Below are 56250 nucleotides of genomic sequence, written 5' to 3'. Positions count from 1 at the left end.
GCAGTAGAACATCACCTCGTCGGAGTCGACGTTCGAGTGGTAGTACGGCACCGGCACCGACAACGGGTGGTAGTCGACCTTCCGCGGCACGAAGTTGCAGACCACGAAGTTGTACCCCTCGAACACCTGATGCACAGGCGGCGGCTGGTGCACGCGCCCCGTGATCGGCTCGAAGTCGCTCACGTTGAACGTGTACGGGTACAGGCAACCGTCCCACCCGACCACGTCGAACGGATGCGTCGCGTACGTCATCCGCGACCCGACGATCCCGCCGGCGCCGTTCCCACGGTGCTTCACCAGCACCTCGACATCGGCCCCCTCCACCACGAGCGGCTCGGCCGTCGGGTGCAGGTCGCGTTCGCAGTACGGCGAGTGCTCGAGGAACTGCCCGTACCGGGACAGGTAGCGCTTCGGCGGCGCGATGTGCGAGTTGGCCTCGATCGCGTACGCGTGCACGCCCTCGGGTCCGGGCAGCCAGCGGTGCGTGGTCGAGCGCGGGATGATCACGTAGTCGCCCTGGACCGCGTTCAGGACGCCGAAAACGGTCTCCACGGTCGCCGAGCCCTTCTCGACGTACACGCACTCGTCGCCGATCGCGTTCCGGTAGTACGGCGACGGCTGCTCGGCCACGACGTACGAGATCCGGACGTCGCCGTTGCCGAGCACGAGCCGGCGGTCCTCCACGGCGTTCGACTTCGACGTGTCGGTGAACAGGTCGTGGAGCTTGAGGTGCCGTGGTGTGAGCGGGTGGTTCGGGACGGTGGCGAGGTCCGGCAGGTCCCACACCTGGGAATCGACGATCGCGGACGGTACGCCGGCGTGGTACAGCAGCGACGAGTCCGACGAGAACCCCTCCTCCCCCATCAGCTCCTCGTAGTAGAGCCCGCCGTCCGTTTTCCGGAACTGCGTGTGCCGCTTCGGTGGAACATCCCCGACCTGCCGGTAGAACGCCATCTCCGCACTCCTGCGTGTACGTTATCCGGACGCATGCGTCCGCTTACCGAAAGCATCCGTTAGGCTTCGACCCATGTCAACCGTCCCTGCGCTGTACCGGCACCTGGTCGACGACGCCTCGATGTTCCCGCCGGGCGATCTGCCGTTGCCCGAGGCCGTCGCGGCCCACCACGTCCACCGCAAGTCGCGGTACGCCGACCTGGTCGGCACGTTCGTGTGCACCGACGACGACCTGATGAAGGTCGCCGCCGAGGCCGCCCGCACCGGCACGGCGCCGCTCCGTGTCGCGGTGGTGATCTCCGGCGGCGCCGGCGGGATCGAGCCCGTGATCCGCTGGGGCGATCGCTCGAAGGACGTCGAGGTGACCGCGGTCGAGGTCCGGCTGCGCGACGAGGACGACCTGTCCCGGAACGCGCTGCGCGTGGTCCGCGCATGCGACGACTGCCTCGACGAGGAGACGGCGTACGTCGAAGTCGGCCTGGACGGAGCGTGGGAACGCGCGCTCGACGTCGTCGCCGACGCCGGGTACGCCGCGAAGCTCCGCACCGGCGGCCTCGACGCCGCGCTGTTCCCGTCGGCCGGCCAAGTGGCGTCCTTCATCACTGCTTGTCTGGACCGCGAGGTGGCCTTCAAGTGCACAGCCGGCCTGCACAACGCGGTCCGGCACACCGCTGAGGACACCGGCTTCGAGCACCACGGGTTCCTCAACGTCCTGCTCGCGACCCGGGCGTCGCTCGACGGAGCCACACACGACGAGCTGGTCGAGCTACTCGACCAGCGGAACGGCGAGGTCCTGGCGGCGCGGGCGCGCGAGTTGTCCGACGATCAGGCAGCGAGCACGCGCCGCTGGTTCACGTCCTTCGGCTCCTGCAGCATCGACGAGCCACGCGCGGACCTTGCAACGTTGGGGTTGATGGCATGACTGTGCACATGCCGCGACTCCGTCGCGGCGGGTCATGGGGCTGTTGCTCCCGGTCTTCCCTCGTCGCCCTGGTCGCTTCGCTCCCGCCGCTCCTCAGTCCAGACCGGGAGGCCCCATGACCTGGATCGACATCCCCGACGGTTCGCCGTTCGGGGCGGATAACCTGCCGCTCGGTGTGTTCCGGCACGGCGACGAGGAGCCGCGGGTGGGTGCGGCGATCGGCGACATGATCATCGACCTCGCGCCGGTCGCGTCCGCGCAGATGCTCGACGGCGCGCAACTGTTCGCGGAGCCGACCCTGAACGCGTTCCTCGCGCTCGGCCGCCCGGCCTGGCGCGCGACCCGGAACTGGCTGCTCGACCTGGTCCGCAACGAGAACGACCGGGATACCGTCGAGCCGCACCTGATCCCGCAGTCCGCCGTGACGATGCAGCTGCCGTTCGAGGTCGGTGACTACGTCGACTTCTACGCCTCGGAGCAGCACGCGTCGAACCTCGGCCGCCTCTTCCGCCCGGACTCCGAGCCGTTGCTCCCGAACTGGAAACACCTCCCGGTCGGCTACCACGGCCGCGCCGGCACGATCGTTGTCAGCGGCACCGACATCGTCCGCCCCTCCGGCCAGCGCAAGCCGCCGGACGCGGCGGCGCCGACCTTCGGCCCGTCCCAGCGACTCGACATCGAGGTCGAGCTCGGCTACGTCGTCGGTACGCCGTCAAAGCTCGGAAAGCCTGTGCCTGTTGAGGATTTCGAGGAGCACGTGTACGGCGTGGTCGTCGTCAACGACTGGTCCGCGCGCGACCTGCAGGCCTGGGAGTACGTGCCGCTCGGCCCGTTCCTCGGCAAGTCCTTCGCCACGTCGATCTCCCCCTGGGTCGTCTCGCTCGACGCGCTCGCGGCCGCCGCGGTCCCACTGCCGGCGCAGGACCCGCCCGTCCTCCCCTATCTCAGCGGGAGCAGCCTGACGAACTACGACATCACCTTCGAGGTCTACCTGAACGGTCACCTCGTGAGCACCCCGCCGTACAAGGATCTCTACTGGTCGCCCGCGCAGATGCTCGCGCACCTGACCGTCAACGGAGCCAGCGTCCGCACCGGCGACTTCTACGCGTCCGGGACCGTGAGCGGGCCCGCCAAGGACCAGCGCGGCTCGTTCATCGAGCTGAGCTGGGGCGGCCGCGAGCCGCTGATCGTGGACGGGAAGGAACACACGTTCCTCGAGGACGGTGACGAGGTCACGATCTCCGCGTGGGCGCACGCCGCGGACGGCTCGCGGATCGGCCTGGGCGAGGTGACCGGCCGGATCCGGCCGGGTGAGCGATAACGGGCGTCAGTACAGCGTCGACGTCCACACGTGGGCGAGCGTATCGACGAGCACCTCACGGTCGTCGAAGGGCGGCACGCCACACGCCGCCAGGTAGTACAGCCGCTCGCCCAGCCAGGTGAGCGACGCGGCCACGGCCTGTACATCGACCCCGGCCAGGCGCCGCATCGCGTCGGGGTCGGCTTCGATCCGGGCGACGGCCGCGGCCGTGAACGTCGCCATCTGGTCCAGCCACAGTTCGCGCAGTTGCGGGTCGGAGCCCCAGCTTTCCACGATCGCGCGCAGCACCCCGGCGTTGTCGAGCCAGAGGGTGGCGCCGTCGTCGATGCCACCGCGCAACGCGGCGCGCGAGTCCGCCGGCGAGGCCGGCGACGACTCCGCCCATGGCTGCGCCGCGTCGTGTCCGGCGCCGACCGCTCGGCGTACCAGGTCGGCGAGCGCCGCCTGCTTGCTCGGAAAGTAGAAGTAGAAGCTCGCCCTGGACACCTCCGCCGCGGCGATGATCTCGGCCACGCTCAGCGAGTCGAAGGTGCGCTCCCGAAGCAGGTCGCGGAGCGCGTCGAGCACGCGTTCGCGCAGTTCGGGCGCCGCCGCCGACGGCGGCGGATGGTCGCGTCGGGCATTCACCCGGCCACCATACCTGACATCAAGTCTGGACATGTTGACCAGACACGTTGTATGGTCCCATCATGACATCGCTGGCACTTCATCTCGTCGTCGACGATCCGGCCGCTGCCGCCACCTGGTACGCCGAAGTCCTCGGCGCCCGGGAGACGAGCCGGATCGACCTGCCGAGCGGGCAGCCGCTCACCGTCGAACTGCTCCTCGGCGACACGGTCCTGGCCGTCGCCGGCGAGGTTCCGGACGCCGGACTCCGGACGCCCGCGGCGCTGGGCGGGACGCCGGCCGCGTTCCATCTGCGAGTGCCGGACGTCGACGCCGCCTGGCGACGCGCGATCGCCGCGGGAGCGACCGAGTTCGAGGCCCCGCACGACGCGTTCTGGGGTGACCGGACCGCGCAGTTCCTCGACCCGTCCGGCCACCGCTGGGCGATCGACCAGCACCTGCGTGACGTTGCACCGGACGAGCTCGCCGCGCACGTGGCGGCGATGTTCGGGTGAGGTACCGGACCTTCGGCCCGACCGGCCTGCGCGTCTCGGAACTCGTCCTCGGCGCGATGACCTTCGGCGAGCAGGGCGGCGTCGGCGCTCCGCCTGAGGAGTGCCGACGGATCCTCGACGCCTACGCGGACGCCGGCGGCAACGTCATCGACACCGCGATCAACTATCGCGGCGGCGCCAGTGAGGAGATCGTCGGCGAGCTGCTGCAGGGCCGTCGCGACAGGTTCGTGCTCGGCACGAAGTACACCGTGACCCGCGACTCCACCGACGCCAATGGTGGCGGCAACCACCGCAAGAACCTGCGCCTGTCGCTCGAGACCAGCCTGCGGCGGTTGCGCTCGGACTACGTCGACATCTACTGGGTGCACCTGTGGGACCGGCACAGTCCGCTCGAGGAGACCATGCGCGCCCTCGACGACGCCGTCTCGTCCGGCAAGGTCCTCTACGTCGGCATCTCCGACGCGCCCGCCTGGGTGGTTTCGCGTGCCAATACCCTGGCCGAGTGGCGCGGCTGGACGCAGTTCGCCGGCCTGCAGGTGCCCTACAGCCTGCTCAACCGCGATGCCGAGCGCGAACTGCTACCGATGGCCGCGGCGTACGGCATGGCGGTGACGGCCTGGAGCCCGCTCGGCGGCGGAGTGCTCTCCGGGAAGTACACCTCGTCTGACGTGCCCCTCGAGCAACGGCGGACCCGCCTGGACGCCGCCTCGATCGACGAGCACGACCTGACCGTCGCGCGCGCGGTGCAATCTGTCGCCGACGAGGTGGGAGCGACGCCGTCACAGGTCGCTCTGGCGTGGACCCGAGCCCGGTGGCCGGGGGTCCTGCCGATCATCGGTGCACGGACGCTGGAACAGGTTTCGGACAATCTGGGCTGCACCGACGTGCGCCTCGATCCCGATCTGGTGCAGCGCCTGGAAGACGTCACCGGATTCACGGCCGGCTTCCCGACCGACTTCATCGCGCAGAACACTCCGTGGGTGTTCGGCGCGGCGGCGATCTGACGGCGGCATGCTCGGCAGGTTGGGCCGATCTGTTCATAAGTGTTCGTTTCTCTTGACCTGTTAGCTCTTACGTGCGAACTTTCTCCGCATGAAACGTTCAGTGGGGTGTGGAGTACTGGCTGTAGCCCTGGTCGCCGGCGTGCTGAGCGTGCCTTCCGGTGCGCACGCTGACAGCACGGACGGCGATCTGACGCTGCGGTCGAGCGAGTTGACGGTCACCGTCGGGGCGGACTTCCCCCGGGTGGTCAAGTACGTCGACAACGCCTCCGGGCAGGCCCTCGGGGGTCAGCCGGACGCGATCTCGACGGTCACGATCGACGGCGTGGCCCGCACCGCGCATCTCGCCGCGTCGCCGACGGTCGACGGCGGAGTCGCCGGCGGGCGAGCGTCGTACACGCTGGCCTTCGACGCCCTCCCCGGCGTCGAGCTGGATGCGAGCCTGAGCGTGACGGGGCGGGTGACGAAGTTCGCGATCGACGCGGTCCGCGACACCGAAACGAGTCGCGTGCACACCATCGACATCCCCGACCACGACCTGGTTTCGGTGGCGAGTACTGACGCGGGCGCGACCACCGCGTTCACCACGCTGGATCCGGACTCGACCCGGACCGCGGACAAGATCACGCCGGTCACCGCGAGCATCCCGGGCGAGACGGCCGCGACCGGAGCGGCGTACGCGTTCGTCAACACCAGCGGGCTCGCGGCGGGCATCGAGTCGAACTCGGTGTACGACAAGCCGTCCGGTCAATCGGTCGACGACGGCGCCCGGTTCTGGCACCGCGCCCGCAAGGCCGTCGACGGCAGTACGCGTGTCGGCGTGTGGAGCGGCCAATGGACCTACCGTGCCGACACCTCGCCGTACACCGAACCGCTCCCCTGGGCGAAGGTCGTCGTCACGCCCGACGCGAACCAGGACCGGACCGTCGACTGGGAGGACGGCGCGGTCGCGTTCCGCTCGATCATGACCGAGCCGAACGGCGGCGACCAGGTCAAGAACCGGGTGATCACCCACATCCCGTTCAACTTCGCCAGCCAGGCCACGCACCCGTTCCTGCGGACGCTCGACGACGTCAAACGGATCTCGCTGGCCACCGACGGCCTCGGCCAGCTGGCGGTCCTCAAGGGGTACGGCGCTGAAGGCCACGACTCCGCCCACCCGGACTACGGCGGCAACTACAACACCCGCGCCGGCGGCCTGACCGACCTGAACACGCTGCTCAAGCAGGGCAAGTCCTGGAACGCGGCGTTCGGCGTCCACGTCAACGCGACCGAGTCCTACCCGGAGGCAAACGCGTTCAGCGAGGACCTGGTGGACAAGAACGCCAAGGGCTGGAACTGGCTGAACCAGAGCTACTACATCAAGCAGCGCCCGGATCTTGCCTCCGGCAACATCGTGAAGCGGTTCCAGCAGCTCCGCGACGAGACCGACAAGAACCTGCAGGAGCTGTACATCGACGTGTACTACCAGTCCGGCTGGCTCGCCGACGGCCTGTCCCGGCAGCTCGCCGCCCAGGGCTGGCAGATCGCGACCGAGTGGGCCGACCGGCACGAGCGGACATCGCTGTGGTCGCACTGGGCCAACGACCTCGACTACGGCGGTCCGACCAACAAGGGCCTGAACTCGCAGATCATCCGGTTCGTCCGTAACCACGAGAAGGACGTCTGGAACAACGACGCGATCCTCGGCCAGTCGGCGATCGTCGAGTTCGAGGGCTGGACCGGTGAGACGGACTGGAACGCGTTCTACACCAACATCTGGCAGCACAACCTGCCCGCGAAGTTCCTGCAGCAGCAGAAGATTCTCGACTGGAACAGCGGCGACATCACGTTCACAGGCGGCGTCCGCGGCGCGGTCGAGAACGGCAAGCGCACGGTGTACGCCGGGAACGCGAAGGTGCTCGACGGCGACAAGTACCTGCTGCCGTGGGACAACAACAAGAAGCTGTACCACTACAACCCGGCGGGCGGCCACACCACCTGGCAGGTGCCTGCGAAGTTCGCCGGCACCCGGTCCTTCTCCGTCTACAAGCTGACCGACACCGGACGGGTCAAGGTCGCCACCGCACCCGTCCGCAACGGCAGCATCAGCCTCGACGCGAAAGCCGGCCAGCCGTACGTCGTCTACCCCGACACGGCTCCGGCGCCGCGGCCCGCGAACTGGGGCGAGAGCTCGCACGTCAAGGACCCCGGCTTCAACGCCGGCAACCTCGCGGCCTGGAACGTCACCGGTAACGCGACGATCGGCACCCTCGAGAACGGTCAGCACGTCGCCGAGCTCGGCTCCAGGGCGTCATCGATCCGGCAGCAGCTCACGGGGCTGACCCGCGGTCGCACGTACAGCGCCTCGGCCTGGATCGAGGTCGAGCCGGGCAAGTCCCGCCCGACTACGGTGAGCGTCGACGGCGCTCGCAACCAGGTCATCAGATCGACGGCGCAGAACATGGTTGCCGCCGACGACAAACACGAGGCGTACTACCAGCGCGTTCGGGTCGTGTTCCAGGCCAAGGGAAGCACCGCCGACCTGACCATCGGGGCCGCCGCAGGCGCCGCGCGGGTTCGTGTCGACGATGTGCGGGTGGTCGAAACGACCACCCCCGCGGCCGGACTCGTCGACGACTTCGAGCACGTCGACCAGGGCTGGGGCCCGTTCGTGAAGGGCGATGCCGGTGGTGTTACCGACCCGCGGACGGTGCTCGCTCCCAAGCATGCGCCGTACACGCAGGCGGGCTGGAACGGGAAGCTGGTCGACGACGTGCTCGACGGCAACTGGTCGCTCAAGTCGCACGAGGAGAACGAGGGCCTGGTCTACCGGACCGCGCCGTGGACGGTGAACTTCCAGCCGGGCCACAAGTACAAGGTCAGCTTCGACTACGAGAGCGGCCGCGCCGGTCAGTACGCGTGGGTCCAGGGAGTCGATCGGCCGGCGTCCGTCGAGGTCAAGGCGACGCCGATCGGCGAGCAGCGGACGAAGGCGACGTTCAACCAAGAGTTCGTGGCCGGTTGCGGTGGCGACTACTGGGTCGGACTGCGCAAGCTCACCGACGGCGGCGACCAGAGCGACTTCGTCATGGACAACTTCGCCGTGACCGATCTCGGTACGACGTCCCAGCCGGCGGACTGCACTTCGGTCGCGGTTTCGGGCCTGACTGGGCTTGTCTCCGGTGAAGCGAACACCGTCACCACCACGTTCACCAACAACGACGTGGTGGCCGCCAGCAACATCACGCTGGGTCTGACCGCACCGAACGGCTGGACCGCCACGGCGACCACGCCCACGACTCACGCAACCGTTGCCGCAGGCACGAGTGTGACGACAACGTGGGATGTGACTCCCCCAGCCGGCACGCCGGAAGGCAAGTATCCGGTGACGGCGACGGGCGGGCAGGCGACCATCAGTGCGGAGGCCACCGTGCTGCCGCCGGGGATCGTTCCGCAGTCGCGGATCAAGGTGGCCGACGTGAGCAGTGAGGATGTCGCCACGGGCGGTGCCGCAACCTCGGCGCTGGACGGAAACCCCAGCACTCTTTGGCATTCCGCCTGGTCCGAGGTCAGTACGCCGGCCGGTTACCCGCACTACATGACGCTCGATCTCGGGTCGACGTACCAGGTGAACGGGTTCGGCTACCTGCCGCGGCAGAGCGGCACGAACGGGATGTTCAAGGGATACGAGATCTATGTGAGCGCGGACGGTCAGGACTGGGGTACGCCGGTTGCGACCGGGCAGTTCCCGAACTCCACCGCCGTACAGCGGGTCGACTTCACCGCGAAGCCCGGACGGTACGTGAAGTTCGTCGGCACCAGCTCGCTCAACGGCGCGGTCTTCGGCTCGGCCGCCGAGTTCAACGTCTACGGCACCCACTAACGGGGGCATTGAACAACAACTGGGGGCGTTGCACAGGCAATAACCTGTGCAGCGCCCCCAGTCCCAGTCCCCACCCCCGGCAGTTGGCCGGCGCCGAGTTACTTGGTGATGGTCACCGAGACCGGCGCGGACGCGGTGTTCGCCGCGACGACGCGGAACTTGTTCACGCCGACCCGGCCGCTCTGCACCCACACCGAGTAGGTCGCCCGGCTGGTCACCTTGGTGGTGGCCGGGAAGTTGACCCACTTGCCGTTCTGCAGGCGCTGCACCTGGACGACGGTGTTCTTCGCGATACCGGACGTCTTGCCGGTGAACGAGACCTTCGTCCACGCCTTCGCGGTGGTCTTGTCCGACTTGATCGTGATCGACTTCGCCGCGACGGAAGCGCTGACGGCGGTGGTCGACGTACCGGCCGCGTTGGCCTGCAGGGCGCCGGCGATACCGAGTCCCCCGGCAGCCAGTGCGAGACCGGCGACGACGGCGGCGGAACGGCGGATGAACTGTGCACGCATGATGTCTGGTTTCCCCTCGTTTTGTTGGTGTTACGGAGGGGAAGACGCGCCGGCCGCAGGAAAGGTTGTGTTACGACTCCGTCTCAGGTCCGGGCGGCAACACCAGCCGGGCGAGGGCGCCGCCGCCGGGTGCTTCGCCGAACGTCAGCTCGGCACCCAGGACCTTGGCGTGCCCGACCGCGATGGTCAGGCCGAGGCCGTGCCCGGCGCCGCGTTCGGCCATCCCGGACCGGAACCGGCGCGGGCCTTCGGCAATCAGTTCCTCGGGGTAACCGTTGCCGTGGTCAACGACCTCGACGGTCCGGCCGCTGACCGTGACCTCGACCGGCGGCCGGCCGTGCCGCAACCCGTTGACGATCAGGTTTGCCAGGATCCGCTCGATCCGTCGCGAGTCGGTCGACACCGTCTCGTCAGGCCCGGTCTGGCGCACGATCACGCTGTCCGCCGCGAGCGACTGCTGCATCCGCAGCCGCCCGACCGCCGAGCCGACGAACGCGCCGAGTCCGACCAGCTCCAGATCGGCCTGCTCGACGCCCGAGTCGAACCGGGCGATCTCCAGGAGATCCTCGACCAGTCGCCGCAGCACCTTGGCCCGGTCGCGCACCAGTTCACTGGGGCGGCCGGGTGGCAGGAGCTCGGCGGCGGTGGTCAGCCCGGTCACCGGCGTACGCAGATCGTGGGCAACGTCCGCGGTGAAGCGGCGCTCAGCCTCGAGCTGGCCGCGCAGCGAACTGGCCATCGTGTCGAGCGCGGTTGCCAACGACTGCACCTCGTCCTTGCCCTTGCCAACGGCCTCGGCAGCGGACGCGTCCAGGTCACCCGCCGCGATCCGCCGGGCCGTACCCGCGACCGCGACGATCCGTTTGGACAGGCTGCCGGCCAGGATCACGCTGACCAGCGCGACCAGCGCGACCGTGCCGATCCCGCCGAGGATCAGGGCCTGCTGCAACGCCTTCATCGAGTCGTCGGTGCTCTCGTAGTTCTGCTCGATCGAGAGCACCTTGCCGTCCTTGACCGCCACCGCCGCCCACATCTTCGCGTGCGGCGACCCGGTCTTGAACGTGGCCCGCTTGCCCTGGAGCACCGCCTCCCGCAACTGCGGCGGCAGGTCCGGATCGTCCAGCTTCGCCCCGAACACCGGTACGTCGTTGGTGTCGTAGCTCTGCGCCGCGAGCTGGATCCGCTCGTCGGCGAAGCTGCGCGTCCGGTCCAGCCGGGCCGACTGGGCCTGGGTGTAGACCGCGACGCACAGCACCAGGATCGCGAGCGCGGAGACCAGCAGGAAGATGAGACCGAGCTTGCCGCGCAGTCCCATCAGTGTCCTCCGTCCGAGGCCAGTGCGTCAGCTCCGGTGTTCAGGTGGGTGCATCGCAAGGCGGAGGAAGCGCTCGATGCGGGGTTCATCGTGCGCTTCCGACAACGCAGCGAGGCGCCCGCCTGGGCGCCGGAGATGGCGTGCGGGTCTTGGGCGGCGGGCACTTACTAGGCCCTGAGTTTGTACCCGAAGCCGCGGACGGTTTCGATGCGGTCGGCACCGATCTTGGTCCGGAGCCGCTGCAGGTGGACGTCGACCAGCCGGCCGTCGCCGCCCCACTCGTAGTCCCAGACCCGTTGCAGCAACGTCGACCGGCTCAGCACCACACCGGGGTTGTTCGCGAACTCGATCAGCAGCTTGAGCTCGGTCGGCGTCAACTGAACGGTCTGTCCGCTGCGCCGTACCTCCAGCGCCTCCCGATCCAGCTCGAGGTCGCCGAACGACTCCACGCCGGAGCCGGCCGCCGGTGCCGGACGCTCCGGGTCGGAGACCGCGCGCCGCATCACCGCCCGCAGCCGTGCCACCAGCACCTGGGTGTCGAACGGTTTGGTCACGTAGTCGTCCGCGCCGGCCTCGAGACCGAGGACGACGTCGAGCGCGTCTCCTCGCGCCGACACCATCACGATCGGGACCGTGCTGGTCTCACGGATCCGTCGGCACACCGAGATCCCGTCCAGCCCGGGCAGCATGATGTCGAGCATCACGACGTCCGGATGGATCTTCTCGAATCGCTCGATCGCTTCCAGGCCGTCCTCGGCCGTGGTCACGTCGTAGCCGTGCCGCTCGAGGGTCAACTGCGTCGCCTCACGGATCACCGCGTCGTCCTCAACCATGAGAATGCGCGCTGCCGGTTCTTCCGGTACCACGAACTTCAGTCTCCCTACTGGTCCGTCGAGCTCACCTTGATCATCTGCCGCCCGTTCCAACGGTAGACCTCGACCCGCCGGCCGGACGGGCAGCAGACCGGGTCGTCGATCGCGAAGATCTTCGACTCGACCACCAGGTCCCCTTGCGGGCTGGCGTTCACGGTCGGTTGCTCGACGTCCAGGTTCCAGATCGGTCGCGGGCCGGTCGGCTCGACGGCGATCAGGAAGATTCCGAAGACGAACTTCTCCAGAGTATGGATCAGAACGATCTGCTGAGGTGTACCGCTGTGCAATACATCAACGGTCTTACCCCTGCTGAGGCAACGCGAAATCACGGTGCAATTCGAAAGGACTGTCCGCGAGTAGCTGGACAGGTGCCGATCGGCGAGTAGCCGGGCACGGACTTTGTACAGGTCGACGGGCGCTACCGGGGTCCGCTGGGCGTGCGGAGAGACGCTGCCGGACGCGACCGACGGCGTCGCCGGAGGGGGTGACTCGGGGCCCTCGACGCGCAGCCCGCCGCCGTTCCCGCAAGCGGCGAGCGCGATCGTCGCGACCATCGCGGCGACGGCAGGCGGCACGGTACGGCGCCACAGACCCATCGGGCGCCTCCTACCCTGCATCAAGTCCCCCCGCGAATTCGAACACGTCCTCACTTCCATGGTCTCGGCCGGACGTCACATTCGACGGGCATGGACGTCGAGTGGCCCCGGCAGTTGTATTGCGGTTCCGTCACAGCATCACTCAAGGGGTCGGTCAGCAGGTCACCCGGCGACGACCTTCCCAGGATTCAGCAGGTTCTTCGGGTCCAGCGCGGCCTTGATCGCCCGGTGTACGTCGAGTGCGACCGGCCCGATCTCCTCCGCCAGCCACGTGCGCTTCAGGACCCCGACCCCGTGCTCGCCGGTGATCGTGCCGCCGAGCTCCAGCCCTATCTCCATCACCCGGTCGAACGCGATCTGGGCCCGCTCGGCCTGCGCAGGATCGGTCTGGTCGAAGACAACCGTCGGGTGCATGTTGCCGTCGCCGGCGTGCCCGAGGACACCGATCGTGATGTCCAGCTCGGCCGACAGTTCCTCGACCCGGCCGATGAACTCGGCCAGCCTCGACCGCGGTACGGCGACGTCGTCGATCATCGTCGTACCGAGTTCCTCCAGCGCGGTCAGCGCGGCCCGGCGGCCCTCGAGCAGCAACTCGCCCTCGGCGTCGTCCTCGGCCTCGATGCACTCCAGCGCGCCGTGGTCGCGGCACAGCTTGGCCACCGCGGCGATATCGGCCGCACCCGCTTCGCCGCCCGCGTCGGACTGCGCGATCAGCATCGCGGCCGCCTCGTCGGGAAGGTCCATCCGCTTGTACTTGTTGACCGCGCGGATCGTGGTCCGGTCCATGATCTCCAGCAGGCTCAGTGAGACGCCGCTGCGGATGATCTCCAGGATCGCGTTCCCGGCCTCGACGCCGGAGCCGAACAGGGCGACCATGGTCCTCGGTTTCGCGGCGGCCGGGCGCAGTGCCAGGGTGGCCTCGGTGATGATGCCGAGCGTGCCTTCGCTGCCGACGATCAGCTTCGCCAGGTCGTACCCGGCGACGCCCTTCACGGTCTTCCGCCCGGTCCGCAGGATCCGGCCGTCGGCGAGCACGACCTCCAGGCCGAGCACGTAGTCCGTGGTCACGCCGTACTTCACGCAGCACAGGCCGCCCGAGTTCGTGGACAGGTTGCCGCCGATCGAGCAGAACTCCCAGCTGGACGGGTCGGGCGGGTAGAACAGCCCGTGCTCGGCGACCGCGCGGGACAGGACGGCGTTGTAGACACCCGGCTGTGTGACGACGTACCGGTCGATCGGCTCGATCGCCAGGATCCGGTCCATCTTCTCCAGCGAGACGACGATGCACCCGTCGAGCGCGTTGGCGGCGCCGGACAGGCCGGACCGCGCGCCCTGCGGCACGATCGGTACGCCGGCCTCGGCCGCGATCCGCACCGCCGCCTGGACGTGCGCGGTCTCCCGGGCCAGGACGACGGCGAGCGGCACCCCGGCCGGGCAGAACATTGCCCGGTCGTACCGGTAGCTCTCCATCCGGTCCGGATCGGTTACCAGCGCCTCGGGCGGCAGCACCTGACGCAGCTGCTCGACAACCTCACTCATGAGTCGAGCCTAATGAATACTCCGCGGTACTGCGCGCCCCAGTCCGCCTTCGGACGCTGGTTTCAGCGGGTGCGCTTGGTGGCGTTCTCCGAGATCTCCTCGTAGCCGCCGCCGTAGTTGTGGTACTCGCGGCCGATGGCGGCGAACGTGATGCCGCCGGCGGTCGCCTTCACCTTCGGCGTCCGGCACGTGCGCTGGCCCTGGACCACCGAACCGTTGCCGCCGCTGCTGTCGCAGCTGAGCACCCGGCCGTTGTTGCCGCCGCCGTACTGCACCAGGAAGGCGTTGGCCTTCGCGTTGGCCACGAGCGGCGACGCCATGGTGATCTCGGCCCAGTACTGATAGCAGCTGTCCCGGACGAGCCGGACCGTTCCCCAGCTGGGCGGCTGATGGTTACGCAGCATCGGCGCCGATGCGATGGACCTCGCGCCCGAGCAGCTGGCGGCCGTGGCCGCCTCGGCCGGGAGGGCGGACAACGCGATCGCGCCTACGCCGGCCAGGCCGGCGGTGCTGAGCAGAATGCTCAGTGTCTTCATGACGAAACCCTTCCTGAGCGCACGCCCCGACGCACACTCAGGAAGGCACACTACGCGAACGGAGCCTGCCCGGACAGTCATTCCGGTAATCGGACGGCGACACGCCGTGTGCAGTTGCTCCCGGCAAGGTTCTGGACGTCGGTAACGCGTTTAACCGCGTCTAGAGGTTGCCGCGGCGCTCTTGTTCGCGCTCGATGGCCTCGAAGAGCGCCTTGAAGTTGCCCTTGCCGAAGCCGAGCGAGCCGTGCCGCTCGATCAGTTCGTAGAACACCGTCGGGCGGTCGCCGATCGGCGCGGTGAAGATCTGCAGCAGGTAGCCGTCCTCGTCCCGGTCGACCAGGATGCCGCGCGACTGAAGGTCCTCGATCGGCACCCGCACCTCGCCGATCCGGGCCCGCAGCTCGGGGTCCTCGTAGTAGGAGTCCGGGGTGTTGAGGAACTCGACGCCTCCTGCGCGCATGATGTCGACGGTGCGCAGGATGTCGTTGGTCGCGAGCGCGATGTGCTGCGCGCCGGCGCCGTCGTAGAACTCCAGGAACTCGTCGATCTGCGACTTCTTCTTCGCCACCGCCGGCTCGTTCAGCGGGAACTTCACCCGGTGGTTGCCGTTGGCGACGACCTTGCTCATCAGCGCCGAGTAGTCGGTGGCGATGTCGTCGCCGATGAACTCGGCCATGTTCACGAAGCCCATCACCTTGTTGTAGAAGGCAACCCACTCGTCCATCTTGCCGAGCTCGACGTTGCCGACCACGTGGTCGACGGCCTGGAACAGCCGCTTCGGGTGGCCCTCGGGGCGGGTGACCTTGGTGGTGGCCGCGACGAAGCCGGGCAGGTACGGGCCGTCGTACTTGCTCCGGTCGATCAGTGTGTGGCGGGTGTCGCCGTACGCCGCGATCGCCGCGCGGCGGACCGTGCCGTGTTCGTCGCTGACGTCGTTCGGCTCCTCGAGGACGACGGCGCCGACCTTGCGGGCGTGTGCGATGCACCTGTCGACATCCGGAACCTCGAGGGCGAGGTCGGCGACGCCGTCACCGTGCTTGCGGTGGTGGTCGAGCAGCGTGCTCTTCGGGCTGACACCGCCAGAGATCACGAAGCGGGCGGAGCCGGCCTTGAGGACGTACGACTTGCTGTCCTTGGAGCCGGTCTCGGGCCCGGAGTACGCGACCAGGTCCATCCCGAACGCGAGCTGGTACCACTTCGCGGTCTGGGTGGCGTTGCCGACCACGAACACCACCGCGTCCATGGCGGTGACCGGGAACGGGTCGGTGCTCTCGTCGTACGGCACCAGGCCGACGAGCTGCTTCAGCTGGTCGAGGTCGAGATCGGCGTCGAGCTCTGCGGGCGTGAGGTCGGTGCTGGTCATGGGACCTCCTGCGTCGGTATCGTGCAGCCGAGCCTGGTAGGTGGGCGCAGGTTGCGCAACAGTTCCTTGTTTCGCTGGACAAGCTGTGCAGTATGCTGCGGATGTTGCTGGACTATTTGGTCAGTCTGACCATCGCGGGAGGTTGGCCATGACGGTCGATGCGCTGGACGCCCGGATCCTGGGGTTGTTCGCGGCCGAGCCGCGGGTCGGCGTACTGGAGGCGTCGCGACGGCTGGGGGTCGCGCGCGGGACCGTGCAGGCGCGGCTCGACCGGCTGCAGCGCGACGGCGTGGTGCGCGGGTGGGGGCCGGACATCGACACGAGCGCGATCGGCTATCCGGTGACGGCGTTCGCGACGCTGCAGATCGAGCAGGGGTCAGGCCACACCACGGTCGCCGAGGCGCTCGCCCGCATCCCCGAGGTCCTCGAGGTGCACACCATCACCGGCGCCGAGGACCTGTGGTGCCGCATCGTCGCCCGCTCGAACGCCGACCTCCAACGCGTGATCGACCAGGTAGTCATCGTCCGAGGCATCCAAAGAGCCTCAACAGTCATCGCACTGGCCGAACAGATCCAACACCGAGTGCTACCGCTGGTAGAAGCCGCCACCAACTAGGCGAGGCGTTTGGCTACTTCTACTGCGGCGCGGGCTACTCGGGGGCCTACGAAGTCCCGGTCGAGTTTGCCGAGGACGACTACGCCGATGGAGGCCTCGACGCCGGGGACGCCCAGGACGGGCGAGGACACGCCTTGGGCGCCGGCCTGGAGTTCGCCGGAGGTGACGACGAAGGGGCGGCCGGCGGGGTCGGGTTTGCGCCGACCGGCCAGGATCGCCTTGCCGGCGGCGCCCTGGTCGAGCGAGTGCCGCGAACCCATCCGGTAGGAGACGTGGTAGTCGGTCCAGCTCGGCTCCACGACCGCGATCGCGAGGGCCTCCTCACCGTCCGCGACCGTCAGATGTGCGGTGGCGCCGGTGTCCTCGGCGAGCGAGCGCAGCACGGGGAGCGCAGCGTCACGCAGCGTCGGCTGCACACGGCGGCTGTAGTGCAGTACGGCGAGACCGAGCCGGGCCCGGCCCTCGCTGTCACGACGTACGAGCCGATGCAGTTCGAGCGTGTTCACCAGGCGGTAGACGACCGTGCGGCTGACGCCGAGCGCCGCGGCCAGCTCGGTGATGGACAGCCCGTCAGGGGCGTCCGCCAGCAACTCGAGGACGGTCAGCCCCCGGTCGAGCGTCTGCGAGGTCTCGGCGGGCACCTAGAAAGAGTATCCGTTATCCGGGCGCGGCCCGATGGCCCCGTATCTTGCTGCCGTGCGAAATTACTGGTCGCTGCTCCCAGCTGTCGTCGTGATCGTCGTCCTGATCCTGGTCTATGCCGTTCCGACCATCATCAATCCGCAGTGGACGAGCTCGATCACGGCGATGTTCCGCACCACGGCGGTGCCGGCCGACGCCACCGGTGAGGAGGCCCGTCGGGCGGCCGGCATCCTCGGCCCGCAGCAGCTGAAGTCCCGCCGGATGCTGGCGATCGCGATGGTCGTCGGAGCGGTCGCGCTGATCGGCTTCAACATCTCGCTGAACCGCGAGGCGGTCGGCTGCTACAAGGCCGCCCGCGCGTTCGGGGCGATCGACGGCCCGGACACCAAGGATCCGTGCATCGACATGATCTACGGCACGTTCATCGGCGACGGCTCGCGCCCGCCCGACGAGAAGAGCCCGCAGCCGGTGAAGTACTACCAGCGGGTGGACGGCAAGAAGCCGAAGTACCTCAAGTGGATCCAGAACGCCCCCAAGTACGACGAGGCGGACCTGCTGTTCGGCACCGTCGGCAAGTGCGCGTCGGACCTCAGCGTCCAGCAACTCGAGGACAAGATCATGGTGGTCGTCGACGCCGACTCGCCCTGTCCGGAGGACAGCAACATGTCGATCACCCCGATCAAGCTGAAGAAGCCGCTCGGCGACCGCAAGATCGTGACCGTCGGCGACGAGCCGGTGAGCGAGATCAAACCCGACATGGACTCCTGGTTCACCGTCCTCAAGAAGCTGGCGACCGGCGGCTGATCAGGGCCTAACTGAGCGCGCGGGTCTGCGAGTCGTAGACCCGGAACGGCCGGTTCCGCGCCAGCAGGATCAGCAGCCCGGTGACGCAGACCGCGGCGCCGCCGAGCAGCGCGACGGTCGGGCTGGTCAGTGAGGCCGTCGTACCGGCGACGAAGTCACCGAGCCGCGGGCCACCGGCAACGACCACGATGAACACCCCCTGCAGCCGGCCGCGCATCGCGTCCGGCGCCGCGGACTGCAGCACCGTGTTCCGGTACGCCGAACTCACCATGTCGGCCGCCCCGGACAGCGCGAGCAGCGCGACGCCCAGCCAGATCGTCCGGGACAGCCCGAACAGTCCGACAGCAGCGGCGTACGCCGTGATCGCCAGCACGATCGCCACGCCCTGACGGCGTACCCGGGTCACCCAGCCGGAGAAGATCACCCCGATCAGCGCCCCGATCGCGGGCGCGGCCTGCAGGAGACCGACGGTCCGTACGCCGCCGCCGAAGAACGCGCCCGCGACCGCCGGGAACAGCGCCCGGGGTTGCGCGAACACCATCGCGAAGATGTCCGCGAGGAACGTCGCCAGCAACGCCGGCGCGGCGCGCAGGAACGTGAATCCCTCCAGCACCGAGCGCAGCCCGGCCCGCCGTACGGCGCCGGTCGGAGGCACCGGCGGGAGCCGGAACAGCGCGTACAGCGCGGCGGTGAACGTGATCACGTCGATCAAGTACGCCGCCGCGAACCCTCGCCAGGCGATCACCGCCGCACCGAGCAGCGGGCCGGCGGTGAAGCCCAGGTTGAACGCGGCCTGGCTGAGCGTGTTCGCGGCCGGCAGCAGTTCGGGCCGGATCAGCCGCGGGATGATCGCGGACCGGGCCGGGTTGTTGACCGCGAAGCACGCCGACTGACAGGCAACCACGGCGTACAGCACCGACACCTGGGCCCAGTCGAAGTGCGACTGCACCACCAGGACCATCGAGAGCAGCCACAGTCCCGTCGACGAGACGAGGGCGAGCGTACGGCGGTCGATCGCGTCGGCCATCGCACCGCCGTACAGCCCGAAGACGATCAGCGGGACCAGTGAGCACAGGCCGACCAGCCCGACCGCGAACGTCGAGTGCGTCAGCGCGTACACCTGGATCGAGACGGTCACCGCGGTCATCTGCTGACCGAGCTGCGACACCGTCGACCCGATCCACAACCTCCGGAAGTCGGCGGACTCACGCAGCGGGCGGAGGTCGGTGAGCAGACGCACCCTGACAACTTATGTCACAACGTGAAAGATCAAACCGTCGGGAAGAGGTCGTGGTCGAGGGGTTCGCCGACCGTCAGGCCGAGGCCGTCGGTGACGACGTGGCCGGCGCCGGTGTACGTCGCCTCGGCGTCGAAGTAGATGTTGACGTGCGCGATCCGCGGGTCGTCGGTGAAGTTCGGTGTCGCGGAGTGCGCCAGGTATGCGTTGTGGAAGGTGCAGTCACCGGCCTGCAGCGGAATCGTCAGGCGCTTCTCCCAGCGCAGGTCGGGCGCGGCGCGGAACAGGTCGTCGCGGTCCGACAGGTCCTGTTTGCGCAGGTCCTGGTGGTCCTGCGAGCCCGGGATGAACGTCATACAGCCACGCTCCACCGGTACGTCGACCAGCGCGATCCACGCCGACAACGAGGCTCGCGAACCGGCGTGCGGCCAGTACGGCGCGTCCTGGTGGAACTCGGTCGCCGCGCCGTTGTGCGGCGGCTTGATCAGCACCTGGTCGTGCCAGATCCGCAGCGGTACGCCGGCCAGCGCGGTCGCCGCGGCGGCGAGACGCGGATCCAGGGTGAGTTCCCGCAGTACGTCGTTCTGCTGCCAGACGTTGACGTACTGGTTGAAGATCTTCGACTCCTTGAACAGGTCGTCGGCCTGCGTGGTCGCAGCGACTGCGGCTTCGGCGAACCGGGCCGCCTCGTCGCGGCCGATGATGTTCCGGATCCGGACGACGCCGTCGCGGCGATAGGCGGAAATGGTCTCTTCGTCGACGGTCGCGGGTGCCGTAGGGTCGGTCGTGGTCATCGGGTTCTCCTCGGATTCCGGTGGCCTGGAAGGTCTTTCCAGCGTCGCGGTTGCCTCGGTCCGGGGACAGGCGGTGGTTGACCAGGACTTGACCGATCTTGACCTCCTGGAGGCCGGATGCACAACGTGCTGAGCAGCGAGGTCTTCCCGGACCCGCGGTTGCCGGTGGCCGGCGAGCGGCTCGAGGTGTTCGCGGACGTCGCGCCGCACAGCCACGCGTTCTTCGAGATCGCGGTCGTGGTGGCCGGGCGGGGCACGCACGTGTCGGCGGCCGGAGAGGTAGCGCTGGCGCCGGACTCGGTCGTCGTACTGCGGCCTGGTGAGTGGCACGGGTACGTCGACTGCGAGGACCTCGTGGTGCGGAACGCGTATCTCGGGCCGGATGTGTTCGGCCTGCTGTCCGGTGCCCTCGTGCCGGGATCTCTCGGGGCTCCGGCCCATCCGGCGGTGCAGCACGCGATGCGCGTTCTGGAGTCCGATCTGGCCGAGCCCTGGACGCTCGATCAGCTCGCCGCCCGCGTCAACCTCGCGCCCGGGTACCTGATCCGGCTCTTCGGCAAGTCGGTCGGCCTCTCTCCCATGGCCTACCTAAACCGCATCCGCGCCGAGCGCGCCGCCGGCCTCCTGATCGAGACCGAACTACCGGTCAGCACCATCGGAACCCTGGTCGGCTGGCACGACCCGAGCCACGCCACCCGACGATTCCGCTCCACATTCGGACTCAGCCCCACCCGCTACCGCTCCGCTTTCAGACCGTAGCCCCTTCTCCCTCCCAGTTGCATGATCGCTTTCAAGCCCGTAACCCCTCCCCCTCCTCTCCCAGAGCACAATCCCTTTCAAGCCGCAACCCCTTCGCCTCTTCTCCCCTCCCAGTGCATGATCGCTTTCAAGCCGTAAGCAAAGATGTCCTTCATGACGTCGTCGTTGCAAACGCCTGACCCGAATCCCGGCTGGCTGTCCGAATTCGCACTCGCGGAGACCCGGACGCGGGTACCGATCCTGTACGTCGAGGCCGTCCCGGTGCGCGTCGACACCTCCGGCCAGATCGAGCACATCGGGGTCCTGCTCCGGACCTCCGCCGCGACCGGCGAGATCACCCGCACGCTGGTCTCCGGCCGCGTGCTGCACAACGAGTCGCTCCGCGACGCGCTGCAGCGCAACATCGTCAAGGACCTCGGCCCGGCCGCCTTCCCGCGGCTCCCCGCCACGCTGGTCCCGGTCACCGTCGCGGAGTACTTCCCGTTCCCCGGTATGACCCCGCTGCACGACCCGCGCCAGCACGCGGTCGCGCTCGTGTACGTCGTCCCCGTCACCGGCGAGTGCAACCCACGCCAGGACGCGCTCGAGCTCACCTGGCTGACCCCCGAAGAGGCCCTCGCCCCGAGCCTGCTCAACGACATGGAGGGCGGCCGCGGCCAACTGCTCAAGCAAGCGCTGGCCTGGTCCGGCGCCATCGTCTGACCCTCACCACCGCCGCCCCACCCGAGGTAGATGTGGTGGGTTCACGGGTGGAAGGGTCCGTGCGGCGGCCACGGCCAACTGCTCAAGCAGGCGCTGGCCTGGTCCGGCGCCATCGTCTGACCTGCACGCACTCAGGTGGGTTGGCCCACCAGAGGTTGGGTTTGCGCTCGAGATCCCGTGGGCGAACCCTGCATCTGGTGGGTGGACCCACGAGAGGTCGTGGGGCTCACCAGGGGAGGCGGCCTTCCTCGGCGTATACGTGGCCGGTTGGGCCGTCGGGGCCGAGCGTCGCGAGGCTGACGGCGACCGCTGCGCCTTGGGCGGGGGTGCGAGGGGCGGTCCAGCCGCCCATGTCGGTTGCGCAGTTGCCGGGGTCGGCGCCGTTCACCAGGATGCCGGTGCCGCGCAGTTCGTTGGCGAGCATGACCGTCACCATGTTCACCGCCGCCTTCGACGCGTTGTAGCCAAGCGTCAGCACGGTCGACAGCCGCGACTCCGGATCGCCAACCTGCGCGAACGACGCCAGCGACGTCGACAGGTTCACGACCCGCGCCGCCTCGGCCTTCCTGAGCAGCGGCAGGAACGCCTGCGTCGCGCCCACCACCCCGAGCACATTGGTCTCGAACGCAGACCGCAGTACGGCGGGCTCGATCCGCGACACCGCATCGTCACCCGCGGGAATGATCGCCGCGTTGTTGACCAGTACGTCGAGCCGCCCGTGCTCCGCCGCGACCCGCTCGGCCGCCGCCCGCACCGACATCTCGTCCGTCACCTCCAGCTGGATCCCGACCACATCGAGGCCCTCGGCAACCAGTTCCTTCACCGCGAGCTCGCCGCGGTGCAGGTCCCGCGCCGCCGCCAGCACGGTGAACCCGGCCTGCCCGAGCTGCCGTGCGATCTCCTTGCCGATGCCCTTGTTGGCGCCCGTGACGAGCGCGATCTTCGTCGTGTTCATGGCATCCACCCTCCGGTGGTCCGCTGCGATCAGGCAGAGTCGGCTGAGGCTGGGATCGGCGGTCCCTGGCTGAGCCCGCCGTCGCCTGGGATCCTGGGACCATGGATCGCGACGGGCTGGCGGAGTTCCTGCGAGTACGGCGGGAAGCCCTGCAACCCGCCGACGTAGGACTCCCCGCCGGCCTGCGCCGTCGTACGCCCGGGCTCCGCCGGGAAGAGGTGGCGAGCCTCGCGACCATGTCGACGGACTACTACACCCGCCTCGAGCAAGGCCGTGGTCCACGCCCGTCCCGAGCGGTGCTGACCGGACTGGCTCGCGCGCTGCGGTTGTCGGACGACGAGCGCGGGCACCTGTTCCGGCTCGCGGGCGAGCAGCCCGGGCCGCCGCCAGGTCCGTCCGCCGAGGTGCGGACCGGCGTACTGCGGATGCTCGCGCGGCTCGACGTACCGGGTCTCGTCCTGGACGCGAAGTACGACGTACTCGCATGGAATCCATTGGCCGCGGCGCTGATCACGGACTTCTCCGCGCTCCCGCCGCGGGACCGGAACCTGCTCCGCCTCCGCTTCCTCACCGATCGGCAGGCCGAACTGTTCGGCGAAGAGGCCACCCGGGAGTTCGCCCGCGACGCGGCCGCCGATCTTCGCGCGGCGACCAGCACATACCCGAACGATCCAGCCCTGGCCCAGTTGGTCAAGGACCTCCTGGCCGGCAGCCCGGAGTTCGCGGAGATCTGGGTGCGGCACGAGGTCGGACGGCAGCAGACGCTGTGCCAGACGATCTTCCACCCACAGGTGGGGCGGATCGACGTGATCTGCGAGGTGCTCGTGGTGCCGGAGCGCGACCAGCGCGTGGTGCTGTACACGGCCGAGCCGGGATCGGCGTCCGAGCAGGCGATCCGCCTGCTGGACGTGATCGGCCTGCAGGAGTTGACAACCGGGCCCTGATCAAGCGACTGTTTGATCCGTTGGTTTCCGACGGAGAGGCTTGCCTGATGCGTAAGTTACTTACAGCGTTGGTCGTGCTCGGGTTGCTCGTCGTACCGCTGCGGGCCGCGGAGGCTGCGCCGGGGACTCTCGTGTTCGCCGACGAGTTCGACGGTACGGCCATCGACCGCACCAAGTGGGCCATCCACTCGAACGCGGAAGCCGACCAATGCCTGGGAAACAAGGGCAACCAGCAACTCGAGTGGCACACGTGGGATGCCTTGTCGGTGCACGACGGCACGCTCACCATGACGGCGAAGAAGAACAATCCGGCCCCGGGGTACGAGTGGTCCGGCGCGCTGATCACCACCGGACAGGCGTGCGGGCACGAGCCGTCACAGTCGTTCGCCGTACAGCCGGGCGACTACATCGAGACGCGGCTGAAACTCCCGTCCGCCAAGGGCTTCTGGCCGTCCACGTGGACCTGGAACGGCAACGGCTCCAACGAGCAGGACACCTACGAGTTCTACAGCGACAACCACAACGCGCTCTACCTCACCAACCACCAGTCCCCCGGCGGCGGCTGCACCTACCAGTCCCCCACCGACCTCACCGCCGACTGGCACACGATCGCCCAGCAACTCGGCCCCGACGAAACCGTCTGGTACCTGGACGGCAAAGAAATCTGCCGCCAAGGCCGGTACGCCGGCACCGGCGACGCCCTGATCCTCGACCTGTTCGTCTACGCGAAGATCCCACCCACCGTGACCTCCGAGTCAATGCACCTCGACTACGTCCGCGTCTACCGCTCGTAGAGCCGAGGCCCCAGTCGGGAAAGAAATGGTCACCAGGGGCAACTTTCTTTCCCACCAACCGCGGGGGACGCCGGGGTCTCGGTTGGATGCTCGCTGGGTCAGGCGCGGCGTTGGGTGGCCCAGTCGCGGATCAGGTCGATTCGCTCCTTCAGCTGGGCGGAGGAGGCGTGGGCTGCGGCCGGGCCGCCGAGTTTGCGGCGGAGGTCGTTGTGGATGACGCCGTGGGGCTGGCCGGTGCGGTGGTGCCAGGCGGCGACCAGACCGTTCAGCTCCCGACGGAGGAGCCCGATCTGTTCGTGCGTGGCCAGCTCGGTCGGTGTGGGGTCCTCACGGTCGTTCGTGGAGCGCTGCGACTTCTTCTGCGCCGCCAGCGACTTCTGCTGGCGCTTGTGCAGCAACTCCCGCACCTGGTCCGGCTCGAGCAGGCCCGGCAACCCGAGGAAGTCCAGCTCCTCGTCGGACGCGTTGTCGCCGCCGGTGCCGTAGTCGCCGCCGTCGAACACCACCCGGTCGAAGCTCGCGTCCGACCCGAGCGCCTCGAAGTTCCCCTCGAGCTCGTCGCTGGCGCCCTCGGTCTGGTTCGCCTGCTTCAGCAGGTCGTCCTCGAGCGCGAAGATGTCGCCGTCGTCACCTGTGTTCTTCCGGCCCAGGACGTGGTCGCGCTCGACCTCCATCTCGGCCGCGAACCCGAGCAGCCGGGTCACCGACGGCACGAACACCGACGCCGTCTCACCCCGCTTCCGGGCCCGCACGAACCGCCCGACGGCCTGCGCGAAGAACAGCGGCGTCGACGTCGGCGTCGCATAGACACCGACCGCCAGCCGCGGTACGTCGACGCCCTCGGACACCATCCGCACGGCGACCATCCACCGGGAGTCGCCGTCGGAGAACTTCTGGATCTTCTTGCTCGCGGCCTTCTCGTCCGACAGCACGACCGTCGGCGCCTCGCCGGTGAGCTCGCGCAGCGTCTTCGCGTAGGCGCGGGCCGTGTTCTGGTCGCCCGAGATCACCAGCGCACCGGCGTCCGGCATGTGCCGCCGTACCTCGGTCAGCCGCTTGTCCGCGGCCGCCAGCACCGCACCCATCCACTCGCCGGCCGGGTCCAACGCGGTCCGCAGCGCCTGGGCGGTCAGGTCCTTGGTCAGCGGCTCGCCGAGCCGCGCGGCGACCTCGTCACCAGCCTTGGTCCGCCAGCGCATCTCGCCCGAGTACGACATGAAGATCACCGGACGTACGACGTGGTCGCGCAGCGCGTGCCCATACCCGTAGGTGTAGTCCGCCTTGCTCCGGGCGACGCCGTCGTGACCCTCCTCGTACGTCACGAACGGGATCGGGTTGTCGTCGCTGCGGAACGGCGTACCGGTCAGGCAGAGGCGGCGGGTCGCGGGCTCGAACGCCTCGCGGACGCCGTCACCCCAGCTGAGTGCGTCGCCGCCGTGGTGCACCTCGTCCAGGATCACCAGAGTCTTGAACCGCTCGGTCCGGACCCGGAACGCCAGCGGGTTCACCGCGATCCCGGCGTACGTCACCGCGACGCCCTGGTAGTCCTTGTTCGTCTTCCCGCGCCGCCCGGCGAACGCGGGGTCGATCGCGATCCCGGCCTTGTCGGCGGCCTCGGCCCACTGGACCTTGAGGTGCTCGGTCGGCGTGACCACGGTGATCCGCTCGATCTGCCGCCGGTGCAGCAGCTCGGCGGCCACGGTCAGCGCGAACGTCGTCTTACCGGCGCCCGGTGTCGCCACCGCGAGGAAGTCGCGCGGGTTCTTGTCCAGGTAGAGCTGGAGCGCTTCGGCCTGCCAGGCTCGCAGCTTGCTCGCAGTACCCCACGCGGCCCGGTCCGGATAGGCCGGTGGCAGGACCGCAGGGTTGGCCGGCACGTGCGAATCCACAGACACCTACTCCCCGAAGTCGACAGTGTGCCGGGCTGGAAGGTTACCCGAGATCGATGACGAGATCAGATCGGGGATTCCGCGGGTTGTGGAAAAGTTCCGGATCGGCTGGTGACACGTCCTACACTCGGGGGTATGAGTACTCAGCTGACCCCCGGTGCGGAGACGGTTGTCGACGAGCGGACCAACACGTCGCCGGCAGAGCCGGGCGATCACGAGCGGTTCTCGCACTACGTGCCGAAGGACAAGCTGACCGAGGCGATGGTGATGGGCACGCCGGTGGTCGCGCTGTGCGGCAAGGTGTGGGTCCCGAGCCGCGACCCGCAGCGGTTCCCGGTCTGCCCGGAGTGCAAGGAGATCTGGGACTCGCTGAACCCGGACGACGAGGGCGGGGACGAGTAGCCCCGCGGCCTAGTTCTGGGTCGGGTCGTCCGGATACGTCGCCAGGTACGCCATCTGGTCGGTCTGGCGGCGCAGGACCCGGCGCCATAGGGTGTCCGGGTCGTGGCCGAACACGTCCTCCGGCACCGACTCGACGACGTACCAGGCGCCCTCGGCGATCTCGCCCTCGAGCTGACCGCCGGACCAGCCGGCGTACCCGGCGAAGATCCGCATCCGGGTGATCGCGCCCTCCAGCAGCGCCGGCGGTACGTCGAGGTCGACCAGACCGATCCGCCCGAAGCACTCGCGCCAGCCGGGCGGGTCCGTGGACTCGGCGACCTCGGCGACCGCGAGCGCGCTGTCGGTGCCGACCGGGCCGCCCATGAACAGCACGCCGGGCTCGTCGACCGCGGACGACCAGTTCGGCAGCACCTGCCCCACGGACAGGTCGGCGGCGCGGTTCACCACCACCCCGAGCGCGCCGTCGTCGTCGTGATCCAGCAGCAGGATCACCGACCGGCGGAAGGGCGGCTCGTCGAGCAACGGCGTGGCCACCAGCAGCGAACCGGTCAGGGTCGAGGCCGTCATACCCCCATCATGGCGTAAGACGGCTCACCCGGCTCCGCCCGTACCTGGCCAGCCAGGCCCCCAGCGCGACCCCGGCCACGTCGGCGAGCGCGTCGAACGGATCGCCGTCGCGCTGCGGCAGCAGCCAGTGCTGCACCAGTTCGCTGACGACCGCGTTCGCGACCAGCGCCCCGAGCAACCAGCGGGCCGGCAGCCCGACCTTCGTCCCGGTGAACGCGACCGCCGCGAACAGGAAGCAGTGCGCGACCTTGTCGATCTGCGGGATCCCCAGGTGCGGACCCGCCTCGCGCGGCGCGTAGACGCCGTACAGCTGCAACGCCACCGCCGCGACGAAGGCGATCCGCCAGGCCCAGACCCGCATCCGCGAGCCGGTGTCCGCCGAAACCGTGTCAGTCACAGCGTCACTCACAGGGTCACTCACAGGGTCACTCACAGGGCCGGTCACAGGGCCGCTCACAGCGCCGGGGTGTCGTCCGGGAAGCTCTCGTGCACAGGGGCCTTGCCGCCGGCCGCGTCGCGGACGGCGTGCGCGACGCGCGTGTGCACCTCCGGATGGAAGACGCTCGGCACGATGTAGTCCGCGTTCAGCTCGTCGTCGGTGACGACACCGGCCAGGGCCTTCGCCGCGGCCAGCTCCATGTCGATCGACACCTTCGACGACTGCGCGTCGAGCAGGCCGCGGAAGACACCGGGGAAGACCAGCACGTTGTTGATCTGGTTCGGGTAGTCGCTGCGGCCGGTGGCGACCACGGCGGCGTGCTCGCCGGCCTCGGCCGGGTCGACCTCGGGCACCGGGTTGGCCAGCGCGAACACGATCGAGTCGGGGTTCATCGTGGCGATGTCGGCGCCGGTCAGGATGTTCGGCGCGGAGACACCGATGAACACGTCGGCACCGGCCAGCGCACCCTTCAGATCGCCGCTGTACTTGGCGGCGTTGGTGTTCTCCGCGATCCAGCGCAGCTCCGGCGACAGACCGTCGCGGTCCGGGTGGATGACGCCGCCGATATCGGCGACGCAGGTGTCCTTCACGCCCGCCGCGATCAGCAGCTTGAGGATCGCCGTTCCGGCTGCCCCCGCGCCGGACAGCACCACCCGCACGTCGCTGATGTTCTTGCCGACCACGCGCAGCGAGTTGTAGAGCGCCGCCAGGACCACGACCGCCGTACCGTGCTGGTCGTCGTGGAAGACCGGGATGTCGAGTTCCTCGCGCAGCCGGGCCTCGATCTCGAAGCAGCGCGGCGCGGAGATGTCCTCCAGGTTGATCCCGGCGAAGCCCGGCGCGATCGCCTTCACGACCGAGACGATCTCGTCCGGGTCCTGGGTGTCCAGGCACAACGGCCAGGCGTCGATCCCGGCGAACCGCTTGAACAGCGCGGCCTTGCCCTCCATCACCGGCAGCGCGGCCTTCGGGCCGATGTTGCCCAGGCCCAGGACGGCGGAACCGTCGGTGACGACCGCGACGCTGTTGCGCTTGATCGTCAGCCGGCGCGCGTCGTCCGGGTTGGCCGCGATCGCCAGGCAGACCCGCGCGACACCCGGCGTGTAGATCATCGACAGGTCGTCACGGTTGCGGATCGGGTGCTTGGCCTCCATCGAGATCTTGCCGCCGAGGTGCATCAGGAAGGTCCGGTCCGACACCCGGCCGATCTCGACGCCCGGTACGGCGCGCATCGCCTCGACCAGGCGGCCGGCGTGCTCGGTGTCGGCCGCGGCGCAGGTGACGTCGATCCGCAGCCGCTCGTGACCGGACGCGGTCACGTCGAGCGCGGTGACCAGACCGCCGGCCTGCTCGACCGCGGTCGTCAGCTTGCTCACCGTCGAGCCACCCGCGGGCACCTCGAGGCGAACGGTGATGGAGTACGAAACACTCGGCAATGCAGTCACGCGGGTGATCCTCTCATGTCACTGGTAATGCCCGGAGGTTCCGTAAGTAAAGTGCACGACAGAGCTCTGGGTAATCCATTACTCGACCGGTTACTGTTCCGTCAGGAAGGGAGCCAGAGTGCCGACTGTCAGCGACGTGGCCGCGCGCGCCGGGGTGTCGACGGCGACCGTGTCGCGGGCGCTGAACGGCAAGCCGACAGTCGATCCGGACCTCGCCGCGCGGGTGCGGCAAGCGGCCGACGAGCTCGGGTACCAGCCGAACGGCCCGGCGCGGAACCTGCGCCGCCAGGAGGCCGCGGTGGTGGCGCTGATCATCTCGGACGTGGAGAACCCGTTCTTCACCGCGATCGCACGCGGGGTCGAGGACGTCGCGCACGAGGTCGGGTACTCGGTGGTGCTCTGCAACTCCGACGAGAGCGTCGAGAAAGAGAACCGCTACCTCGACATCGCCATCCAGGAACGGGTCGCGGGCGTCATCCTGTCCCCGAGCGGCCCGACGTCCACGGTCGCGAGACTGGCGTCGCGCGGTACGGCGTACGTTGCGGTGGACCGGCCGCTGCCCGGCCAGGACAGTGACGTCGTCCTGGTCGACACCCGGCTCGCGGCCCGCGAGGCGACCGCCCATTTGGTTGCCCAAGGCTACGAACGGATCGGCTGCGTCACCGGACCGGCCGGCGTACGGACGGCCGACGACCGCCTCGCCGGGTACCGCGACGCACTCAAGGCTGCGCGCCGCCGTACGCCGAAGCTCGTCCGGCGGACCGAGTACAAGGCCGCCGGCGCGCACCGGGCCGCCCTCGATCTGTTGTCGCAACCCGAGCCGCCGGACGCGCTTCTGATCGCGAACAGCGCGATGGCGGTCGGGGTGCTGCAAGCCCTGCAGGAGCGCGGTGTGCGCGCGGGGCGGGACGTCGGCCTCGTCACATTCGACGACGCACCGTGGGCCGCGCTCGTCGACCCGCCGCTGTCCGTGGTCGCGCAACCGGCGTACGAGATCGGCGCCGTCGCCGCCCGCCTCCTGCTCGCGCGCATCGCCGACCCCACCCGCCCACCAACCGCAACCACCCTCGGCGCCCGCCTCATCAAGCGAGCCAGCTCCCGCCGCCCCTGACCCACCCCAAACCAGTTCGGGGAGGCGAACCGCCCGATCTGGGCGGGCAAACCTCCCCAAACCAGTTCGGGGAGGCCAACCACCCGATTTGGGCGGGCAAACCTCCCCAAACCAGTTCGGGGAGGCCAACCACCCGACTTAGGCTGGCAAACCTCCCCAAACCAGTTCGGGGAGGCCAACCACCCGACTTAGGCTGGCAAACCTCCCCAAAACAGTTCGGGGAGGCCAACCACCCGACTTAGGCGGGCAAACCTCCCCAAAACAGTTTGGGGAGGCCAACCACCCGACTTGGGCGGGCAAACCTCCCCAAAACAGTTCGGGGAGGTTGTCGAGGGGTGGGTCAGCCGGTCGGGTTTTCCTCGGCGTAGATCTTGGCCGCGTTGGACGCGTCGATGAGGCGGGTGGGGAGGATCTGGGACTTCTCGATGGTGCCGCAGTCGACCAGGATCTTCTTGGCGGCGGCGATCGCTTCCTTGCCGTTCGTCGGGTACGTGAAGGTGGCGGACAGGCGGCCCTGTTCGACGGCCTTGATACCGCCGGACGGGATCGGCAGCGCGTCGATGCCGGTGAACTTCATCTCCTTCTCGCGGCCGACCGCCTTCGCGGCCAGGTACGCGCCCTCGGCCATCGGGTCGTTGTGCGAGTACACGACGTCGATCTTCGGGTTCGCCTTCAGCAGCGCGTCCATCTGCGCCTGCCCCTTCTCCCGCAGCCAGTCGCCACTCGCGCTCGCGATCACCTTGACCTTCGGGTTGCCCTTGATGCCCTCGACGAACCCCTGGTGCCGCTCGGCCTGCGGCGTCGCCCCGGCCAGCCCCTTGAGCTCGACCACGTTCCCGCCCTGCGGCAGCAGCTTCTCGGCGATGTACTTCCCGGCCTCGCGCCCGATCTGCACGTTGTCGCCGCCGATGAACCCGGTGTAGGCGTCGCCCTCGACCTTCCGGTCCAGCACGATCACCGGGATGCCCTTGTCGTAGGCCTTCTTGACCACCGCGGTCAGCGGCTTCGCCTCGTTCGGGCTGATGATCAGCAGGTCGATCTGCTGGGTGATGTAGTTCTCCACGTCCGCGACCTGCTTGGCGTTGTCCTGCGCCGCGTCCGCGAACTTCACATCGAACTGCGGCACGTCCTTGGCGGCCGCCCGGATGTCGTCGTCCATCCGCTGCCGGTACGGCTCGGCGACGTTCGCCTGGCTCATCCCGATCGTGTACTTGCCGTCGGTTCCCTTGCAGGACTTGGACGACCCGGGCGACGCGCCGCCCGACGTCCGTTCGTTGGTCGTTCCGCAGCCGGCCAGCACGAGTGCGGCAACAGCGGCGGCGGCCAGGGAGATTCGTACAGAGCGCATGACGAAGCCTTCCTTACGAGGTGGGGCGGAGTCGCTGCAGCGCGGCGGCGGCAACGATCACCAGGCCCTTGATCAGGAGCTGGATGTTGGAGTCGATGTTGTTCAGGGCAAGGATGTTGTTCAGTACGCCGAGCAGCAGCGCACCCGCTACCGTTCCGGCGACCGAACCACGGCCGCCCGCCAGGCTGGTGCCGCCGATCACCACCGCGGCGATCGCGTCCAGCTCGTAACCGATGCCGTCGTTCGGGCTGCCCTGGTTGAGCTGGACGGCGTGCACGATGCCGGCCAGCGAGGCGAGCAGTCCGCAGATCGCGAACACCGCGATCTTGACCCGGACCACGGGTACGCCGGACAACCGCGCGGCCTTCTCGTTGCCGCCGACGGCGTACAGGTGCCGGGAGAACGCGCTGACGCGGAGGAACACCACGGCGGCGATCGCGACCACCGCGAAGATGATCACCGGGATCGGTACCAGGCCGCCGAAGGTGCGTTCACCGAGCAGCGCGAACGAGGTCGGCGCCTCCTTCGGACCGTCGCCGTACGCGATCGCGACACCCTGGCCGCCCGACCAGATCCGGGCCAGGCCGCGTGCTATCTGCAGGCCCGCGAGCGTGACGATGAACGACTGGATCCCGATCATCGCGGTCGCGACCCCTTGCAGGGCACCGAAGACCAGGCCGATCGCCAGCACCAGCACGACCGATGGCAGGAAGCCCCAATCGTTCTCGACCATCAAGACGGCGGATCCGACCGCGGCGAGCCCGAGCACCGCGCCGACCGAGAGATCGATTCCGCCGATCAGGATCACGAACGTCATCCCGACCGCGATGATCCCGATCTCGGACACTGCGCGGACCACGTTCGCCAGGTTGTCCGCGCTGACGAACAGGATCGCGCCGTTCTTGCGCGGCGAGAAGATGATCGCGGCGACGAAGACCGCGATCAGCCCGAACACGCTCTGGAACCGGAACAGCGTGGCGGCCACCCCGCCGGACGACTGGGCCACCGGGGTCGCCGCCCCGACAGTCCCGTCCGGGATCTTGTCCTGTACGTCGGTCACTGCGCTCCTCCGGAACCGTCGAAAGCCTCTTCAAACACTTCGCCCTGTCCCATCGCGGCGGCCAGCAGTTCGCCTTCGCCGGAGTCCGCCGTACTGAACGACGCGACGTCGCGGCCGTCCCGCAGTACGACGACGCGGTCGCAGACCCCGACGAGTTCGGGAAGCTCGGACGAGGCCAGCAGTACGCCGAGGCCCTGCGCCGCGAGGTCACCGAGCAACCGGTAGATCTCGGCCTTCGCGCCGACATCGACGCCGCGCGTTGGCTCGTCGAGGAGCAGCAGCTTGGGCTCGGTGAGCAGCATCCGGCCGAACACGACCTTCTGCTGGTTCCCGCCGGACAACGTGCCGACCTCGTCCTGCAGGCGGCCGAACTTCAGCCGCAGCCGATCGGCCATCCTGGTTGACGCCGCACGCTCCATCCGGCGCGCGATCACCCCGAGCCGGCCGTACGACGGGAGACTCGAGACGACCGTGTTGGCGAGGATCGAGTGGAACAGCACAAGCCCCGACGCGCGCCGGTCCTCCGGAACGAATCCGATGCCGTGGGCCAGCGCCTGACGCGGTCCGCGCGGACGGATCGGCTTGCCCTGCAGGAGAATCCGGCCCGTGCGGGTGCCGGCGGGCGCGACGCCGTACAGGGTCTCGAGGAGCTCGGTGCGGCCCGCTCCGAGCAGGCCGGCCAGGCCGACGATCTCGCCGGAGCGGACGGTCAGCGAGATCCCGCCGGGATCACGGCGGCCCGGGCGTGGGCGGCGGGCCTTGAGGCTCAGGTTCTCGACCCGGAGCAGTTCGTCGCCGGTGTCGGTGTCGGGGGTCGTGAACATGGTCTGCACCGGGCGCCCCACCATCGCCTCGACGACTTCCGCCGTACTGAGTTTGCGCGGGTCGAAGCTGGTGACGATCTTGCCGTTGCGGAGGACGGTCGCGCGGTCGGCGACCTTCGCGATCTCCTCCATCCGGTGCGAGATGTAGACGATGCCGACGCCGCTGCTCCGGAGTTCGCGGATCACGTCGAAGAGCCGCTCGACCTCGGAGCTGGTCAGCGCGGAGGTCGGCTCGTCCATGATCAGCACCCGCGCGTCGAGCGAGATGGCCTTCGCGATCGTGACGAGTTGCTGCTCGCCGACGCGGAGCTCACCGACCGGCCGGCGCGGGTCGAGGCTGACACCGCTGCGGTCGAGGAGCTCGCGGGCCTCGCGTTCCATCCGGCGGCGGTCGACTGTGCGCAGCGTCGTCCGTAGTTCGCGGCCGAGGAAGATGTTGTCCGCGACCGACAGGCCGGGGACCAGGTCGAGTTCCTGGTGGATCATCGCGATCCCCGCGGCCTGCGCGTCGGTCGGGCCGCTGAACCGCACCGGGGTGCCGTTGATCGCGATGCTGCCCGCGTACTCCGTCACGTCGCCGGAGAGGATCTTCATCAGTGTGCTCTTGCCGGCGCCGTTCTCGCCCAGCAGGGCATGCACCTCCCCGGCGCCGAGCACGAAGTCCACCTCGTGACACGCCTGCACCCCGCCGTACCGCTTCCCGATCGCAGCCATCCTGACAAGGTCGGCCATCACATCTCCGATCGGGCGAGTAATCGATTTCCCGGACGCTAGACCGCGCCCCTCCGACCCGTCAACCCCTCACCGGGTCAACGGCAAGAACCGTGACCCAGCTTCGGTGCCGAACGGGTGGGAGGGGCAGCTGTTCGATCTGGATGGAAAGGTGATGGAAAGGTGTCAGCTGCCCGAGACGCTCACCTTCGTGAAGAGCGGGCGGCCGCTCGGGGGCATCACGAAGCCCTGGACGCGGGAACGGACGGCGGAGTTGGAGGCCAGTTCGGCGGGGAAGATCCCGACGGCGTCGTCCCAGATCGTCTGACCGGCCTGCTGGTAGAGCTTGGGACGGGCAGCTTGGTCGACCGACGAGCGGGCCTCGAGCAGGAGCTTGTCGAGCGCCGGGTTGCAGTAGCCGTTGCGCTTGGCGGTGCACACGTACAGGCGGGCCAGTGTGTAGTCGGCGTCACCAGTGCCGGTCACGTTGGTCTGCAGGTTCATGTCCCAGTTCAGCTTGCCGAAGTCCTCGAGCCACTGCGCGCGTTCCTTCTCCAGCGGCTTGACCGTGACGCCGATCTTCGCCCAGTCCGAGATCATCGCCTGCGCCAGCGCCCGGATGTTCGGCCCGCCTTCGAGCGGCCATTGCATCGACGTGGTGAACCCGTTCGGGTAGCCGGCCTCGGTCAGCAACTGCTTCGCCTTCGCCGGGTCATAGGTGTACGGCGAGAGCTTGGACGCACCGATGACACCTTGGGCCAGCGGCGCCTGCGCGACGGATGCGAGATCGCCGAAGAGGTCCTTCACGGTGCCTTCGAGGTTGAGCGCGTGCCACATCGCCTGCCGGACCCGCTTGTCGTTGAACGGTTTCCGGTTGGAGTTGAACCAGTCGAAGTAGTACGTCCAACTCGGCGTCGTCTCGTACTTGATCTGCTCGCTGCCCTTGACCGAGCCGACCTGGTCCGGCGGGATCTGCGTCAGGACGTCGACCTCGCCGTTCTCCAGCCCGGTGATCCGCCCGGCGACCTCCGGGATGTTCACGAACTCGAGCTTGCTCAGCTTCGGCGCGCCGTCCCAGTACGTCGGGTTCGCGGCCAGCTCGAGCTTCTCGTCGGGCTTGAACGAGGAGACCGTGAACGGTCCCGTCCCGATCGGCTTGGCGAAGAACCCGTCGGTGTTGATCTTGTCCGCCGGCCCGATGAACAGCAGCGTCAGCGAGCTCAGCAACGTGCCGAGCGGCTTGCTGGTCTTCACCGTGACGGTCTGGTCGTCGGTGGCCGCGAACGACGTCACCGTCGAATAGAGCGGTACGAGCGGACCGTCGAGCTTCTTGTGCCGTTCGTAGGACGCCACCACGTCCTTCGCGGTGAACGGCGTACCGTCGGAGAACTTCACGCCGGAGCGGAGTTTGAACACCCACGTGTTCGGGTCCGGGTTCTCCCACGAGGTGGCCAGGACCGGGACGATCTTGCCGTCGTCGACGCGGACCAGCGGCTCCATGATCTGCTGGATCGCGGTCTGCACGGCCTCCTCGCCTGCGTACTTGTGGGTGTCCAGCGACACCGGGAACATCGCCGGCGCGTACCGCAGGACCTGTTCACCGCTGCTCGGTTCACTGGCCGGCGAGCACGCGGCCACACCTAGGGTGACGGCGACCAGCGCCGCCACGAATCGCTTCCTCAACACAGGGGTTCTCCTCAGAGCGTGTAGGTGGCGACGACCGGGTAGTGGTCGGAGGGGGCGCGGCCGTCGTGGAAGAAGTCGACGACCTCGCTGGACCGGGCGGCGAGCGGGCCGCGGGCGAAGATCCAGTCGATCGCCTTGGGTGGTGAGGCGAGCGGTGACAGCCGGGTCCGGATCGGACCGGTCGCGACCGTCGGCACGACCGGATGGGTCACCGGTGAGTGCCGGCCGAGGGCGGTGAAGCTGTCCAGGAATCCGGCGTTCCCGAGCTCCCACTGCGGTGGGCCGATGTCGTTGATGTCGACGGTGAACAGGCAGGCGCCGTCGCCGGCCAACCGTTCGAGGGCCTCCCCGATCGCGCGGGCCTGGGCGATCCGGCGGTTGACGTGATCGGTCCGCTCGTCTTCGTGGCCGGGCCAGGTGAGGTGCGCCGTACTGAAGATCAGCTCGGTGTCGTCGGGCGTGCGCAGCCGGACCCAGAACAGGCGCGCGTCGGGCGAGAGGATGCCGACGTCCTCGGCCCCGTGCTCGACGTACATGAACAGGTCACGTCGCCACCACAGGTTGCTCTGGGTCTCCCAGCCCGCGGTCCCGTCGATGCGGTCGTGGTCGGGCAGGACGTCGTCGAGGAGCTTGCGAGTCGCCGGCCGGAGCTCTTGTACGGCGAGCAGGTCCGGCGGCCGCGTCGTGAAGAGGCTCGCGATCGCGTCCCGGCGCTGGTCGAGATAGAACTCGGACCACAGGTTGTAGGTCATCGCGACGAAGGTGAAAGTCATCGGTCCATCCCGGTAGGCACGTTGTACGCCGTGAGTCCGTCGAGCCGGAGCGTGGTGAGCGAGCAGTTCCCCGGCGGATCCAGCACCATCTCGTCCCCCGCCGGCAGCCCGAGCGCCGACGCCGCCGCTACGCGAATCGGCCCGCCGTGCGTCACCACCAGCACTCGCCGTACGCCGGACCTCGTGATGGCCTGCGCCGCCTCCCACACGCGTGCTCGCAACTGTCGGAAGGTCTCGCCGCCGCCGCGAGCAACGTCCTCACCACGCGCGAAGGCCTCGACGACGTCCGGCTCCTCGGCAGCGATGTCCGCGATCATCCGCCCGCCCCACGTCCCGACGTCGATCTCTCGCCACCGCCTGTCGACGCGGATCTCGAGGTGATCCTGGCTGTCCAGGTAGGGCTGCAACGTCTCCGTCACCCGTTGCAGGTCGCTCGCGACAATCGCGTCGAACTCGAACGACTGCAGGTACTCCGCAGCCTGCTTCGCCTGCTGCCGGCCGAGTGCACTCAGCCCCGTACCTTGCTGACCTTGGTAGCGGTGCTCGGCGTTCCACACCGACTCGCCGTGGCGGAGGAGAACCAGTTCGGTCACGAGACAGCTCCTTCCAGTTCGGCGGCGAAGTGGCACGCAGCGGGGTGCAGGTCGAGGCGGGTGGTCAGCTCGGGAACGTCGTGCGCGCAGCGGTCCGTGGCCTTCCAGCAGCGGGTCCGGAAACCGCACCCGGACGGCGGATCCGCAGGCGACGGCACATCGCCGCCGATGATGATCTGCTCGCGGGCCGGCTTGTCCCACGGCTTCGGATCCGGCACCGCGGACAACAGCGCCTGGGTGTACGGGTGCAACGGCCGGGTGAACAGCTCGTCCTGGGATGCGGTCTCGACGATCCGCCCGAGGTACATCACCGCGACGCGGTCGGAGATGTGCCGTACGACGGACAGGTCGTGGGCGATGAACAGGTACGCGAGCCCGAGGTCGCGGCGCAGATCGTCGAGCAGGTTGAGGACCTGTGCCTGCACCGACACGTCCAGTGCGGAGACCGCTTCGTCGCAGATCACCAGCTTCGGGCGGAGCGCGAGCGCGCGGGCGATGCCGATGCGCTGCCGTTGCCCGCCGGAGAACTGGTGCGGGTACCGCTCCGCGTGGTCGGGGTTGAGACCGACCCGCTCGAGCAGGTCGCGGACCTCGGCGCGGTGCCGGTTCCGGGGTACGACATCGGGGTGGATCTGCCAGGCCTCGGCGACGATCTGCTCGACGGTCGCGCGGGGGTTGAGCGACGCGTACGGGTCCTGGAAGATCATCTGCAGCTGCCGACGGACCCGGCGCATGGATGCCTTGGGCAACGAGGTCAGCTCGTCACCGTCGAAGACGATGCTCCCCGACCGCGCCTTCTCCAGTCCGATGACGGTCCGCGCGACGGTCGACTTCCCCGATCCCGACTCCCCTACCAGCCCCAGCGTCCCACCGGCCGGGATGTCGAAGGAGACGCCTGCGACGGCTTGGATCTGCCCGACGGTACGCCGGAGCACAGCCGACCGCATCGGGAACGAGGTCCGCAGATCGCGCACCGACAGCAAGGGAGACTCAGCGGACATCGGTCAGCACTCCTTCCGGGTGGTGGCAGGCGGCTTGGTGGGTGCTAGGGCGGTCGGGCAACTGACGGAGAACGGGCTCGACCTCGGCGCACTGTTCGTCGGCGTACTGGCAGCGCGGGCGGAACGAGCAGCCAGAAGGCAGGGCCAGCAGGTCGGGTGGTGAGCCCTGGATGGGGACGAGGCGGTCGCGCGGGCCATCGAGCTCGGGGATCGATGCCATCAGGCCGGAGGTGTACGGGTGGCCGCTGTGTTCGTAGACCTCGCGCAGCGGGCCGGTCTCGACGACGCGTCCGGCGTACATCAGGATCACGCGGTCGGCCACGCCGGCGACGACGCCGAGGTCGTGGGTGATCAGGACGAGCGACATGCCCTCCTCGGCCTGCAGCCGGGCAAGGAGGTCCATGATCTGCGCCTGGACCGTGACGTCCAGCGCGGTCGTCGGCTCGTCCGCGATCAGCAGCCGCGGTGACAACGCGAGCGCCATGGCGATCATCACCCGCTGCCGCATCCCGCCGGAGAACTGGTGCGGATAGTCGTCCAGCCGCTTGGAGGCGGCCGGGATCCCGACCCGCTTCATCAGGTCCAGCGCGGCGGCCCGTGCCTCCCGGCGAGAGGCGCCACGATGCCGGCGGAACATCTCGCCGATCTGCGCACCGACCCGGAACACCGGGTTCAGCGAGCTCAACGGGTCCTGGAAGACCATCGCGATCTCCCGCCCGCGCAGGCCTTTCGCGACACCCGGTGCGAGCAGGTCGCGGTCGTCGTACGTGATCGATCCGCCGCACACCCGGCCGGCCGGTTTCGGCACGATCCCCATCACGGCCTGTGCGGTGACGCTCTTGCCGCTGCCCGATTCCCCGAGCAGGGCGACGGTTTCACCGGCGCCGACCTCGAACGACGCCCCGTCGACGGCCGTCACCACGCCACCAGAGGTGGCGAACTCGACCCGCAGGTCGCGCACACTCAACATCGACCGGGGTGGTGGGGTGGGAGATGCAACTTGCGCAGCCATCACAGACTCCTCAAGCGTGGGTCGTAGCGGTCGCGGAGGGCGTCGCCGAGTACGCCGAGCGAGATCACCAGGAACGCCAGCGCGATGCCCGGGATCGTCGAGATCCACCACGCGTCGGCGAGGTAGTTGCGCCCGTTCGCGATCGTCACACCCCAACTGGGTGTCGAAGCCGGCGTACCGAGACCGAGGAAGCTCAGCGACGCCTCGGCCAGGATCACATGACCGATCTCGACCGTCGCCACGACCAGCACCGGCGCGACACAGGCCGGCAGCACGCACCGGGTGATCAGCCGCCAGGTCCCGGCGCCCAGGGTCCGCGAAGCGTCGACGAACTCCCGCCGCCGCGTCGCCAGCGCCTGCCCGCGAGCGACCCGCGCGAACGTCACCCAGTTCGCCACCGCGAGCACGATCACCACGTTCACCACCGACGGGCCGAGTAGCGCGGCGATGAAGATCGCCAGCAGAATCGACGGGAACGCCAACTGGATGTCCGCGAGGCGCATCAGTACGCCGTCCAGCCAGCCGCCGAAATACCCGGCGGCAAGACCGATGGTCACTCCAATGGTCCCGGCCAGCACCAGCGTCGCGAGACCGACCGCGATCGAGATCCTTGCCCCTTGCAACATCTGCGCGAACAGGTCCTGCCCGACCTGGTCGGTGCCGAAGATCGCGAACGACCCGTCGGACAACCGGGTGAACGGCGGCTTCAGCCGGTCCGCGGTCCGGGTGTCGACCGGGTTGTACCGGAACAGCCACGGCCCGATCGCCGCGGCCACGACGTACACCGCGATCACCGCGAGCCCGAACCGGATCCGAGCCGAGCCGGCCCGGGTACGACGGCGCGCGGCCACCGGGGCCGCCAAAGAAATCCCTGCATCGCCGGCTTCGCTCGGGGTGGGGAAGGAAGTCATCGTTCAGTCACCAGCCAGACGGACCCGCGGGTCCAGGAAGCCGTACAAGAGGTCCACGAGCAGATTGATCAGCACGAAGATCGTCGCCACCAGCAAGATCGAGGCCTGGACGACGCCGTAGTCGCGGCGCCCGATCGAGTCGATCAGCAACCGCCCGACACCCGGCCAGGCGAACACCGTCTCGACGATCACCGTGCCGCCCAGCAGCGCCCCGAACTGCAGGCCGACGACCGTCACGATCGGGATCAGCGCGTTCCGCATCGCGTGCACGAGGACGACGGTCCCCTCGCCGAGACCCTTCGCGCGCGCGGTCTGCACGTAGCCCTCGTGCACGACCTCGAGCAGTCCGCTGCGTGTCAGCCGCACCAGGATCGCCAGGAACGGCAACGCGAGCGTGATCGTCGGCAGCACCAAATGCGCCCAGGACCCTGAGCCCGCACTCGGCAGCACCTTCAGCCCGCGGGCGAACACCAGGATCAGCACGATCCCCAGCCAGAACGAGGGTGTCGACTGGCCCATCAGCGAGAACACCGAGATCGCCCGGTCCACCCAGCTGTGCGCCCGCAATGCCGCGACCACACCGAGCGGCAGACCGATCAGCAACGACAGCAGCAGCGCGGTCGTCGCCAGCTGGATCGTGGCCGGAACCCGTTGCAGTACAAGGCTCATCGAGTCCGCGTTCAGCCGGAAGGACTCGCCGAAGTCCAGATGCACGACGTTCGCCAGGTACGTCGCGTACTGCTGGATCAGCGACTGGTCGAGCCCGAGTTGCGCCCGCAACGCCGCCACCTGTGCCTGGTCCGCATCGGGCCCGAGCATGATGTACGCCGGGTCGCCGGGTACGAGCCGCAGTACGACGAAGATGATCGTGACCGCGCCCCACAACACGAAGAGCGAGAAGAACAACCGCCGGACGACGTACGCCCCCATCAGACGCCGCTCCGCAGTACGGAGACCACGCGCCGGACCTCGTCGACAGACCCGGGCTGGACGAGTTCGGCGCCGAGCGCGCCGGCGCATGAGCCGTCGGGTCCCCGCACCGGCACGGCGACCATCCGCGGGAGCGAGGCGACCGGCCGGGAGTTGTGCGCGAAGCCCGACACCCGGATGCGCTGCAGCGTGTCGAGGAGATCGGGCGTGCCCGTCACCTGGTCGGCGGGAAGCGCCGACAAGTAGGCCCGGCCGAGAGCGCTGCGATGCAGCGAAACGGCGTGGCCCGGCTGAACGCGGAGCCCGCCGGACGACGCCGAGGTGCTGCTCGCCCCGCCCTGCGGCCGAGCGCCACGCACTCCGCCGTGCGTGCCGGCGCCCGCGACTGCTGCTACCTGCAGCACCGTTCCGCCGGTCTTCGGTAGCGGCTTCGCCAGCACGACCAGCCGACCGAGGCGGTCGCCGAGGTCGGTCAGCGTGTGTTCGGGACCCACACGGCGCTGCGTCGTCAGGCGGAGCGCGGCGAGGCCGTCGCGGGCCGTGTAGCGGTGGTCGTCGACGCGGTCGGCCAGGCCGTGGGCGCAGAACGTGGCGAGGATGCGGTGCACGGTGCTCTTGTGCAGACCGACGGTGACGGCCAGCTCGGTCACGCCGTACGCGCGGTCCTCGCGGTTGAGCTCAGCCAGGACGGTGAGGGCACGGCTCAGCGACTGCATTGGTGCCTCCCGGCGGAATCAAAGGGAAGCTGCCGTGAACGTTAACGGTAGCGTTAATGCACCGTAGAAGTGTGTGATTTACGTGTCAATAGACCGCCGTTGCTGAGGATGAAACGGCCCGTTGACGGTCAATTCCCGTGAACGTTAACTTCACAGAACATCCACCTAACCCGCCCTGGGAGGCACTGCGTGACGACATCCGACGTGCGCGCCGCGCTACTGTCCGCCGATCCCCGGCTGTCCAAGTTCTCGCCGTTGCCGCGGATCCTGGCCTTCGACGAGTTCGACAGCGGGACGCACGGCTGGACCGAGCTGCTCGGCAACTACAACGGCCGCGGCGACCTCAGCACGGTCGACGACCACATGCGCGACTTCCGGCCGCCGCAGCTGTCGGCCTGCAACTTCTTCGACATCGGTACGCACGGAGCGCTCAGCGGCACGTACGCGCTGAAGCTCGCGACCCGCCCGTACAAGGGTCACACCGCGGTCGCGATCCGCCGGCTCACGATGAGCGGCCGCGGCCTCGTCCAGCTCGAGACGTACTTCGCCTTCAAGTCCGAGGCAACCCTCGGGGGCGGCGCCGAGCTGGACAACTTCGGCGACGTCCAGTGGGACGGCAACACGCACCCGTCCGAGGCGCAGTTCGGTGCGTTCACGGTCGCCACCGACCTGTGCGGTGACGGCGGTCTGCGCTACCACACGGTCGCGCGCTACCAGAACACCGACCTGGACAACCACTTCACCCGGCAGTGGATGGCGCCGACCGTCCCCGAGCCGACGCCGCGCGAGCACTTCGAGGGCAAGGTGAAGCTGGAGTACGCCGCCGACTTCACCGCGCCGAACCCGGAGGACTGGCAGGCGTTCGGCGAGCCGCAGGAGCTCTGCTACAACGAGGTCCCGACCAAGGTGAACTGGCACTACCTGCGCTGGCTGATCGACACCGACAAGCGGCGCAACGTGGAGCTGCAGGTCAACGACCGGGTGATGGACATGCGCGACGTACCGGTTCCGCCGTACGAGGAACGCTACGAGACGCTCGAGAACCTGCTGAACTTCTACTTCTCGGTCCGCACGCACAGCTCGGTGCGCAACTTCCTCTTCCTCGACTCCGTCCTCATCTCGGTTGATTGGTAGGCCCATGCGACAGTCCATGACGGCGGTGCTGGAACGCGACACGACGTTCGACACCCGCTTCGCGACCGAGCCCTACGAGGTCGCCTGGGCCGGTGAGGCGCGCTGGTTCGTGCAGCACGTCGGCGGCGACGGTACGGCGACGTACGTCACCCAGGTCTCCCCCGACGGGCTCACCTGGTGCGACCTGGACGACCTGGAACATGTGGTCGAGCCCGGCGCACTGGTGAGCTGGCCGGCCACCGGCTTCGGCCACTGGCTGCGGCTTCGCGCTAAGGTCGAAGGCTCGGTGCAGGTACGGATCCACCTGGCCGTGAAGGCGTAAGAGAGGTTCGGATGACGGAGGGCCCACGGCCGCGGCCGACGTTGCGAGACATCGCGACGGCACTCGGCCTGTCGGTGAACACCGTGTCGCGCGCGCTCGGCGACAAGGACAGCGTCAGCGCGAGCACGCGGGCCGCTGTCCAGGCCGAGGCCGCGCGGATCGGGTACGTCCCGAACACGCTGGCGCGGTCACTGGTATTGGGCTCCGCGATGACACTGGGCCTCGTCATCACCAACCCCTCGAACCCGTTCTACGCGCAGCTGATCAGCAGCATCGAGCTCCGGGTCCGCGCCCAGGGGTATTCGTTGCTGTTGCTCGTCACAGACGAGAGCGTGGAGAACGAGCAGCGCGCCACCGAGGCGTTGCTGCGCTCCGCGGTCGACGGCGCCGTGGTCGTACCGGTGCAGGCCGAGTGGGACCACTGGCGCCGCGTCCGGGACAGCGGGATCCCGCTGGTATTCGTCAACCGTGACGTGCCCGAGCTCGACTGCGACATGGTCGGGGTCGACTACGAACGCGGGTCGTACGAGGCCACCAGCCACCTGATCGCGGGCGGTGCACGCCGACTGCTCCTGCTGGAAGAAGACCTGCCGATCACCACCACGGCGGACCGGATCACCGGCTTCCGCCGCGCCATGGCCGACGGCGGGCTCGATGTCTCCGACGACCTGATCCGCACGGTCCCGACGCGACGGTACGACTCGTTGGCGCTGCCCTGGCAGCCGGAGGAGGCGTACCGGTTCGCGCAGTCGCTCGCCCTGCCGGACGCGATCGTCACCGGCAACGACTATTTCGCGCTCGGTCTGCTCCGGATCCTCGCCGAACGCGGCCTGCAGGTCCCGCGCGACGTGGCGATCACCGGGTACGGCGACCACCCCTACGCGGCGTACCTGCAGACGCCTCTCACCAGTGTCCGGCTACCGGCCGCCGAGGTCGGTACGACGGCGGTAGATCTGCTCCTGCAACGGCTGAAGCGGGATGCGAACGAGCGCCCGCGCAAGACGCTGATCCGTCCCGAGCTGGTGGTTCGCGCGTCTACTCGGACTCCAGCCAGGCTCTGACCGACTCGTTGTGTTCGCCGAGCCGCGGCGGTGGGAGGTTGGTCTCGCGCGCGCCGGCGTACTGGTTGTCGTCGAAGCGCAACGGCGGGCCGGGGAGCTGGATGGTGCCGAGGGTCGGGTGCTCGACGTCGATCAGCAGGCCTTGTGAGCGGGTCTGCTCCCAGTCGTACACCTGCTGGAAGTCGCGGACCTTGCCGGCCGGGATCCCCTTGTCCGCAAGGCGTTGCAGCCACACGTCGGCGCGATCGACGGCAAACGCGCTCTCGATCGCGGCCGTCAGTTCGTCGCGGTGTGCGACCCGCTGGGAATTCGTGGCGAAGCGCTCGTCGGCCGGGTCGAGTCCCACGATCGGCGCGAACGACCGCCAGAGGCCTTCGCTGCCGACCGCGACCTGCACGATGTCGTCCTGGGTCCGATAGAGCCCGTACGGCGCGATCTGCGCGTGATGATTGCCGACGCGTTCGGGCAACTCGTGGGCGACCGTCCACTTCGTGCCGTGGAACGCGTGCACGCCGACGACCGAGGCGAGCAGGCTGGTCCGGACGACCCGGCCCTTGCCGGTGATCGATCGCTCGTGGAGCGCGGCCAGGGCGCCGTACGCGCCGTACATCCCGGCCAGCAGGTCGGCGATCGGGGCACCGACCTTCGTCGGCTCGCTCTCGCCGGTGATGCTCATGAGGCCGCCTTCACCCTGGGCGATCTGGTCGTACCCGGCGCGGCCGCCCTCCGGGCCGTCGTGCCCGAACCCGGTGATCGACAGGATCACCAGGCCGGGGTTGAGCTCGTGCAGCCGGTCAACTCCGAACCCGAGCCGGTCCAGCACCCCTGGCCGGAAGTTCTCGATCAGGACGTCGGCCTTGCGGACCAGCTTGGTCAGGAACTCCTTGCCCTCGTCCGACTTCAGGTCGGCGGTCACCGACTCCTTGTTGCGGTTCGCCGAGAGGTAGTACGTCGACTCGCCGTCCACGAACGGCGGACCCCAGCCGCGGCTGTCGTCGCCGCCGTTCGGCGTCTCGACCTTGATCACCCGCGCCCCGAGATCCCCCAGCATCATCGCCGCATGCGGCCCGGCCAGCGCACGGGTCAGATCCACGACCACGACATCGGAGAGAAGGTTCTGCACGAGGTCGAGCGTAGGCGAGTACGCCGCTGAGGGCCGTGACGCGACTCTCAGGCGGTCACTTTGCGGGCCAGGGACGCGAGCCGATGGGTGACGTCCCTGGGCCGCTCCTGCATGAGCATGTGACCGGCGCCCGGGTAGATCCACAGGCGTGCGCTCGGGAGCTCTGCGGCAATGCGGTTTGCATGCCGTGGCGGGAGGAGGCGGTCGCGGGTGCCGTGCATGATCTCCACAGGCAGTTGGTCGAGCACCTTCAGCGCGTGACCGCGATCGTGCTCCAGCATCGTCTCGAAGAATCCGCCGTACGACGCCCCGGGCACCACGGCCAGGTCCGCCATGAACAGCTCGACCTCGGCCGGGTCCGGTTTCCTGCCGAAGACGACCCGCTGCAGAGCCGGCCGTTGCAGGCCGGCGGCGAGCACCGCCGCCCGGCGCGCGGCACCCGCGACCCGACTACGAGCAGCCAACTCCGCCGCGCGGGCCTCCGCCTCCGCCGCGCGCGCCTGTGCTCGGCGCGCGTCGCGGCGATCGATTCTTTTACCGACCGCGTTCAGCACCCGTGGTGCGATCCGGGTGGCTGCGGGATCGAACCTCGTGGGGAGGCCGAGGGCGCCTTCGGTCAGATGGCCCGAGGTGGTGCTGACGAGGGCCGCCGCGCGGATCCGGGCGCCGAAGAGTTCCGGGTGCCGGTCGGCGGCCGCCATCAGGGTCATGCCACCCATCGAGTGCCCGGCGTACACGACCGGTCCGTCGCCGACGACCTCGTCGAGGACCGTGATCAGGTCGTCGGCCAGCTGATCGAGCCGCGTCGTACCGGCAGGCGCGGGGTCCGAACGACCGTGCCCGCGGTGGTCGTACGTGACGACGCGCACGGCGTCCGGCCCGAGGATCTGCGGCAACCCTTCCACCTGGTTGTGCCAGGAGCGCGTCGAGCACGTCCATCCGTGCACGAGCAGCACTGTCACCGGCGCGTCGGCCGGCCCGGTCATCTCGACGTTCAGCCGTACTCCGTCCGCGGCCGTCACCCCGGACCGCTCCAACTGGATCGTCACGCAATCTCCCGTTCCCGTTCGCCGGCGGCGAGATGAGCCGCCCGCATCCGTCCGCCGCGGGCGCCGCGCCCGACCAGCCAAGCGATCCCGATCATCTCGAGCAGCCCGACGACCGCGAGCAGCGCGTAGCCGGCGTTCCACATCCATCGTGGCACGTCGGTCCGTTCCTCGCGGCGCAGCGTCTGCTGTTCGTTCACGAACTCGACCCTCTGCCCGTTCGACACCTGGATCGCGGGCTTCGCGATCGCCACGTCCTCCGGCGCGTAGACCCAGCTCGCCACCATGTCCCGCGGGCCTTGGTGCAGCCGGATCATCGACTTCCACTTCCCGTACATCGGCAGCGGGTCCGCCGAACGATACGTGCCGTCGGCAACCTTCTGCATCGGGTGATACACCAGCCCGCCGCCCTGCCAGGCGAGCGCCTCGAACCACCGCGCCCGGTCGACATGGGCGGCCGCGTCATCCGGAGACATCGTGATCGTGACGTACGCCGTCGGCTCGGCCCCCGTGGCCACCCGCTCCAACGACACGACCCCCGACACACCCGGATCCGCCGTCCGCGGCACGCAGAAGAACACCGTCGCCACGACCGCAACCAGTCCGGCCGCACCCAGTTGATGGGTACGCCGGACCGCGATCGGGCGGATGTGCTTGATCCCGATCGCGCGCTCCTCGCCGGCCACCTCGGCGTACCGGGTCGCGAGCCAGGCTCCGACCAGGCCGGCGCCGGCTCCGACGATCACGCCGTACCCGATCGCCGACGGCAGCATCGACGACGGCCACGCGATCGGCATCCAGACCTGGCTCCAGGCGTACTCCGCGACCACGCCGACGGTCCCGATCAGGACGCCGGAGACGAGCCCGAGCCGGAAGCGGTTCTTGTTGCCGAGGGCAAACGCCACGACCTCGACCAGCAGCGCCTCGACGATCAGCAACGGGAAATGCCCGACGATCTCACCGAGCGGCTCGGCGACCGCCCACGCGATCCCGCCGCGGATCACCAGGTACACGGCCAATGCGGCGAACGTCGTCCCCGGACCGCGGCGCGCCCGCAGGATCGTGAACGCCATCGCCGAGCCGAACACGATCAGCAGCGGCTGCAGGATCAGCGGGAACTGCGGTACGCCGTAGTTGAACTCGGTGCTGAACAGGTCCCACGCGATCAGCAGCGCGCCGACCGACACGAACTCCTGGAACAGCCGCCGCTTGTTCACACCCATCAGTTGCTCGACCTCGGCGATCGCCAGCAGCCGCGCGAAGATCGAGAAGACCACGCCGCCGATCATCAGCAGGTGCGTCGGCCCCCAGAGCGTGACGTCCTCACCGAACAGCCGGTGCCAGACATCGTCGAGCGGGAAGCCGACCAACGCGAACGTGCCGCAGACCGTGATCAACGCCGCGCTGCATGGAATGCGCCAGCCCTTGGTCAGCTTGATCGTCCTGGCCGGCAGTGGCTTCCGTGCGAGCGCGATCGGCAGTACGCCGGAGACGATCACACCGAGGATCCCGAAGAAGATCGGGTAGTGCGCCGGCGTCCCGAACGGTCCGGTGTCGCGGCCCTTGTCGATGTGCACCGCGATGTCCCACCAGACCCCGAACGCGCAGGCGAGCAGCGATACGGCGTGCAGGTACGGCGTCAGCGCGGCCCATCGGGGGACTCCGTCCAGTCTCCCGATGGTGTCCGCGAACCTACCTACCAGCGTGACGTGGCCGGTGCGTTCGCGCCACAACAGCCCGGCGAGTGCGACGTACAGCAGCCCGACCACGCCGGTGACGATGGCGATCTGGTCGAACGTCGCCGTACCGGTGGTCGCCAGCGGGATGACCATGGGACTCCTTCGGGACACTGCGTCGTTTCCAACACAAGGCATGCGCCATGGGTGATGTTACATCAGCTATGTAACGTGAAGTCTGGAAGACTGTCAAGGGTGGATGCACAGGACGAGGAGCTCACCGTCGACCAGCTCGCCGCCAAGGTGGGCATGACGGTGCGGAACGTACGCGCGTACGCCGGGCGCGGCCTGATCCCGCCGCCGCGGCTGGTCGGCCGGACCGGGTACTACGGCCAGGACCACGTGGCCCGGCTGACGCTGGTCCGCGAGCTGCTCGCCAAGGGGTACACGCTGGCCGCCGTCGAGCGGATGCTGGGCGAACTGCCCGACGGCGCGATGGCGCTCGGTGTCTTCGAAACCCTCGTGAATCCGTGGACCCCGGCCGAACCGGAGGTGCTCGACGAGTTCCAGCTGGCCGAACGGGCCGGCGTACCGCACGATCCCGCGGTGATCGAGCGGCTGGTCGAGCTCGGGATCGCCGAGCGGCTGGACGACGGGCGGCTCCGGATAACGAACTCGGACCTGCTGCGGACCGGCCTCGAGGTGATCAAGCTCGGCGTACCGATGCAGGCGATCTTCGAGATGCTGCCGAAGCTCTTCGCGCAGGCCGACGCGGTCGCCAAGACGTACGTCGAACTGTTCCGCTCGACCGTCTGGCGCGACTTCACCAACGCCGGCATGCCGACGGAGGGATGGCCCGAGATCCAGCGCACCCTCGAGGGCATCATCCCGCTGGCCGGGCAGGCGCTGGTCGCGGCGTTCCGCGAGGCGATGTCCCGCGAGATCGAGATCGTCGCCTACGAAGAGCTCGGACTCGACCCGAAAGCCTTGCCGTCAACCGGCTGAGTCAGGAAGCACTGATGCCAGGTCGGTGTGGACGAAGTCCTTGCCCTTGAACAACAGAGGTTCCCCGGTGTCCTTCGCCAGCGCATAGGCGAAGCAGTCACCGAAGTTGAGGCCGGCAGGATGACCGCTGCCCTTGCCGAAGTCGCGGTACGCCTCACGGGCGGTCCGCGCCTGCCGCTCGGTCACGGGCTCGATCTGAAGGTCGGCAGCTGAGCACAACTCGTCGAAACGCCGGCTGACAACCGGATCCCGCGCGCTGTCCATGACGACGGCAGCTTCCAGGAAGTTCGCGGCGGACATCCGGCGCACGGTCGCACCCTCGATCGCCTCGGCGAAGTCCGCCGCATCCGGTTCGGCCCGCAGGATCGCGATCAGCGCCGAGGTGTCGATGATCATCGGGGCAATCCGTTCTCGTCGTACAGAAGGTCTCCATGGTCAGCGGTTCGCAGGTCTTCCGGCAGACGATGAGCGGTGTCCGCACCGATCGCCAGCAATCGATGCGCAAGTCCCGCACCGCGAAGGCGCCGCACTCGAGCCAAGCGCTCCCGGACCGCGACATCCACCGCCGCCGTCTGAGACTCGCCGGTCAGTCGCGCCAACTCACGCACCAATCCGTGTGTCTCCTCGTTCTTGATGTTCAGACTCACCGATCTACCCTTCTACCCAGACAGCTACACCATTCTACCATCGAGCCGAAGACCGTGGTGTCGTCGGAGATCTGGAAGGCGCATAGTTCGGGGCGGCGTGCGCAGTCGATGTCGTGCAGGGCGGCGGCGGTGTAGGACGTGAGGACCTTGGCGGACGCCGGTCGACAGGTCGAGAGTCGCGACCTCGCCGTACGTGTCCGGGGACGCGTACGTGATCGCGGCGCGGGTGGTCGCACCCCACAGCGTGGTAATCCAGATCCGTTCCTCGTCGGTCAATGCACGACCGGGTCGAGTTCGTGGCTGGGTCTCCGACCGGGCTGCGAGGCGGCCCATGATCAGCGCCTCGCCGTCGGGCATCCAGCTCAGTGCGCGAAGCATGCCCTCGGTCCCGACGCGTCGCCGGGCGTCAGCACGAAAGGTGCCGTGGACAACGAGCTTGTCGGTGCGGGCGTCCTGGAGGCCTGTGCACGCCAACTGGGTTCCGTCCGGGGACCAGACCGGCGAGTGAGCGGACCAGTCGCCGTCGGTGAGGTGCGTTGTCTCACCGGTCGCGACCTCGATCACGAACAGATGCGGCCGGCGATAGCGTTCCCCCGTCGGCGTCGATCGTCCAGATCGCGCGGTGGTACGCGTCGGCATCCTCGTCGACGGTCGTCAACACATAGGCGATCCGGCGGCCGTCCGCCGACATCACCGCCCCGGAGCGCACCGGCACCTGGCACGCCCCGACGGGCTCACCTTGCTTGGGGCTAATCGGCACCTAGCGCCACCCGCCCAATCGGCGCATAGTTACCAGCAGTGTTCGCCGAGGGGGGAAGATGATGCCACAGGAAGAGTACGACGGAGCGCCCGAAGGCGGTGTGCCACTCGCGGCAGCCGTGGAGGCGTTACGCATCGAGTTAACCCAGGCCTTCGCGGCAGGCAAGGGCAAATCGCTGCGCTTCGTCCCTGCCCCGGTGGAGCTGACTCTGCAGGTCGCGATGACCACCGCCGGATCGGTCAAGGCGGGGGTGCGGTGGTGGCTGATCAGCGCGGGTGGCGAGGCGTCACGACAGTCGGTTGCCACGCAGACCGTCAAGCTGACGCTCGACCCCAGACTCTTCGACGCAGACGACAACCCCGTCGATCTCCTCGTCGAGGCCGACGAGTCGTTGCCGGACTCACGCACGGACGACATCCCGCTGGGCGCGCACAACTGAACTGCGTCCCATGCTGTCAACGGATCGGGCGGTGTTGATTCGGTACACCAGGGACGGTCTGCGTCGGCGCGGCTCGGGTTTGCGTATTGCCGCCGACCTCGTGCTGACCGCCGATCACTGCGCTGACGGCACCGACCATCAGCTCGTCTTCGGAGGCACACAGCACGCTGCCGAGGTGGTGGTCAGAAGCCGAACCGAGACTGTGGATGTGGCAATTCTTCGTGGCATCGGGCTTCCCCAAGTCGAACCGATGCAGGTTGCGTTGGTCAACGGCTCGGTGGCGGCACGGATGGACACATGCCAAGCGCTCGGGTTCCCCGTGTGGAAGGACCGCCAGGACGACCAACCGCCCGCGCGGCGGCGACCGACGCTGGCCCAATGTGACGGCTATGTGCCAACAGCGGAAGGGCATGATCCGGGCCGGCCCGTCGGAGCGGCTCCGCTGCTGACCTTCAAGATGACGGGTCCTGCGGTCCAGCAGATCATCACCACGACGGGCGAACTCGACAGATCCGCCAGTCAATGGGCCGGCATGTCGGGAGCGGCTGTCATCGCGGATTCGTCGAGCGTCATCGGGGTCATCCGTAGTCACAACCTTGCCGAGGGCGGCATGTCGCTCAGCATGACCTCGCTCCAAAGCATCCGCGATCTTCCGCCCGATGTAGCGGCGGAGTTCTGGAAGGCGCTCCACGTTACGGACCCGGTTCCATGGTTGCCCGCCAGCTCGGAGGCGGCTCGTCCGTCGAGTCAGCTGGACGACTACCTCAGAGCTGCCGAGAAAGCTGCCCAGAGCCATCCCTATTTCGGTCCACTCTCCCGCGGGCCCTTGCCGCCTCTTCGCGCCGTCTACCTCCGGCAGTTCGTCAGCCGCGGAGCGCACGGGAACGCGGATGATTCCCTGCTCGACGTGAGTGGGCTCAGCCTCGTGCTTGCAACAGAGGTCTTCAAGAGTCCTGAGACCAGCGTGGTGCTCGCCGGTCCCGGAGGTGGCAAGTCCAGCTTGTTGCGCAGCATGCTCGCCGAGGCCGTCGGCAACGTTCGATCAGGACTGAAGGTCCCGGCCTTGCCGGTCATCGTGTCCGCCGCGGATCTCGCCGGACTGGTCACCGATACGCGGCCGGAAGGTCAGCCCCGGCTGACGCTGCCGGCTGCCATCGCCGCCGCGGCCACCGAACAACTCGTCATGTTCGGATTGCAGGAGGAGCTGTCACCTTCCCTGTTCCGCCGACGGCCGCTGTCCGGTGTCCCCTGGCTCGTACTGATCGATGGTCTCGACGAGATCCTGGATGCCTACGTCAGGCTGCAATTGCTGACAACGCTGCGCTCGAACATCAGCGGCAGCATGCACTCGTACAGGTTGGTCGTGACGACCCGGCCGCTGCCCTTTCACGAACTCGACACGCTGGGACCGGACCATTCACGGTTTCAGCTGGCCGGATTCGACCCTGACGACCTTTCGGCTTTTGCCGAACGCTGGTTCCGCGCCGTCGGGTCCGCCGATCCCGAACGCGCGGCCGCGCATTTTCTGCGATTGATCGCTGACCGCAAGCTCACGGACCTGGCGAGCACCCCGCTGGTCGCGACCATGCTCTGCCAACTGCATTCGGAGGCGCCGGACAGCCCGCTCCCGAGAAGCCGTGGCGCCATCTATCGGGAATTCATCGACATGCTCCAGGATCGGGCACAGGCGGGGGGCTCTGGGTCGCGACTGCAGGCACGCGCAAGTCTGCGACGCTACGGCGATCGAACTGTGGCCAGGGCCGACCGGACACTGGATCACCTCCACGACCTGGTCAGGCATATCGCCGCAGCGGAGTACGGCGGAGACCGGCGACACACGATGGACATCGTCGCAACCCATCCGGAGGCCGCTGTACCGCAGGGCATGCCGCACTCGGCCTGGATCGCGTTCCTCGGATCAGCTCTCCGCAGCAGCGGGTTACTCGTCAGCCATGCGGACGGTTACACATTCGCGCACCACACGCTACTCGAGTTCTTCGCCGCCGAGGCCGCCGTCCGCGAGACCGCCGTACCACTTCGACAATACGTCGACGGCGAACGGTCCACCCCCAGCCCGGATGCAGAGTCCTATGTCGGATTCGTCCTGGACGAGCTCATGTTCGCAGGTGGCGCCGGCGCCGAAGCGGCGTGCACGTTTCTCGAGTTGCTCGCGAGCGATCGTGGCTTTCGCGGGAGCCGGTTCGTGGCTGTGCAGTTGCAACTCGGAACACAGGTGCCGCCAGCAGCCACCCAGTCAGCGGTCGAGACGCTGGCCGCCATTGCCCGTGACGACAATCCTGGAGCCGAGCGTGCGGCGGCCATCGACACACTGGCGGACATCGGCGTCCCACGAGCCGGCGAGGTCCTCGAGGATCTCGCGTGCGACGCTTCACGGCCCGCGTATCAACGGATCCATGCGGCAGCGGCGTTGGCTGCGACTGCCCGCCTGCGAGGCCTGCAGTTGCTCGACACCATGGCCCGCGACCCAGCTCTTCACGGAGGCAGTCGGCTGCGAGCCGCCAGTCGGCTCGCGGCGCTGGGCGACGCCCGCGGCGCGGCACGACTGGAGGAGCTCACGACTCACGCGTTGCTCGGCGACCACGTACGCGTTCAGTCAGCCGAGCAACTGGTAAGCATCGGCGATGCCCGCGGAGTGGCATCGCTGGACCGTCTTGCCCTAAACCCCGATGTGGGCGTCGAGGGACGGATCCGGGCTGCCGAGCTGCTGGCCAGACACGGCGATTCGTTAGGGTCGGGTCTGCTGCACGAGGCGACGGCCACCGGCTACCTGAACCGGTCATATCAACGGGCGCGGCGGAAGGACTCGACGGGTTTCAGCGTGCTGGAGGCGATCGCGCGAGATGGGCGAATCGATGGCGCGCTCCGGTTCAAAGCGGCGATGCGACTGGCCGCATTCGAGGATCTGTCCACCGACAGGGTGTTTGTGCATCTCGCCCGGGACAGCGGGCTCGCGCCGGAGTACCGCATGCAGGCAGCTGATCACCTGATTTCCATGGGCAGTCCGAACGGGTTCCAAGTCCTGTTCGAACTCGCACACGGTCGCAAACTCGACCGGGAGCTTCGGACAAACGCCGCCATGCTGCTCCAGCTTCACGGGTGGCGGCCAGGACGAAGGCCCTAGCCGTCGCGAACGAGATCGCCGCCCTGTCCAGGTCACCTTCCCTTACAGCCTGGAAGGGCCACGAGGCGGTCGGAGGGATTCGCCGGCGAGATGTCACCATCGAGGTGGCGCCCGTTCCAAATGCGCCAGACTTGTTGCCTCGCGCATCAGTTCGAGTTTCGGCAGCGCGGCTAGCTCGACGTCCAACTCGGCCAGAGCTCGTCCGCAGGCCTCCCGCCGTACCGCGTCCCCCCGCCGGATGCTCGCCGAGGATGCGGCGACTCAGACACGCCAGAACAGGTTCACCGTGGAGTTCCCCGTGTACTGCGGTCGCGCCGTCCTTAGTCGGCACGGACGTCGGTACAGCGAAGGACAGGCCGCTCAGCGCCCGCGGTACCGCGTGTTCGTACGTCGGGGCGATCGCATTGCGATGGATGCGCAGCACGAACTCGTCGCCGATGTAAATGCCGGTGTTGTTGTGCCATTGCTGAGCGGGCGTACGTCGTACCCCCTAAGTCCCCACTGCTACGGCAGACTGTCCACCCCGCATCTTCCCCTGAGAGAAGCTCAGTCTCCCTTAGGGAAGGTCAGGGGACAGATAGGTAATCCTCCGCATGTGTGAACCGCCCCTCATGCGCGAACGTATAGCTACCAGAACAGACCAGGCAGGGAGGGCCGGCGGCCATGAATCTCCGACTGCATGTCCACCGCGTCCGCTCCGGCGGCTGGTGTGCCGACATCGACGACGACAACGACCGGCAGCCCGACGACCCCTACTGGTGCGTCGACGCGTGGCCGACCCTCGAGTCCGCCCTCGCCGCCGGCTGCGCCCGGCTCGCCGAACTGTCCCGCACGACCGCTCCGTCCCGCGTCAGCGGGTACTACGAACCGGCTCTGGCCGCCTGAACCAACGGGGATCGAGGCCCGGCGAACCGCAGGGGGTTTGCCGGGCCTCACTTGTTCCTTGGGTTCTCTTTCTCAGTGAGGTTTCTCGGTGAGGTCGCGCCGATCGGGAAGATCACCTAGATCGGAGTTCCAGTCGTCCTCGTCGTCGGGGAGGTTCGCTTCGTTGCGGCGGGCGATGCGGACGAAGGCGAGGATCAGCAGGATCGGGCCGAGGACCATCGCGGTCTCGGGGATCCCGCCCAAGTGCAGCGTGATCATTTCGCCGATCATGAGGCCGTCACCAAGGCGATTCCGCCGGCCGTGAACGCGACCATCGCGGCCAGCATCGGGTACTGCGCCCTGCGCAACTGCCGGCGCCGGAACAGCTCGGCAGCGCGATCATGCGCGGACACGACCCCGAGTACGTGTCCGAGCACGATCGCACCGATCTGGACCCCCGCGATCAGGCCGGTCCCGAGGAACGCGTAGTCGATCCGCGTACCGCTCGTCCCGAGCAGGTCCCAGCCGCGCCCGAACGGGTCGGTTGCGAGCAACCAGCCCTCCTGACCCTGGAACATCGCGAACGAGAAGTAGTGCGCGACGGCGTACCCGATCGCGATCGGCACCAGCGAGTGCACGAACGCACCCGGGAGCCCGGCGGGACCAAGTGCGGCTGGTCGGATCTGCGCCGCGCCGGTTGTCCGCGCGGCCAGCAGAAACAGGGACGTCACGATCGCGACCGCGGCGATCAACCCCGACGTGTAAACAGGGATGTGGCTCAGTCCGCCTGCCAGCCGCGTCCACACTGACCAGCGGGAGATCCCGTCGAAGGCCGTCGACCCGAGCAGCAGACACAGCAACCCGACGATTCCCGGCTGCTGCGGCATCGTCGTGAGTCCGGCGAGCGGATTCCGCAGTTCAAGCCGGCCGCTCGCGCCACGGCCGAGCGGGCTCAGTCGGCCGAGCGTCTCGGCGTACACCTCGAAGCTGTCCCCGATCGCGAACCAGGACGGTCCGTAAACGATGCCCGCGGCAACATTCAGGACGGCGTACGTCGTGGTGAAGATCGCGACCACCCGCGGGTCGGAACCTTCCGGGTACACCAGTTCGAGCCAGAGGAAGCCGGCCAGACCGGCCACCGCGGGCCAGTACGCGATCCCGTGCGGGAGGGGCCGGTACGACGTACGCCGTACCAGGCCCGCGATCGTCCGCAACGGGTTCGCCAGCCGCCAGATCGGTCCGCAGAGCAGCGAGAGCGGGATGATGCCGACCCAGATCCACACGTACAGCCAGGTCGGGGCCGGATTCAGGGACGGCTCGGGGTTGCCGAACCACGCGGCCCCGAGCAGGAGTGCTAGTGTCGCGTAAATGATGTTCTTTGACCTGGGGTGGCGTGGTCGAGGATGTCGTCGGCGGTCTTGGTCCAGGTGAAGGGTTGGCAGCGGTCGT

At 68.6% G+C, this 56250-nt stretch carries 56 protein-coding genes (1 of these 56 only partly in view); 20 read left to right on the top strand and 36 right to left on the bottom strand.

Annotation, left to right across the window (positions count from 1 at the left end; genetic code table 11):
• Positions 1-954, bottom strand: partial view of a homogentisate 1,2-dioxygenase gene (locus EV651_RS39670; protein ID WP_133791137.1) — the 5' portion only. 240 nt of this gene lie to the left of the window's left edge; the window shows 954 of its 1194 coding nt (coding positions 1-954); the start codon lies at positions 952-954; its stop codon lies off the left edge, out of view.
• Between the two features lie 73 nt (positions 955-1027).
• Here EV651_RS39670 and EV651_RS39665 point away from each other — a divergent pair, with 73 nt between their 5' ends.
• Both EV651_RS39665 and fahA read left to right on the top strand, forming a co-directional pair.
• Positions 1028-1876, top strand: a complete 849-nt coding sequence (locus EV651_RS39665; protein WP_133791135.1) for a hypothetical protein — start codon at positions 1028-1030, stop codon at positions 1874-1876.
• Between the two features lie 115 nt (positions 1877-1991).
• Positions 1992-3197 carry a fumarylacetoacetase gene (gene fahA / locus EV651_RS39660; protein ID WP_133791133.1) on the top strand — a complete coding sequence of 402 codons (1206 nt, stop codon included), beginning with the start codon at positions 1992-1994 and terminating at the stop codon, positions 3195-3197.
• 6 nt (positions 3198-3203) lie between these two features.
• On the opposite strand, the gene EV651_RS39655 is transcribed toward fahA, so the two are convergent.
• Positions 3204-3824, bottom strand: a complete 621-nt coding sequence (locus EV651_RS39655; RefSeq protein WP_202870737.1) for a TetR/AcrR family transcriptional regulator — start codon at positions 3822-3824, stop codon at positions 3204-3206.
• 62 nt (positions 3825-3886) lie between these two features.
• Between EV651_RS39655 and EV651_RS39650 the strand changes: the two genes are divergently transcribed.
• The 3 genes from EV651_RS39650 to EV651_RS39640 all read left to right on the top strand — a co-directional run bounded on the left by EV651_RS39650 (position 3887) and on the right by EV651_RS39640 (position 9184).
• Positions 3887-4318 (top strand): VOC family protein, encoded by a 432-nt coding sequence (locus tag EV651_RS39650; RefSeq protein WP_133791129.1) that lies wholly within the window; start codon positions 3887-3889, stop codon positions 4316-4318.
• Positions 4315-5322 (top strand): aldo/keto reductase, encoded by a 1008-nt coding sequence (locus EV651_RS39645; protein WP_133791126.1) that lies wholly within the window; start codon positions 4315-4317, stop codon positions 5320-5322. Before EV651_RS39650 ends, EV651_RS39645 begins: the two co-directional genes overlap by 4 nt.
• A gap of 88 nt (positions 5323-5410) precedes the next feature.
• Entirely contained in the window at positions 5411-9184 is a 3774-nt protein-coding gene (locus EV651_RS39640) for an endo-alpha-N-acetylgalactosaminidase family protein (protein ID WP_133791124.1), read from the top strand.
• 98 nt (positions 9185-9282) lie between these two features.
• Here the strand turns inward: EV651_RS39640 and EV651_RS39635 are convergent, their stop codons facing one another.
• The 7 genes from EV651_RS39635 to hppD form a co-directional block, all read right to left on the bottom strand.
• Complete coding sequence (locus tag EV651_RS39635) at positions 9283-9696, bottom strand: hypothetical protein (RefSeq protein WP_133791122.1); 414 nt, start codon at positions 9694-9696, stop codon at positions 9283-9285.
• Positions 9697-9766: 70 nt separating this feature from the next.
• A complete protein-coding gene (locus tag EV651_RS39630; protein ID WP_133791120.1) occupies positions 9767-11011 on the bottom strand; it encodes a HAMP domain-containing sensor histidine kinase in 1245 nt (414 codons plus the stop codon).
• Positions 11012-11178: 167 nt separating this feature from the next.
• Positions 11179-11877: a two-component system response regulator CseB gene (cseB, locus tag EV651_RS39625; protein WP_131293492.1), complete on the bottom strand. Its 699-nt coding sequence runs from the start codon at positions 11875-11877 to the stop codon at positions 11179-11181.
• A 14-nt stretch (positions 11878-11891) separates the two neighbouring features.
• Positions 11892-12479: a hypothetical protein gene (locus EV651_RS39620; protein ID WP_238157509.1), complete on the bottom strand. Its 588-nt coding sequence runs from the start codon at positions 12477-12479 to the stop codon at positions 11892-11894.
• Between the two features lie 162 nt (positions 12480-12641).
• Positions 12642-14018 carry an FAD-binding oxidoreductase gene (locus tag EV651_RS39615; protein WP_133791118.1) on the bottom strand — a complete coding sequence of 459 codons (1377 nt, stop codon included), beginning with the start codon at positions 14016-14018 and terminating at the stop codon, positions 12642-12644.
• A 62-nt stretch (positions 14019-14080) separates the two neighbouring features.
• Positions 14081-14554 carry a DUF2690 domain-containing protein gene (locus EV651_RS39610; protein ID WP_133791116.1) on the bottom strand — a complete coding sequence of 158 codons (474 nt, stop codon included), beginning with the start codon at positions 14552-14554 and terminating at the stop codon, positions 14081-14083.
• Between the two features lie 160 nt (positions 14555-14714).
• Positions 14715-15917: a 4-hydroxyphenylpyruvate dioxygenase gene (gene hppD, locus EV651_RS39605; RefSeq protein WP_133791114.1), complete on the bottom strand. Its 1203-nt coding sequence runs from the start codon at positions 15915-15917 to the stop codon at positions 14715-14717.
• A gap of 148 nt (positions 15918-16065) precedes the next feature.
• Here hppD and EV651_RS39600 point away from each other — a divergent pair, with 148 nt between their 5' ends.
• The gene (locus EV651_RS39600; protein ID WP_133791112.1) at positions 16066-16533 is read left to right on the top strand and encodes an Lrp/AsnC family transcriptional regulator; all 468 of its coding nucleotides are present in this window, start codon (positions 16066-16068) and stop codon (positions 16531-16533) included.
• Here the strand turns inward: EV651_RS39600 and EV651_RS39595 are convergent.
• Complete coding sequence (locus EV651_RS39595; protein ID WP_130382015.1) at positions 16530-17174, bottom strand: IclR family transcriptional regulator; 645 nt, start codon at positions 17172-17174, stop codon at positions 16530-16532. The two genes, EV651_RS39600 and EV651_RS39595, sit on opposite strands and share 4 nt — an antisense overlap.
• Before the next feature lie 55 nt (positions 17175-17229).
• Between EV651_RS39595 and EV651_RS39590 the strand changes: the two genes are divergently transcribed.
• Positions 17230-17979, top strand: a complete 750-nt coding sequence (locus EV651_RS39590) for a hypothetical protein (RefSeq protein WP_238157508.1) — start codon at positions 17230-17232, stop codon at positions 17977-17979.
• Between the two features lie 7 nt (positions 17980-17986).
• On the opposite strand, the gene EV651_RS39585 is transcribed toward EV651_RS39590, so the two are convergent.
• Both EV651_RS39585 and EV651_RS39580 read right to left on the bottom strand, forming a co-directional pair.
• Complete coding sequence (locus EV651_RS39585) at positions 17987-19219, bottom strand: MFS transporter (protein ID WP_133791108.1); 1233 nt, start codon at positions 19217-19219, stop codon at positions 17987-17989.
• Between the two features lie 29 nt (positions 19220-19248).
• Positions 19249-20010, bottom strand: coding sequence for a phytanoyl-CoA dioxygenase family protein (locus tag EV651_RS39580; protein WP_133791106.1), 762 nt, complete (start codon positions 20008-20010; stop codon positions 19249-19251).
• 117 nt (positions 20011-20127) lie between these two features.
• On the opposite strand from EV651_RS39580, the gene EV651_RS39575 reads away from it, so the two are divergent.
• Complete coding sequence (locus EV651_RS39575) at positions 20128-20769, top strand: AraC family transcriptional regulator (protein WP_133791104.1); 642 nt, start codon at positions 20128-20130, stop codon at positions 20767-20769.
• A 153-nt stretch (positions 20770-20922) separates the two neighbouring features.
• Positions 20923-21471: an NUDIX hydrolase family protein gene (locus EV651_RS39570; RefSeq protein WP_202870736.1), complete on the top strand. Its 549-nt coding sequence runs from the start codon at positions 20923-20925 to the stop codon at positions 21469-21471.
• Between the two features lie 226 nt (positions 21472-21697).
• Here EV651_RS39570 and EV651_RS39565 read toward each other — a convergent pair whose 3' ends face one another.
• Entirely contained in the window at positions 21698-22426 is a 729-nt protein-coding gene (locus tag EV651_RS39565) for an SDR family NAD(P)-dependent oxidoreductase (protein ID WP_133791100.1), read from the bottom strand.
• A gap of 101 nt (positions 22427-22527) precedes the next feature.
• Here EV651_RS39565 and EV651_RS39560 point away from each other — a divergent pair, with 101 nt between their 5' ends.
• Together EV651_RS39560 and EV651_RS39555 are read left to right on the top strand one after the other, a co-directional pair.
• Positions 22528-23370, top strand: coding sequence for a helix-turn-helix transcriptional regulator (locus EV651_RS39560; RefSeq protein WP_133791097.1), 843 nt, complete (start codon positions 22528-22530; stop codon positions 23368-23370).
• Between the two features lie 47 nt (positions 23371-23417).
• The gene (locus EV651_RS39555; protein ID WP_133791095.1) at positions 23418-24164 is read left to right on the top strand and encodes a family 16 glycosylhydrolase; all 747 of its coding nucleotides are present in this window, start codon (positions 23418-23420) and stop codon (positions 24162-24164) included.
• Between the two features lie 98 nt (positions 24165-24262).
• Here the strand turns inward: EV651_RS39555 and EV651_RS39550 are convergent, their stop codons facing one another.
• Positions 24263-26041, bottom strand: coding sequence for a DEAD/DEAH box helicase (locus EV651_RS39550; protein ID WP_238157507.1), 1779 nt, complete (start codon positions 26039-26041; stop codon positions 24263-24265).
• Between the two features lie 147 nt (positions 26042-26188).
• Here EV651_RS39550 and EV651_RS39545 point away from each other — a divergent pair, with 147 nt between their 5' ends.
• Positions 26189-26455 (top strand): DUF3039 domain-containing protein, encoded by a 267-nt coding sequence (locus EV651_RS39545; RefSeq protein ID WP_133791090.1) that lies wholly within the window; start codon positions 26189-26191, stop codon positions 26453-26455.
• 9 nt (positions 26456-26464) lie between these two features.
• Here EV651_RS39545 and EV651_RS39540 read toward each other — a convergent pair whose 3' ends face one another.
• From EV651_RS39540 to EV651_RS39530, 3 genes are read right to left on the bottom strand one after another with little or no spacing between them, the layout of a single operon-like run.
• Positions 26465-27022, bottom strand: coding sequence for a YqgE/AlgH family protein (locus tag EV651_RS39540; protein WP_133791088.1), 558 nt, complete (start codon positions 27020-27022; stop codon positions 26465-26467).
• A gap of 7 nt (positions 27023-27029) precedes the next feature.
• Positions 27030-27419 (bottom strand): VanZ family protein, encoded by a 390-nt coding sequence (locus EV651_RS39535; RefSeq protein ID WP_238157506.1) that lies wholly within the window; start codon positions 27417-27419, stop codon positions 27030-27032.
• Positions 27420-27475: 56 nt separating this feature from the next.
• On the bottom strand, positions 27476-28906 hold the full coding sequence (locus tag EV651_RS39530; RefSeq protein WP_133791086.1) for an NAD-dependent malic enzyme: 1431 nt from the start codon (positions 28904-28906) through the stop codon (positions 27476-27478).
• Between the two features lie 118 nt (positions 28907-29024).
• Between EV651_RS39530 and EV651_RS39525 the strand changes: the two genes are divergently transcribed.
• Positions 29025-30017: a LacI family DNA-binding transcriptional regulator gene (locus tag EV651_RS39525; RefSeq protein WP_133791084.1), complete on the top strand. Its 993-nt coding sequence runs from the start codon at positions 29025-29027 to the stop codon at positions 30015-30017.
• Positions 30018-30357: 340 nt separating this feature from the next.
• Here the strand turns inward: EV651_RS39525 and EV651_RS39520 are convergent, their stop codons facing one another.
• The 11 genes from EV651_RS39520 to EV651_RS39470 form a co-directional block, all read right to left on the bottom strand.
• Positions 30358-31365: a substrate-binding domain-containing protein gene (locus tag EV651_RS39520; RefSeq protein WP_133791082.1), complete on the bottom strand. Its 1008-nt coding sequence runs from the start codon at positions 31363-31365 to the stop codon at positions 30358-30360.
• A 13-nt stretch (positions 31366-31378) separates the two neighbouring features.
• Positions 31379-32425, bottom strand: coding sequence for an ABC transporter permease (locus tag EV651_RS39515; protein ID WP_133791080.1), 1047 nt, complete (start codon positions 32423-32425; stop codon positions 31379-31381).
• Complete coding sequence (locus tag EV651_RS39510; RefSeq protein WP_238157505.1) at positions 32422-33963, bottom strand: sugar ABC transporter ATP-binding protein; 1542 nt, start codon at positions 33961-33963, stop codon at positions 32422-32424. The genes EV651_RS39515 and EV651_RS39510 overlap by 4 nt, the downstream gene beginning before the upstream one ends.
• 183 nt (positions 33964-34146) lie before the next feature.
• Positions 34147-35646, bottom strand: coding sequence for an ABC transporter substrate-binding protein (locus EV651_RS39505; RefSeq protein WP_133791076.1), 1500 nt, complete (start codon positions 35644-35646; stop codon positions 34147-34149).
• Between the two features lie 11 nt (positions 35647-35657).
• On the bottom strand, positions 35658-36419 hold the full coding sequence (locus EV651_RS39500; protein ID WP_133791074.1) for an endonuclease/exonuclease/phosphatase family protein: 762 nt from the start codon (positions 36417-36419) through the stop codon (positions 35658-35660).
• Complete coding sequence (locus EV651_RS39495; protein ID WP_166658942.1) at positions 36416-37012, bottom strand: histidine phosphatase family protein; 597 nt, start codon at positions 37010-37012, stop codon at positions 36416-36418. Before EV651_RS39495 ends, EV651_RS39500 begins: the two co-directional genes overlap by 4 nt.
• Complete coding sequence (locus tag EV651_RS39490; RefSeq protein WP_133791070.1) at positions 37009-38013, bottom strand: ABC transporter ATP-binding protein; 1005 nt, start codon at positions 38011-38013, stop codon at positions 37009-37011. Before EV651_RS39490 ends, EV651_RS39495 begins: the two co-directional genes overlap by 4 nt.
• Complete coding sequence (locus tag EV651_RS39485; protein ID WP_133791068.1) at positions 38003-39025, bottom strand: ABC transporter ATP-binding protein; 1023 nt, start codon at positions 39023-39025, stop codon at positions 38003-38005. Before EV651_RS39485 ends, EV651_RS39490 begins: the two co-directional genes overlap by 11 nt.
• On the bottom strand, positions 39025-39936 hold the full coding sequence (locus tag EV651_RS39480) for an ABC transporter permease (RefSeq protein ID WP_133791066.1): 912 nt from the start codon (positions 39934-39936) through the stop codon (positions 39025-39027). Before EV651_RS39480 ends, EV651_RS39485 begins: the two co-directional genes overlap by 1 nt.
• Before the next feature lie 3 nt (positions 39937-39939).
• Positions 39940-40866, bottom strand: a complete 927-nt coding sequence (nikB, locus tag EV651_RS39475; protein ID WP_133791064.1) for a nickel ABC transporter permease — start codon at positions 40864-40866, stop codon at positions 39940-39942.
• A complete protein-coding gene (locus tag EV651_RS39470) occupies positions 40866-41582 on the bottom strand; it encodes a helix-turn-helix domain-containing protein (protein WP_133791062.1) in 717 nt (238 codons plus the stop codon). The genes nikB and EV651_RS39470 overlap by 1 nt, the downstream gene beginning before the upstream one ends.
• 189 nt (positions 41583-41771) lie before the next feature.
• On the opposite strand from EV651_RS39470, the gene EV651_RS39465 reads away from it, so the two are divergent.
• The 3 genes from EV651_RS39465 to EV651_RS39455 are packed head-to-tail and all read left to right on the top strand — an operon-like array spanning position 41772 to position 44099.
• The gene (locus EV651_RS39465) at positions 41772-42716 is read left to right on the top strand and encodes a DUF6772 family protein (protein ID WP_133791060.1); all 945 of its coding nucleotides are present in this window, start codon (positions 41772-41774) and stop codon (positions 42714-42716) included.
• 4 nt (positions 42717-42720) lie between these two features.
• Positions 42721-43038 (top strand): hypothetical protein, encoded by a 318-nt coding sequence (locus tag EV651_RS39460; RefSeq protein ID WP_133791058.1) that lies wholly within the window; start codon positions 42721-42723, stop codon positions 43036-43038.
• Between the two features lie 11 nt (positions 43039-43049).
• Positions 43050-44099, top strand: coding sequence for a LacI family DNA-binding transcriptional regulator (locus EV651_RS39455; protein WP_133791056.1), 1050 nt, complete (start codon positions 43050-43052; stop codon positions 44097-44099).
• Here EV651_RS39455 and EV651_RS39450 read toward each other — a convergent pair.
• Genes EV651_RS39450 through EV651_RS39440 form a run of 3 tightly spaced genes read right to left on the bottom strand, consistent with a single transcriptional unit; the run spans position 44074 to position 48100 of the window.
• On the bottom strand, positions 44074-45222 hold the full coding sequence (locus EV651_RS39450; RefSeq protein WP_133791054.1) for a CaiB/BaiF CoA-transferase family protein: 1149 nt from the start codon (positions 45220-45222) through the stop codon (positions 44074-44076). The two genes, EV651_RS39455 and EV651_RS39450, sit on opposite strands and share 26 nt — an antisense overlap.
• Positions 45223-45269: 47 nt before the next feature.
• Positions 45270-46271 (bottom strand): alpha/beta fold hydrolase, encoded by a 1002-nt coding sequence (locus EV651_RS39445; protein ID WP_238157504.1) that lies wholly within the window; start codon positions 46269-46271, stop codon positions 45270-45272.
• On the bottom strand, positions 46268-48100 hold the full coding sequence (locus EV651_RS39440) for a hypothetical protein (protein WP_133791052.1): 1833 nt from the start codon (positions 48098-48100) through the stop codon (positions 46268-46270). Before EV651_RS39440 ends, EV651_RS39445 begins: the two co-directional genes overlap by 4 nt.
• Before the next feature lie 99 nt (positions 48101-48199).
• Between EV651_RS39440 and EV651_RS39435 the strand changes: the two genes are divergently transcribed.
• A complete protein-coding gene (locus EV651_RS39435; RefSeq protein ID WP_238157503.1) occupies positions 48200-48949 on the top strand; it encodes a MerR family transcriptional regulator in 750 nt (249 codons plus the stop codon).
• Here the strand turns inward: EV651_RS39435 and EV651_RS39430 are convergent.
• From EV651_RS39430 to EV651_RS39420, 3 genes are all read right to left on the bottom strand, one after another.
• Positions 48938-49345 carry a type II toxin-antitoxin system VapC family toxin gene (locus EV651_RS39430; RefSeq protein WP_133791048.1) on the bottom strand — a complete coding sequence of 136 codons (408 nt, stop codon included), beginning with the start codon at positions 49343-49345 and terminating at the stop codon, positions 48938-48940. The genes EV651_RS39435 and EV651_RS39430 overlap by 12 nt on opposite strands.
• Complete coding sequence (locus EV651_RS39425) at positions 49342-49596, bottom strand: type II toxin-antitoxin system VapB family antitoxin (RefSeq protein ID WP_133791046.1); 255 nt, start codon at positions 49594-49596, stop codon at positions 49342-49344. Before EV651_RS39425 ends, EV651_RS39430 begins: the two co-directional genes overlap by 4 nt.
• A gap of 541 nt (positions 49597-50137) precedes the next feature.
• Complete coding sequence (locus EV651_RS39420) at positions 50138-50356, bottom strand: hypothetical protein (RefSeq protein WP_133791044.1); 219 nt, start codon at positions 50354-50356, stop codon at positions 50138-50140.
• A 58-nt stretch (positions 50357-50414) separates the two neighbouring features.
• Here EV651_RS39420 and EV651_RS39415 point away from each other — a divergent pair, with 58 nt between their 5' ends.
• The 3 genes from EV651_RS39415 to EV651_RS39405 all read left to right on the top strand — a co-directional run bounded on the left by EV651_RS39415 (position 50415) and on the right by EV651_RS39405 (position 54822).
• The gene (locus EV651_RS39415) at positions 50415-50795 is read left to right on the top strand and encodes a trypco2 family protein (protein WP_133791042.1); all 381 of its coding nucleotides are present in this window, start codon (positions 50415-50417) and stop codon (positions 50793-50795) included.
• A 31-nt stretch (positions 50796-50826) separates the two neighbouring features.
• Positions 50827-53937 (top strand): NACHT domain-containing NTPase, encoded by a 3111-nt coding sequence (locus tag EV651_RS39410; RefSeq protein ID WP_166658941.1) that lies wholly within the window; start codon positions 50827-50829, stop codon positions 53935-53937.
• Between the two features lie 663 nt (positions 53938-54600).
• Positions 54601-54822, top strand: coding sequence for a hypothetical protein (locus tag EV651_RS39405; RefSeq protein WP_133791038.1), 222 nt, complete (start codon positions 54601-54603; stop codon positions 54820-54822).
• A 72-nt stretch (positions 54823-54894) separates the two neighbouring features.
• On the opposite strand, the gene EV651_RS39400 is transcribed toward EV651_RS39405, so the two are convergent.
• Both EV651_RS39400 and EV651_RS39395 read right to left on the bottom strand, forming a co-directional pair.
• Positions 54895-55080, bottom strand: coding sequence for a hypothetical protein (locus EV651_RS39400; RefSeq protein ID WP_133791036.1), 186 nt, complete (start codon positions 55078-55080; stop codon positions 54895-54897).
• An 8-nt stretch (positions 55081-55088) separates the two neighbouring features.
• On the bottom strand, positions 55089-56250 hold a 1162-nt coding region (locus tag EV651_RS39395; protein ID WP_238157502.1), incomplete at its 5' end, for a hypothetical protein.

The sequence above is a fragment of the Kribbella sp. VKM Ac-2571 genome (assembly GCF_004362255.1).
Classification (GTDB): domain Bacteria; phylum Actinomycetota; class Actinomycetes; order Propionibacteriales; family Kribbellaceae; genus Kribbella; species Kribbella pratensis.
The sequence above is the reverse complement of the archived record's forward strand: the minus strand, read 5'-3'. Positions and strand labels throughout refer to the sequence as shown.

Bases quoted from the DNA above. Each gene is read 5' to 3' on its own strand.
- EV651_RS39665 (WP_133791135.1), top strand. From the start codon at position 1,028: ATGTCAACCGTCCCTGCGCTGTACCGGCACCTGGTCGACGACGCCTCG.
- fahA (WP_133791133.1), top strand. From the start codon at position 1,992: ATGACCTGGATCGACATCCCCGACGGTTCGCCGTTCGGGGCGGATAAC.
- EV651_RS39650 (WP_133791129.1), top strand. From the start codon at position 3,887: ATGACATCGCTGGCACTTCATCTCGTCGTCGACGATCCGGCCGCTGCC.
- EV651_RS39640 (WP_133791124.1), top strand. From the start codon at position 5,411: ATGAAACGTTCAGTGGGGTGTGGAGTACTGGCTGTAGCCCTGGTCGCC.
- EV651_RS39635 (WP_133791122.1), bottom strand. From the start codon at position 9,696: ATGCGTGCACAGTTCATCCGCCGTTCCGCCGCCGTCGTCGCCGGTCTC.
- EV651_RS39630 (WP_133791120.1), bottom strand. From the start codon at position 11,011: ATGGGACTGCGCGGCAAGCTCGGTCTCATCTTCCTGCTGGTCTCCGCG.
- EV651_RS39620 (WP_238157509.1), bottom strand. From the start codon at position 12,479: ATGGGTCTGTGGCGCCGTACCGTGCCGCCTGCCGTCGCCGCGATGGTC.
- EV651_RS39615 (WP_133791118.1), bottom strand. From the start codon at position 14,018: ATGAGTGAGGTTGTCGAGCAGCTGCGTCAGGTGCTGCCGCCCGAGGCG.
- EV651_RS39610 (WP_133791116.1), bottom strand. From the start codon at position 14,554: ATGAAGACACTGAGCATTCTGCTCAGCACCGCCGGCCTGGCCGGCGTA.
- hppD (WP_133791114.1), bottom strand. From the start codon at position 15,917: ATGACCAGCACCGACCTCACGCCCGCAGAGCTCGACGCCGATCTCGAC.
- EV651_RS39600 (WP_133791112.1), top strand. From the start codon at position 16,066: ATGACGGTCGATGCGCTGGACGCCCGGATCCTGGGGTTGTTCGCGGCC.
- EV651_RS39580 (WP_133791106.1), bottom strand. From the start codon at position 20,010: ATGACCACGACCGACCCTACGGCACCCGCGACCGTCGACGAAGAGACC.
- EV651_RS39575 (WP_133791104.1), top strand. From the start codon at position 20,128: ATGCACAACGTGCTGAGCAGCGAGGTCTTCCCGGACCCGCGGTTGCCG.
- EV651_RS39570 (WP_202870736.1), top strand. From the start codon at position 20,923: ATGACGTCGTCGTTGCAAACGCCTGACCCGAATCCCGGCTGGCTGTCC.
- EV651_RS39565 (WP_133791100.1), bottom strand. From the start codon at position 22,426: ATGAACACGACGAAGATCGCGCTCGTCACGGGCGCCAACAAGGGCATC.
- EV651_RS39560 (WP_133791097.1), top strand. From the start codon at position 22,528: ATGGATCGCGACGGGCTGGCGGAGTTCCTGCGAGTACGGCGGGAAGCC.
- EV651_RS39555 (WP_133791095.1), top strand. From the start codon at position 23,418: ATGCGTAAGTTACTTACAGCGTTGGTCGTGCTCGGGTTGCTCGTCGTA.
- EV651_RS39545 (WP_133791090.1), top strand. From the start codon at position 26,189: ATGAGTACTCAGCTGACCCCCGGTGCGGAGACGGTTGTCGACGAGCGG.
- EV651_RS39540 (WP_133791088.1), bottom strand. From the start codon at position 27,022: ATGACGGCCTCGACCCTGACCGGTTCGCTGCTGGTGGCCACGCCGTTG.
- EV651_RS39520 (WP_133791082.1), bottom strand. From the start codon at position 31,365: ATGCGCTCTGTACGAATCTCCCTGGCCGCCGCCGCTGTTGCCGCACTC.
- EV651_RS39510 (WP_238157505.1), bottom strand. From the start codon at position 33,963: ATGGCTGCGATCGGGAAGCGGTACGGCGGGGTGCAGGCGTGTCACGAG.
- EV651_RS39500 (WP_133791074.1), bottom strand. From the start codon at position 36,419: ATGACTTTCACCTTCGTCGCGATGACCTACAACCTGTGGTCCGAGTTC.
- EV651_RS39490 (WP_133791070.1), bottom strand. From the start codon at position 38,013: ATGTCCGCTGAGTCTCCCTTGCTGTCGGTGCGCGATCTGCGGACCTCG.
- EV651_RS39485 (WP_133791068.1), bottom strand. From the start codon at position 39,025: ATGGCTGCGCAAGTTGCATCTCCCACCCCACCACCCCGGTCGATGTTG.
- EV651_RS39480 (WP_133791066.1), bottom strand. From the start codon at position 39,936: ATGACTTCCTTCCCCACCCCGAGCGAAGCCGGCGATGCAGGGATTTCT.
- nikB (WP_133791064.1), bottom strand. From the start codon at position 40,866: ATGGGGGCGTACGTCGTCCGGCGGTTGTTCTTCTCGCTCTTCGTGTTG.
- EV651_RS39470 (WP_133791062.1), bottom strand. From the start codon at position 41,582: ATGCAGTCGCTGAGCCGTGCCCTCACCGTCCTGGCTGAGCTCAACCGC.
- EV651_RS39460 (WP_133791058.1), top strand. From the start codon at position 42,721: ATGCGACAGTCCATGACGGCGGTGCTGGAACGCGACACGACGTTCGAC.
- EV651_RS39455 (WP_133791056.1), top strand. From the start codon at position 43,050: ATGACGGAGGGCCCACGGCCGCGGCCGACGTTGCGAGACATCGCGACG.
- EV651_RS39440 (WP_133791052.1), bottom strand. From the start codon at position 48,100: ATGGTCATCCCGCTGGCGACCACCGGTACGGCGACGTTCGACCAGATC.
- EV651_RS39430 (WP_133791048.1), bottom strand. From the start codon at position 49,345: ATGATCATCGACACCTCGGCGCTGATCGCGATCCTGCGGGCCGAACCG.
- EV651_RS39415 (WP_133791042.1), top strand. From the start codon at position 50,415: ATGATGCCACAGGAAGAGTACGACGGAGCGCCCGAAGGCGGTGTGCCA.
- EV651_RS39405 (WP_133791038.1), top strand. From the start codon at position 54,601: ATGAATCTCCGACTGCATGTCCACCGCGTCCGCTCCGGCGGCTGGTGT.
- EV651_RS39400 (WP_133791036.1), bottom strand. From the start codon at position 55,080: ATGATCACGCTGCACTTGGGCGGGATCCCCGAGACCGCGATGGTCCTC.